We start from the raw sequence: 57671 nt of genomic DNA on the forward strand, positions 1-57671 counted from the left end.
GTCACGATCCTTCCCCAGGACACTTCTTCATCCCAGGACACGCGGTTTTCATCCAATATTTCATTTAATTACTGGGATGTAAAAGCCATGTTCAAACCTTCCGTTTTACTGCATTACCCCAAATTCAGGATCGGGTTTGCAGCAACGCTTCCGACTTTTAATATCGTAGGGAAAGGAACATTCTTCAGGGAATTCTATACGCTCAACCTGGACGGTGAAGGCATACTTCCTTTCGATATTTCGATTGCATCCAAATCGACCAGGAACAAGGTCCGGGTAAAAAATCCGGCTTCATTCAGCCTGGGAATCAGCACCCGGTTGAGTGAGAAAATCTGGCTGAATATTACCGCTGAGTCCTTCCTTCGGCAAAAGTATTACCTGGTCCATGACGATCCGACGACAGCCGAACGCTATCCTCAATTCATCAGTGATTCCATCATTGAAGCATTATTTGGCGGACAAAAGTTCCTTGCTTACGGTGAAAGTGCTCGGCCTGTCACGAATATCGGTATCGGAATTGATGTCCAAGTAACAGAAAGGGCGGCTTTTCAATTCGGCGGACATACGGATTTCAATTACAACCGGAACCCGTCTTACCTGTTCACCAGGCAACATATTCAGTCTTCCCAATACAATCGCCTGGTATTTGCTTTGGGAGGAAACCTCGATCTAAAAGGGGGAAAACGAGCCTCCATCGTATTCGAATTTGGTTTTGCCCTTCCCAAAACAACGGATTACGTCATTGATTTCACTTCTCCCAATGCTGCCAGAAACGGTCTAATGGGAGATGGGAGCACCGGAGTGCGAACGCAAGCCTACTCTTACCGGCTCATGGTTGAATTGACTTTGGGGAAATTATTGAAAGAGCTTAAGTGAGGGAATAACGAATGATGAATAGATGGATTCGGTATTCGCAATTATTCTTTATAAATTCGAAACATGAACCTGAAGAACATCTTATTACTTCTGTTTATGAGCCCGTTAAGTCTTGTTTTACTCGCGCAGGACAATCATTACTGGACCGACCAGTTCGGGATCAAAGCGACGGCTTTGGGAGGTGCTGTCATTTCCGGCCAGGATGATCATTCAATGGTTTACTACAACGCTGCAGCAATGTCATTGGTCAAAAACCCCAGTCTTTCTTTTTCAATTAACGCGTATCAATACCGTACTTACGATCAGAGAAATGCGCTCGGTCCGGGCCAAAACCTGGAAAGTACCGATTACGCGACCGTTCCCAATATGATGGCCGGAGTTCTTGTACTTAAAAAACATCCCCGGTGGCGTTTGGGCTACAATGTATTGTCGAAGAATGTGTTTAACAACAAACTGGATTTATACAACTCCGGGAATTACGATGCGATTGATCTACCGGGCGACGAAACGTTCGTTTCCTCCTATGCATATGAAATTCACAATGGGGAATACTGGGCCGGGATTGCCGTTTCTTATGAAGCAAGTCCTCACCTGGCTTTCGGTATGTCACACATGGGTGTTTACAAAAGCACAAAGTATTACAATGCGTATTCGATCACGGTCCTTCCGCCTGATACTTCCTCTTCCGAGGTAACTCGCTTTGCTTCCACTATGTCGTTTAATTTTTGGGACATCAAAGCGATTTTCAAGCCTTCTGTCCTGCTTCATTATCCGAAATTCCGGGTAGGTTTGACTGCTATCCTCCCGTCAATCAATATTTTGGGGAAGGGGAATTTTTACCGGGAATTTTCGACACTGAATATGGACGATATCCTCCCGGTTGATATTGCTGTGATCTCGAGGGCACGTAAAAGTAAGGTCCGACACCGGAGTGCTCCTTCGGTCAGTCTGGGCGTCAGTGCGCAATTGGGAACGAAATGCTGGTTTCACGTAAGTGCCGAAACGTTTTTTGCCCGGAAGTATTACCTCATTCACAATGATACGAAGAAGACTGAGCATTATCCTGAATTCCTGAATGATTCCCTGATCACTTCTATCTTTGGAGGGCAGGAATTCCTATCATACGGCGAGGCATACAGGCCGGTTACGAATATCGGAGCGGGACTAGATCTTCAACTGAGCGAACAATTCAGTTTACAACTGGGTTCTCATACGGATTTCAATTACAACCGGTATACGGTGTATGAATTTGCGAGACAGGTTATTCAATCTTCTTCCTATGACCGATTGGTGAGTTCGATTGGCGGGAATTACACTTTGAAAAATGGAAAACGGCTTGCCCTGGCTTTCGAATTCGGTTGCGCCCTTCCCCAAACAACGGATTATACAGTGGATTTTACGACACCGAACGAATCCCGGAATGGATTGACGGGAGATCCGGGCCATGGGGCAAGAACGCGGGCGTATTCGTTCAAGGTGATGTTTGAGTTGACGCTGGGCAAATTGATTCCGTGAATTTCGAATTCCTCCCCGATCGGACAGCGTTGAACCGGTTACATTTTGAGAAGCAGAATCATTCTCCTATCTAAAGCGCAAAAAGATGATGACTGAACCCATTGCCAGCCACAACCAAAAGGTGCGATCAATAAAGGTCATGATTCTTAGTTTGTACTCTTTCATGATTTCTGCTTGCATTTGTTCCTGCAAAGTTAAAGTGCGGGTTTCGGAAAGGAGTTAAGGGGAAGTAAAGAGTGGGTTAATAATCGTTATGAATTCCTAATACCGGATTACGAATTATGGGTTCTTTTCTTCCATGCAGTATAATTTCCTGTTCGTTAATTGACCTTTATAGGTACCAATATTTATTGCAAAATACGGTTGTTTTCTGATTCATCACCCTATTCAACACTACTAAAAACCCTGAAATACAACGCCCTCCGAGCAAAAGGGAATCTAACCGTTATGAATTTCAGGAAACTGAATGAAATCGGTACTTGCGGGAGATTTGGGGTTTGCCACCCTCCTTAATCCTCCCTCCGAGGGAGGAAACGGATTGAAGCTTCGAACCGGGATCTCACACTCTTCTCTCTCCCGATAATTATCGGGACTCCGCTCTGCAAAAAGAAAAAAGCCCGGAAAGGGTGAGTGTGAGAGCGAGTACAGAGTGACAAAAAGAAAAAAGCATCCAACTACCGCTGAATGCTTTTTTCTTTTTGTGGTGATGGAGGGAATCGAACCCCCGACACAAGGATTTTCAGTCCTTTGCTCTACCAACTGAGCTACATCACCATCCTCAATTGTGGGGGCAAAGATAGTAATAGAATTCATTCCTCCTAAAAAAAAGTGAAAATTTTTCTAAATCAATCCTATCTTTGTTGCAGATGGAGCAAGGAATTAAATCAATTGTAGTAGATGCAGGAAACACCCGCATCAAAGTCGGATTATTCCAAGATTCTAATATCCAAGAAGTTCATGCTTTTTCAAATGAGGAGCTTGACAAGCTCAAATCTTATTTGATCAAACACAAAAATATTCCGGGAATTATCAGTTCCGTTCGCTCGGATAAGAACACCAAATGGATCAAAGGATTACTCCCGAATGCTCTTTTATTTAACAACCAACTGCCTGTTCCGCTAATTAACAACTACGAATCCCCAAACACTCTTGGAATAGACCGATTGGCAAATGCTGTTGCGGCAGCCAATATTTCCGAGAAACATGCGTTAGTGATTGATGTGGGAACCTGTATTAAATATGATTTTGTTCGTTATCCGAAGATTTATGAAGGCGGAAGTATTTCGCCGGGAATTGAATTGCGTTACCGGGCCATGAACCAGTTTACAGGGAAATTGCCCCTGATCGAAGACCGGATCCAGGGACCTTTCCTTGGAAAAAACACCCTGGATGCAATGCGGAGCGGTGTGATGAACGGAATGCATTTGGAAATGGTGGGTTTTATCGAAGAATATCGAAGACTTTATCCCGAATTAACAATTTTTCTCACGGGTGGCGACAGTCAATATTTTGAATTAGGTAATAAATATGGCATATTTGCCGACGAGAATTTGACCTTAAAAGGATTATTAATAGCACTCTTACATGCCCAAACATTTCATTCTTCTAGTATTTAGTACTATTTCGTGTTTCCCGTTGTGGGCACAAACCACCTCATCGTCACCCTACAGCACGGCCGGAATCGGTGAAGAAGGAACACTTCCTGAAGCACAATACGGAGGAATGGGAACTATTTCCGGGATTTGTTTTGATTCGACGTTGATTAACACGTACAATCCTTCCGGTTATTCCACGCTTTCTTTCGGTCAGCCTCTCTTTTCGGTGGGTGTTTCATCCAAATTCTCTACTTATTCCAGCAATGCCGGAAGCTTTCAGGGGAAGACAACCGGCATTTCCAATATTACCATGGCGATTCCCATGGGAAAATATTTCGGGATCGGATTGGGATTAAAACCGTTCACCCGAAAAGGATACGATTTGAGCCAGCGATCCTATGCCTACGATGATTCCACTACCTTCAACTATAAGGGTTACGGATCCACGAACCTGCTTTTTGTCGGTTTGGCCTATTCTATTATTAAAAATGACAAATCTTACCTGAGCATCGGTTTCAACCTGGGCTATTTATTCGGATCGGTTACGAACCAACGCAGCAGCGTTTTTGATGCTAACAGTCCGGGAGGTGGTGTGGATATGACAACATACCGCCTGAAATCCCTGCATTATTCATTCGGTGCAAGCTACCAGCGTTTCCTCGATATTGACAAACGCAAACAATTGTTCTTATCTGCTGTTTACACGCCTCAGATTTCCATTAATGCATACCGGGATTATTCCCTGTTCTACGCAACAGACGTGAATAACCAGCTTTCATATACCGATACGGTGAGTTACATCGACAACAACAAAGGAAAAATCGTATTCCCGAGCAAACAAACGATCGGAGCTGGGTATACTTTTTCACCGGATACCAAGCTTTCCGACCGCATGAAATACCAGCTGGGTGTCTTTGCGGAAGTGGACCTGATGCAATGGAAGTCCTATGCTGAAAATTTTGACAACCATGCTTCATCGGCTGTATTCACCAATACTTTTGTCTCCAAAATCGGGTTGCAATACATTCCTACTGTTGATGTGACGAAAAAAGCCAAAGGAATTAAGTATTTCACTAAAATCAAGTACCGCATCGGAGGACAGTACGGTCTATTGCCTAACACGGTCAACGGAAGGCAATTGAAAACAACTTCGGCAACAATCGGATTCGGTTTTCCTTTCTTAAGTCAGAAATCCAATTCTTCCCTGAACATCAGCTTTCAGTATGGTTCCAATGCAACAGGAAATGCAGCGGACCTGAAAGAACGTTTCTTTTCGTTCAATTTTGGAATTATCATTGCACCCTCTTCTTACGAAAAATGGTTCAAAAAGTATAAACTGGATTAATGAAAGGCGGACGGACATTCCTTCAGTGGTGCTTTGCATGTGTCCTGGTGTTGACTTCCTGCGTGAATGATATGGACGAAATCAAACAGATTACGTTTAAGTCGACAGACCCGGAACAGAAAACGGAGGAACTTTACGTATTACAAACAGAAGGAGGTTTCCCCCAATTCAAATTGTATGCTCCTTTAGCGGAAGCTTATTCCAAACCGGAGCAGGTAACGAAATTCAAAGAAGGCATCCACGTGGAGTTCTTCGATGATCACGGAGATCCGGAATCTATCCTGACAGGACTTTACGGGGAAATCAACGAAACCAAGGGAACGATGCGTGTCCTGGATTCCGTTCAGCTTCACAACCCGGCACGCAAGCAGACCATGTATACGGAAGCACTTTACTGGGATCAAAAAGATAGTCTTATCTTTACGGACAAAATGGTTATGATCAAAAGTCCGACAGAACTCATTTACGGGAAAGGAATCCGAGCCAAGCAGGATTTTTCCTATTATGAATTCCTGGAACCTCAAGGTCGTATTTCAATTAAAAAATAAGAGAAGGCACCGCTTTCGGCATACGTGATCTACGGATCACAAATTACTCGGAGGTGGATCATAAATTAAATATATAACAGACATGAAACTATATAATCGCATTATGGAGCTATTTTGGCTGGCAATGGGAATTATCATCATTATTATGGTCACCGTGATGTGCCTGAAAGAAAGTTTCAGCAGCTGGGCTGTCTATTATGCTTTTGCTTTCATGGCATTAGGAACTTATTTCCTGAGAAGATTTATGCGAAAGCGCATGGAAAAACACCAGGCTTTCCTGGAGAGTCAAAAACAGAAATAACCGCTCAACACCGAGGGCGGTCTTTCAACTAATTTCCAGCTAATCACACTCCACTTTTCCTTATTTTCGTTTCACCAATATACTCCGGGTTAAATGAAGCTTTTGAAGGTTATTTGCCTACTCAACTTGATTTGCATTCCTGCATTTTCCTTTTCTCAATGGAATTTGAGCGGGACGGTATTGGATGAAAAAAAGCTTCCCATTCCCTTTGCGAACGTATACATCAAGAACAATACGGACCTAAGAACACAAACCGATGAAAACGGAAAATTCTCGCTGCAGCTTTTCGACGGGGAATATTTTGTCATTGTCAACGCCACCGGCTACCAGGAACGTGAAACCTATGTTGTCATTTCCAACAAAGGCGCAGTAAAGGACATTCAGCTTTTCCCCATTAAGATCAAGGAACTGGAAGACATTGAAATTGCCGTTAAGCGCGGAAATCCCGGAAGGGAAATCATGCTGGAAGTCGTCAAAAAACGGGATAAGATCAATCCGTGGGCTTACCCGCATTCCACGAATGTATACATCAAAGCAACCGAATCCATTGATCGGAAGGAAAAAGAATCGGACTCGAAAAACGACCGGCAGGATGCAGATCCTTTTGAGGAAGAGAAACGGAAACTGGCCAAACTGGCAGGGAATATGAATTTCGCAGAAATCCAGGTTACACGTAATTATTCGCCGCCGAATAAGGTAAAGGAAATCCGCAATGCTTATGAATTGCGCGGGGACGATAAAACACTGTATTATACCACTACCGTCAAATCAAATTTCAATTTCTTTGAAAACCTGCTTTACCTGGAAGACCTGCACAGTACGCCGGTGATGAGCCCGATTTCCACTCCCGGAATCTTGTCTTACCGCTACCGCCTCGAAGCGCAGTATGAAGAAAACGGAAGAAAGATCCATAAGATCAAGATCCTTCCCCGGATGAGCTCCACTTCCACACTTACCGGCTATATTTACGTAGTTGACTCTGTCTGGCTGGTTCAAAAACTAGATTTGACGATGGAAAAAGGGAACCTTTTTATGTATGATTATTTTTCCATCCACCAGGAATTTGATCTGCCCGGCGATTCCATGTGCGTATTGAAAGAGCAGGTGTTGGATTACGGTGTGAAGTACAAAAACCAAACTTCCACCTGCAAAACGGTTGCCCAATTCTCCAACTATAACTTTCAGCCGAACTTCCCCCCGAAATTTTTCAGCAACGAATTAGCTGTAACAACCCAAGAGGCGTATGAACGGGATTCTGCTTTCTGGAAAGACCAGCGAGCCGTTTCCCTCACACCGGAAGAACAACGCTTCATAATCGTAAGAGACAGTATCCATGACGCTTTGAACCGGAAAGAATACCTGGATTCCATTGATAAAGTCTTTAACAAGGTAACTTTTCTGAAAGTAGTGTGGTTCGGAGTCGAGCACCGGAACCGTCCGAAAAAAGTGCAGTGGTCTATCAATTCGCTCGCAGCGATCGCACGTCCGCTCTACCCGGCCGGACCACGTGTTGCACCGGGTTTCAATTATTTCAAGAAATGGGAAGACCAACGCACTCTGGATATCAATACGGAGATTTCATATGGTTTTCTCAATCACGACATCAAAGGGAACATCAACGGAAATTACCTCTACAATCCTTTTAAGCAAGCCCGGCTCCGCATGGGGTTTGATCACGATTTTGATGCCATTGTTTCCTACGATGCCATTACACAGATCTATAAACGAAGTAATTTCATTGAAGCCACATCACTGAATATCGGTCAGACGCAGGAATATATCAATGGCTTGTATGTCGACATTGATTTTGAATTTACCGAACGCAGGTCCATCAACGGGTATAAAAAACTGGGCTTCCTGGACAGTGTTATTCCCAATGACGATTTTAAACCCTTCCAGGGATACCAGGCACTTTTGGGTGAAATAACCGTGACATACACCCCGGGACAGAAATACATGCGCGAACCACATCGCAAAGTGGTGCTGGGTTCCAAATGGCCTTCCGTTTATGCCTATTATCAGCGTGGAATTCCCAAATTATTTGGCAGTGACGTGGATCACGAATACGGATTGATCGGTATTTATCAAAATTTTCAGTTAGGAACCTTCGGAACCTCTTCCTACCATGTCAAGTCGGGAAAATTCCTCAGTTCCAAGAACCTGAAAGATGCCGATTTCAAGTACCAGCGCCGCAGCGACCCGATTTGGTTCTCGAATCCCTTGTACTCATTCCAGGACCAGGATTCTTCCCTTCCTTCCAGGGATTATTACATCGAAGCACATTTCATCCATCACGACAACGGGTCAATTATGAATAAAATCCCTTTCATGAAGAAAACCGGAATCGGGTTGGTTTTCGGTTGCGGAGCGATGTATGTGGCCGAATATAATTGGAAACACTATGAAGTTTTGGCAGGAATCGAACGCAATTTCAAATTTTCAAAAAGAAGGCTGCGGATCGGGCTGTATGGAGTATTTTCAGATGGAAATCACATTACTCCGCGCTGGACAGGAAAAATTTCCTTTGCGGTATTGGATGATCGGAATATGAAGTTCAATTTTTAACGGTTGAATTCCTAATTTTTGAACTGATGATTTTTTTGCCGGATTCCTAAAAATTCGGTCAATTTCAAGGTTAGTTCCCCTGGAATCACTGACCTTAGGGCACAATTTGCCATAATAGGATATCAGGATATTATGTTTTCGCGATATTGCGAATTCGGACTGTCCATTATTGGAATTCAACCAGGAGACACGATTAATCACTTCCCTACTTGTCAAAACCAAATCTACTAGCTATCTTTGTCCCAGATCTTTGAGATAACTTATGAAGAAAGGTGGAGGGACAGGCCCTGTGAAACCTTGGCAACCTGCCGTTTCGAAACGAAAAGGTGCCAAATCCGATCCCGGCGATCTTGCCGGGAAAAGATAAGTATACAAGTAGTTTTTATCACTACTTCCCCGACTTCATAGTTTGCAAAGCAATAATAAGGCTATGAAAGACATCAAGCAATTACTCAACGAACGTATTCTTATCCTCGACGGAGCGATGGGAACCATGATTCAGCGTTACCAGCTGGAAGAAGAAGATTTCCGTAAAGGCTGGTTTGAGGACCATCCATATAAATTAAAAGGTGATAACGATATTCTTGTTTTAACCCGTCCGGATGTCATCAAAGAAATTCATGCACAATACCTGGAGGCCGGAGCCGATATTATTGAAACCAATACATTCGGCGCGACCAGCATTGCCCAGGCAGATTATCACTTGGAAAAAGCGGTTTACGACATTAACTATCACGGAGCAAAAATTGCACGCGAAATCTGTGATGAATTCACTGCCAAGAACCCGGACAAACCCCGTTTCGTAGCTGGTTCTATGGGACCTACGACTAAATTGGCGTCCATGTCTCCGGACGTGAATGATCCCGGATTCAGGGCAATTACCTTCAATGAACTAGTGGTCGCTTTTAAAGAACAGGCAAGGGGTTTGATGGACGGAGGAGCCGATTTCCTGCTGGTAGAAACGATCACTGACACTCTGAATTCCAAGGCAGCCATGTTTGCCATTGATGAATTGAGCGAAGAACGGGGAATTCAGATCCCGATCATGATCTCCGGAACCATTACCGATCAAAGCGGACGAACTTTAACTGGACAAACGACCGAGGCATTCCTTATTTCCGTTTCTCACATGCCCCTTTTGAGTATCGGGTTGAACTGTGCTTTGGGTGCAGATGCAATGCGACCATACTTACAGGTTTTGGCCAACCAGGCACCATTTGCAATCAGTGCCCATCCCAATGCAGGATTGCCCAATGAATTCGGTCAGTACGACGAAACACCCGAAATGATGGGATCTCAAATCGAAGAGTTCCTTCAGGAAGGACTAATCAATATTATCGGAGGATGTTGCGGAACGACTCCGGACCATATTCGCAAAATGGCTGAAATTGCAGCTAAATACTCACCAAGAAAAATCAGCGAAACAGCAAACGCATGAATTATTTACGCTTATCGGGCCTAGAAGCCATTACCATCACACCTGAAAGTAACTTCATCAATATCGGTGAACGGACCAATGTAACCGGATCTCGTGCTTTTCTTCGCATGATCAAAGAAAATGATTACGAAGCGGCATTATCCGTTGCACGCGAACAAGTAGAAGGTGGTGCCCAGATAATTGATATCAATATGGATGAAGGGATGATTGATGGAAAAGAAGCCATGGTCAAATTCCTGAACCTGATTGCTGCCGAACCCGATATTTCAAGCGTTCCGATCATGGTCGACAGTTCCAAATGGGAAATTATCGAAGCCGGATTGCAGTGTATTCAAGGAAAGGGAATCGTTAACTCGATTTCATTGAAGGAAGGAGAGGAAAATTTCATTCGTCAGGCAAAACTGATCAAACGTTATGGTGCCGCAACCGTAGTGATGGCTTTTGATGAGCAAGGACAAGCGGATAGCTACGAACGGCGGATTGAAATTTGTGAGCGCTCTTACCGTATCCTGGTAGACCACGTCAAATTCGCTCCGGAAGACATTATTTTTGACCCGAATATTTTCCCGGTAGCAACCGGAATGGAAGAACACAACAACAATGCTTTGGATTTCTTCCGGGCCACCAAATGGATCCGCGAAAACCTGCCTGGAGCACATGTCTCAGGTGGAGTTTCCAATGTTTCTTTCTCTTTCCGTGGAAATAATCCGGTACGCGAAGCCATGCATTCGGCATTTTTATATCACGCCATCAAACACGGAATGGACATGGGGATTGTGAACCCATCCATGCTGGAAGTCTATGACGATATTGACAAGCAATTATTGGAATACGTAGAAGACGTGCTCTTAAACAGGAGAGAGGATGCAACGGAACGCCTGCTGGATTTTGCAGAAAACTTCAAAGGAGAAGACAAGAAGAAAGAAGTTTCCCTGGAGTGGAGAAATGCCCCGGTGAACGAACGACTTGCACATGCCTTGGTAAAAGGGATCGTCGATTTCATTGATGAAGATGTCGAAGAATGCAGGCACCAGTTCCCACGACCGATCATGGTAATTGAAGGTCCGCTGATGGACGGAATGAACATCGTGGGAGACTTATTCGGAAGCGGAAAAATGTTCCTTCCCCAGGTGGTGAAATCTGCACGTGTCATGAAAAAAGCGGTTGCTTACCTCCTGCCCTTTATTGATGCTGAAAAAGACGGAAAATCAAGTTCTGCAGGAAAAGTGATCATGGCAACCGTAAAAGGAGATGTGCATGATATCGGAAAGAATATTGTATCGGTTGTATTGAGTTGCAACAACTATGAAATTGTGGACCTGGGTGTCATGGTACCTGCCGAAAAGATCATCCAGGCAGCGATTGACGAGCGCGCAGACGTCATCGGACTAAGCGGACTGATCACTCCTTCCCTGGATGAAATGGTTCATATGGCCAAAGAGATGGAACGTGCAAACCTTTCCATTCCCCTGCTGATCGGCGGAGCAACCACATCTAAAGTACATACTGCCGTTAAAATCGAACAGAATTATCAGAAAGGACAAACCGTTCATGTACTGGATGCTTCGCGTTCCGTAACGGTTGTTGAACAGCTGCTCGGGCACAAAAAAGATCAATTCGTCAAAGATATCCGTGCGGATTATGCCCGCGTGAGAGAACACCATGAAAAACACCGCGGAGCTAAACAGGTACTGAGCTATGCCGATGCCTTAAAAAACAAATTGGTGCTCGAATTTAATTCAGAAACCATAAAAAAACCCAATCAGCTAGGCGTTCAGGTCATTGAACAACAGGATTTGTCCGAACTGGTCCCATACATCGACTGGACACCTTTCTTCCAAACCTGGGAACTCCACGGAAAGTTTCCCCGCATTTTAAAAGATGAGGTAGTGGGAAAAGAAGCGACCCAATTGTACGAAGATGCTCAGCATATGCTGAAACAAATCGTAGATGAAAAATGGTTGACGGCCAAAGCGGTTTATGGTATTTTTCCCGCAAACAGCATAGCTGACGACATCGAAATCTATTCGGACGAGCAGCGTACTTCCGTATTGGGAATTCAGCATTCCCTGCGCCAGCAAACAAAAAAAGCAGCCGGACAACCTAATCTTTCCTTGGCGGATTTCATCGCACCGAAAGAAACCGGCCTGATCGATTATCTCGGAGCATTTGTCGTTACTGCCGGTCATGGGATCGAGGAACACGTAACCCGTTTTGAGGTCGATCACGATGACTACAATTCCATTATGATTAAGGCACTGGCAGATCGTTTGGCAGAAGCCTTTGCGGAGTACCTCCATGCCAAAGTAAGACGCGAAACATGGGGTTACGCCCTTGATGAAAACCTGGACAATGATGCTTTAATTGCCGAGCAATACAAAGGAATCCGACCGGCACCCGGATATCCGGCATGTCCCGATCACACGGAAAAACCAACCTTGTTCAGCTTATTGAATGCAGAAGCATTAAGTGGTGTTTCTTTAACCGAAACCCTGGCCATGTGGCCGGCAGCTTCGGTATCCGGATGGTATTTTGCCCATCCTGATTCCAAATATTTCGGATTAGGTAAAGTTACTCTGGATCAGTTAGATAACATTTCATCCCGAAAAAAGATGGATTTAAATGAGATGAAACGCTGGCTTTCGAGCAACCTTATCGATTAATTTAGCATCTTTACAAGGAAGCTTAACGATTTAATTAGTTAATTGTTAATAAATTAACAACATAAGTCTGTTAATCTCACAATAGTGTGAACCTTGAAACTAAGCTTAATTATGCGCGTACTACTCTTCTTCCTGCTATTTTCCACTTTCGGATTAGCTCAAACACCACCAACCGCACAATTCACTGCATCGCCACTAATTGTTTGTTTGGAAGAAAGCATTCATTTTACCAATCAATCTACGGCCGGAAGTTCGCCTATCACTTCCTATTCGTGGGATTTCGGTGACGGGAATGCATCTACTCAGCAAAACCCGAACCATGTATACAGTGCTCCCGGTACATACACGGTAACACTGACCGTACAGGCTTCGAACGGACAAGCAGATTTTGAATTAAAATCCGCCTATGTAAAAGTCAATCCCAAGCCGGTACCGAATTTTACCACAACAGCAAACGGATGCAGCCTTCCGGTTAGTGTCAATTTCGGAAATACGACTACCGGAGCCGTTTCATACAACTGGAATTTCGGTAACAGTCAAACCTCGACCCTTCAAAACCCGGCCCCAGTCAATTACACCACCGCAGGAACATACAATGTGACGCTCATTGCAACAAATAGTTTTGGTTGCAAGGACACTATCGTCAAGCCCATCGTTATTTCGAATTTCCAGGCGGGAATTAATGCCCCGGCCACAGCATGTCAAAACACTCCCGTAGCCATTACAGATAATTCAACTGTCGGCGCCAATTCGTGGAGCTGGACCTTCACAGGTGGACCGGCCAATTCCAGTTCTCAAAATAACACTGTGGTTTTTTCAACACCGGGAACGTATACAATCAACCTGACGGCTCAAAACACCAGTCTCGGCTGCTCCGGATCTACGTCTCAACAAATCACGATATTACCTACTCCAGTACCGTCCTTCACTGCAAATCCAACTACCGGATGTGCACCACAGGGCGTCACATTTACCAATACGAGTCCGGGCGGAACAAATTTCCAATGGAATTTTGGGGACGGAACGACCTTCAACGGACAAAATCCACCGGTACATACCTATTCCAGTAACGGAACCTACAATGTAACTCTTACCATGACGGGGGCAAACGGATGTCCCGGGTCTGTCAGTTTGAATGCCGTAACGTTAACTCCGCCGCTTGCCGGGTTCACCAGTACTGATACAGCGGGTTGTGATCCGCTTACAGTTACATTTATAGATACTTCCTCTGCAAGCATTCCGATTACAAACTGGTTGTGGACCTTTGGTGACGGGACAACTTTTGTGGGACAAAATCCACCGCCGCACACCTATCCCCTTGGAGTTTACGATGTATCATTAACTATTACCACTCAAACCGGATGTCAGGGAACGGTAACCATTCCTGCCTACATTGAAGTCGGAAAAGTGGACTTGGTGAATTTCACCCTGGATGTATCTCCTGAATGCGCCAAAAGATCCATCCATTTTCACAATCAATCCGTTATCTTAGCGCCACATACATCCGATGAAGTCACCTATTTTTGGGATTTCGGTGACGGTGGTACATCTACACTGGAGAATCCGGATTATTCATACTCTTCCGATACCGGTTATTTTGATGTGACCTTGATTGTGACCTTCCGTGGATGCAGTGATACCTTAACCATTCCGGATGCGGTTTATATCAAAGCTCCCATCAGCCGCTTTACTCCTGCTCAGACCTTGTATTGCAACCCGGCAAGTTTACCGGTCAACGTGGTAGTAAACGACCAATCGATTATCGGGAAGATCCCGGATGATTGTCTGATGATCTGGCGCTGGGGAGACGGAACGAACACCACGTTTGACGATCCGGTCTTTGATGATGCGGATCTCGGATCCACTTCACATAGCTATTCTACTTACGGTACTTACACCATCAAACAGGTGATCTATAATTATACAACCGGCTGTTCGGACAGTACGACGCAAACCATTCATATTTCAACAACGACTGCGGGAATTGCGGGAATATCGAATGACAGTGTCTGTGTGAATTCACCGGTTACGCTATTGGATAATTCTACTTCGTCCCATCCTTTCGGAACGTATTCCTGGAATATGGGGAACGGACAAACAGTTACCGGCACGAATCCAAGCTATGCATACCCCAGCTTCGGTACCTTTACAATTACCTTAACCGCAACAAATAGTGTGGGTTGTGCTGACGATGCAACTTTCAGTCCGATGGTCGCCTTGGCTCTGCCACAGGCTCAGATCACCCCGGACGATAATGCCGGCTGCGCTCCCTTTCTAGTCACATTCAGTAACGGTTCAGCTTTGCAAAATAACGGTGTCAATTTAGCATCGTTCCTGTTCACCTTTAATGACGATAACACCACCCAGACTACGACCAGTGTCGGTACAACGGTGAATCACATTTACAACACAGAAGGAACCTTTACTGTAACCTTAGTAGCTACAGACCAATTTGGCTGTGTGTCCGCGCCGGCAAGCACTTCCGTTTCGATCACGAAACCAACGGCATTGTTTACAATCGATTCCGTGGTTTGCAACCAGGAAAATGTCAGTACCGCCAATGCCTCCTTTGGTTTGGCACCTTTGAGCTATCAATGGATTGTTGACGGATCACAGGTAAGTACCGGAACAGATTATTCTCACGCTTACAGTGAAAGTTTAAATAATTCCACTTCCAGCTTCGCGCACGGATATGTATTGATCGTAACAGATGCCAATGGCTGCAAGGATACCTTATCCAAAACATTGACAGTTTCTACTCCGGTAGCCATTCCGAATTATTCTTTCAGCGGGGCCGCTACCAATGCCAATGGAGATTACTTATGTCCACCGGTTTTTGCTTCCTTAACGGATGCTTCTCTATCTTACGGGAATATTTCCAATTACAGCTGGATCTTCGGAGACGGAAAAACATCTGTCCTGGAAAATCCGAATAACACCTATGTATTCCCCGGAACATATAGTTTAACACTCTCCATCACCGACGAATTCGGTTGTACATCCGATACGACGTATGTTGATTACCTGACGATCTTCGGCCCGGTTGCCAATCCTTCCTGGACGCAAAACACGGGAGGATGTGGACAGGATGTGGATTTCACCATTGGGGCAACCAGCTTCCTGGAAACAATTGTTTGGAATTTAGGAGACGGAACAACTGTCAACGACTCGACCGATTTTTCACATACATATCACGATGTCACCACATACAATCCGACACTGACCGTTACCGACAGCAACAATTGTGAAGTCATTTATCCGATGAATCCTATCACCATCCCTGACATTGGTTTGAATGCTTATTTCGTAGTGAACCCACCCCTGATTGATTTGGGAACAACCGTTGAACTGGACGACCAGTCCACCAGTGCAAACGGCATTGTAACCTGGACATGGGATATGAGTCCAAATCCGCAGGTGACGAACAATTCAGGCGCTTCTATCTACACCAATTATTATACTCCGGGGTCTTACTCCGTCACACTGACAGTTGAGGATCCGAACGGATGCTTCGACACATATACCACCATTCTCACAGTGGTGGGTGATTTTGAAATGCCGAATATCATCACACCGAACGGTGATGGAACGAATGAAGTATTCTCTTTCAAATTTGACATTTTCAAGAGTTTTGACATCGTTATTATCAATCGGTGGGGAAATGTCGTACACGAAGGTAAAAACGTCACAGGAACGATCTTCTGGGACGGAAAAACACAAGCCGGAGATCCGTGCAGCGAAGGTGTCTATTTCTATAAATTGAACGGAATATTAAAAGACAACAATCCGATCCAGAAGTCAGGATTTGTCGAACTGTTCAGATAAACAATCTTTAGTTGAACTTTTGAATAGGACATGGGTTAAAAAACAAAAAGCGGTCATTGCTGACCGCTTTTCGTTAACCTAACCTAACCACTATTCACTGAATCAGAAACTGAAGATATCAGCTCCTTTTCGATTACAAAATTGCGTATTAAATTGTGATATTCAAAATCCAATTTTTTACATTTCTCACATTTCTTGAAAGTTAATGTGGCGTTACCGAATTAAAAACCATTCCTTTATCGGTTGAAATGGAGCATTCAGAAGAACTTTATCCCCATTCAGCAGTTCCAACTATTGGAATCCTAAAAAATCCACCATGGTGAATTTTTAACAACTATTTACTTAAACTCCGTTTTTATATCGGTCTGATTAAAAATTTTAAAATGACAGATTTTTATAACTTTGCCTGGTGTCGGAATACATTCACATATTTACTGACGGTTCAGCCAGGGGGAATCCCGGACCGGGAGGTTTCGGTATCATCCTGAAATACAAGCAATCTGTAAAGGAAATTTCGCAGGGCTATCGGCTGACAACCAATAATCGTATGGAATTACTTGCAGTGGTTTGCGCCCTGGAACAATTAAAAACCCATACGATTCCTGTTAAAATCTATTCGGATTCCAAATACGTGATCGATGCCATTGAGAAAAGGTGGGTATATGGCTGGCATGCAAAAGGTTTTGCCAAGAAAAAGAACAAAGACCTTTGGCTTCGTTATTTAGCGGTTGCTAAATCCTTCCAACTCGAATTCATTTGGGTGAAAGGACATAACGGCCATCCGGAGAATGAACGTTGTGATGTGTTGGCTGTAGAAGCTGCTTTGGGGGCCAACCTGTTAATCGATCAGTACTTCGAAGAAGTGCAGCAATACGAAAATTAATTATTCAGAAAACAGGATTTTACGAAGGTGTAAACCAGCGGATGCGGAAGTTCCCGGGTAGAACTGATTTGCGGACAAAATCCACAGGCAAGGAAAAAGCGGCGATTCTTCAGACTGATTATTTCCGGTTCTTCAAACTGGTTGTACGCTTCGATATCCAGGTCCGTTTCAGTGAGGCTCCCGATGAGTTGAGGATACAAACTGTAGCGGGTAGCTGTTAATTCTTCCGGGTTTCGGGTTTCATATAAGTGAATTAAAGCTGAAGAATGCGGAACAACATATACACGCTCGAAGTGATTTCCGTCTACGAGATTGTCTGAAATTAATTTCTCTCCGTTTGCACTCAGGTTGTTGCGGTGTATCAGGACATCGATCAATGCTTTATACCCTTCCCCTGTAATGAAAACGGGTGCTTCCTGCTGGAGCAACAGATCAATGACTCCGTTGAGATAGAATAAATTGAGGTAAGGTCCCGGAGCAAACCAAAAGCCGTCGTAATTTGACAATTGCTGCGGCTTCATATTGATGATCTCGTTCACCTTAATCCAGTAATAAGACAACTCCACTTCCAGGAAACGACCTGCATGGTCTAATGCCATATTCGTCGCATGATGTGTATTGAAGGTAAAATTAAAATCTCCAATAATCCCAATCTTCAGTTGCTGCATAAGGTATAAACTAAAAAGCCATCCGTCGGTTGACAAATGGCTTCTCTAAATTATCAATTATCTTTTAAACCAACCCTTTAGAATTCCATTCTGAATTGGTAATGAAAGCGTTATCGAATCAGTTGGATCAGGGGTAGATGTATCGGGTACATCTCGATATACGTTACAGTTAAACGTACAGGTGAATTTCGAGTAATCACCTGAACCATCTGACTCCTGAACAATCCCGGTGAAAACAACATCCTGGGAAGGCTGTGTTGCATCTGATGTCCAAACATTTCCGGACCCATCACGGTACACTACTTCAAAACCGTTAACCGCTCCGGTAGCATACACAGGTGTTGTAGTGGATGTAAAGAAGCTGTTAAACGCCGTTAGACTCGGATCGCTGTTAGCACTTCCGTCAAATTGAAGGGAACCTAATCCAACACGAATGGAAACCAAGGTGTTGGAGGATTTCATATTTGCATAGTAAGTAGCCGTTGAAGGAGTAGGCGACGGTTGAATGAATTTAGTTTTTGTCGCATCTAAGTAATATCCATCGACATTCTGTGTCAACTCCAATTGACTTCCGTTTACTAAACCGATAAAACTTGATTCCAGTTCCACCTTTGGTGTCGGTGCCGGAATAATTTCATGTTTTGGACAACCAGCTAAAAATACCGAACCAAACACAAAAAGTACACTAATTTTTTTCATAGATACCATTTTTCAAACCAATGTGTTGCAAGGAACACAATTCGAAAATACAACTTTTTTTGTTACTCCAAAGATATTTCTGAAAATCTCACAGATCTGCCCCGTTTGCGTGCTTTATTTTTAACTGCTTTTGTCCTACGCTCTTAGCAATTTATTTTGTTCCGGGAAGCAATAATAAGGTAAGAAAACAGGTTTATCCATATCAGTTGTAAGGTCCATTGAGTAAACCGTCTCCGTATCAGAGATCACAATAGTATCCAAATTTTCATCGATGTTCAGGTCAATTCCCCGTACACTTAATTCACACATTAATTGATTGAACGCACTCATACTCACAAAAATCTGACTTTCGTATGCATTTCCGTTTTCATATATGCAACAATCCAGTTGAACTTCTGTGGATGAACTTTCAAATTGAATGCGGTTTAATAAGATGCTGTCGAATATTGTTTTCATACTGTTTTGACTTTGATGATACAAATTTGCACCCGGTAGTTCGTAAAGTACTTACGATCTACTGCATCAAACTAAAAAAGTTGAACATTCTTAACATTCCGGAGCTTGAATTTTGAATTTTTCGTTTTTGAATTTTTCGTAATTTCACAATCTCACATATTGAAGAACATGAAGTATTTCCAAATAGACAACAAACTCTTTATTGAAAATCGCAGAAAGTTTACCGCAAAAATGGCAAAAAACACCTTGGCTGTTTTCAATTCGAACGATATTTATCCGGTAAGTGCAGACGGAACCCTTCCATTTACACAACACCGAGACATATTCTATCTTTCCGGTGTCGACCAGGAAGAAAGTATCCTGGTTTTATTCCCGGATGCAAGTAATGAAGCACACCATGAAGTTCTCTTCTTAAAAGAAACAAACGATCACATTGCTGTTTGGGAAGGTGCCAAACTGAATAAAGAACAGGCATTTGAAACTTCAGGAATTAAAACCGTTTACTGGCTGCAGCAATTTCCAACGATCTTCAAACAACTAATGGCTGAAGCGGATGGAATTTACCTGAACACCAATGAGCATTTGCGCGCCGACACAACAGTTCAAACCCGGGAAGACCGCTTTATTATCCAGGTAAAACAGGATTATCCGGCTCATCAGGTACATAAAAGCGCACCGATCATGCACCAGATCCGTTCCGTTAAGGAGCAAATCGAGCTGGACCTGATGCAAACGGCTTGTGACATTACTGAAAAAGGATTCCGTCGGATCCTGGAATTTGTAAAACCAGGTGTTTGGGAATACGAGATCGAAGCGGAATTTTCCCATGAGTTTTTGCGCAACCGCTCAAAAGGCTGGGCCTATACGCCAATCGTTGCTTCCGGAAAAAATGCATGTGTGTTGCATTATATCGAAAACAACATGCAATGCCAGGACGGAGATGTCATCCTGCTGGATGTCGGGGCCGAGTATGCAAATTATTCTTCGGACATGTCCCGAAGTATTCCCGTAAACGGACGGTTTACTCCAAGACAGAAAGAAGTTTACAATGCAGTTCTGCGCGTAAAATCACAAGCAGAAAAAATGCTCGTTCCGGGTACCATGCTGGCAGAATATCAAAAAGAAGTGGGCCGATTGATGGAATCCGAGTTAATCGGGCTTAAATTACTGGACCAAACAGACATTAAAAACCAGGACCCGAACTGGCCGGCATATAAAAAGTACTTTATGCACGGAACATCGCATTATCTTGGACTGGACACACACGACGTCGGTCTGTGGAATGTGCCGATACAAGCAAATATGGTATTCACGTGTGAACCCGGGATCTACATTCCCGAAGAAGGATTGGGAATCCGGATTGAAGACAACCTGGTTGTTCAGGCATCCGGAGAACCTTTTAATCTAATGCGAAATATTCCGATTGAAGCAGACGAAATAGAAACGTTGATGAATCAAAAATAAACGCTGTTTTAAAGTTCAAGAGTTTAAATCATTGATACGACGTTTGAAAGTTTGAACTAATTTTTAATCTATGGATGAAAAATTATTGAATTACAGGATTTTCGGAAATGGGAGTCCTGTCGTTTTTTTACATGGTTTTATGGAAGATTACAGCATGTGGGACGAATTAATCCCGCATCTTCCTGTTCAGGCAATCTGCATTGATTTGCCCGGTCACGGCAAAAGTCCGGTCAACTCCGATGCCGTTCCCTCCATTTTATCCATGGCCAAGGAAGTGGAAAAAATTATCCGGCATGAAAAACTGAAGCATCCGATCATCGTGGGGCATTCCATGGGCGGATATGTGGGATTGGAATTGCTCAAACTCTATCCGGGATCAGAACACCTGGTCCTATTCCATTCACATCCCTGGAGCGATTCGGAAGAAAAGAAACGGGACCGTGAGCGGGTGGCGCACCTGGTACTTACCAAAGCCCCTGTTTTCATTCGCGAAGCAATTCCGAATCTGTTTTACGATCCATCCAAAATGAAACCTGCAATCGAACATTATATTCGAATTGCAGAACAGATGGACCCAAAAGCCATAGCCTGGGCGTCTTTAGCAATGAAAAACCGCTTTGACCTAGCCTATCTCATGGAGAAAAACCCGGAAAAATTCACGGTTATCAGCGGTCAAAACGACCAATTGATCCAGGTTGCCCAATTGGATGCTTTTTGCAAGCAAAATAAAATCTCATCCATTACACTTCCGCACGTAGGACATATGGCACATGAGGAAAACCGGGAGGAAGTAATTCAGTTGTTGAATACTATTTTTTGAAAGGTATTCGGTAAAAAATAAATAATTTTAACGGTATTAACTTTTGATTATACTACCAACTGGCATATTTTAACAGTTAAAATCTGAAAGTATTCGGTTTCAAAACGATTACTCAGTTTATAGGAACTCGTAAATTGTCGGTAAGAACAAGTAACAAACTACATTATGGAACCGAAAAGACTTCGTGCTTTGGTCGTTGATGACGAAGAATATGCACGCAAAAATTTAATTATGATGCTGGACGATTTTTGTCCGGAAATCGAAGTAATCGGTGAAGCCTCCGGGAAAGAACAAGCCAAAGCGCTTATTACCGCCAGTAAACCGGATGTGGTTTTTTTGGATATCCGGATGCCCAGCGGTGCAGAAGGGTTCGAATTACTGGAAGAAGTAGAAGAAAAGAATTTCCTGGTTGTTTTTGTTACCGCCTTTAAGGATTACGCCATTCGTGCATTCAATGCAAGTGCCGTTTACTACTTGCTGAAACCTATCGACATAGACGATTTACGAGTTGCGGTTGAAAAACTGGTTGAGGCAAACAATGTATTCGGGCAAGACCCGGAAAATTATGTGACATACTTCAGGAGTTTGCGGAACCTGTCCGATCAGTTACTGCGCAACAAACCCAACAACCGTATTGCGATCAGCCATACCAAAGGATTGAAGATCGTTGAAGACAATACCATTTCCCATCTGGAAGCAAGCGGAAATTGTACCACGATCTATTTCAATGACGGAACACGTTACCTCGATACACGAACATTAAAGATTTACGAGAACATTTTGAATCCTGCCAAGTTTTTCCGGATTCATAAATCACATATTATCAATCTCAACAACCTTGCTGAATACATTAACGAAGACGGTCATTTCGCCGTTTTGAAAAACGGATTACGTATTCCCGTAGCAAGAAACCGTGTTACGGATTTTGTAAAAATGCTCAAAGAAGGATGAGATTACTCGCATGGATAGTCTTTACGGCCATTTCTACCATCGGAATGGCCCAGGACTACTCTTTCATTACCTATTCCAATGGACAGGGATTGCCGCAATCGCAAGTCCAATGTATCACCCAGGACGATGACGGCTACTTGTGGGTCGGGACACTGGGAGGATTAGCCAAATTCAACGGAAAAACATTTACGACCTTTCCCCTGGAACAGGGATTGTTCAATAACCGGATTTCCTGTCTTCAGTTCATTCAGCAATCCATTTGGGTCGGACACGAAGGCGGGATCACTCAGATCAGGAACAATAAAGCACAAACTTATTCACTGGGTGACAATGATCGTACGGTAATTGTTACGGATTTCATCCAGTACCAGGGAAAAATCATCGCATCCACCGAAGGGAGCGGTTTGTATATTATTTCGAACGGACATGTTTCAAAAGTTACGCTTAAAAATCCGGATGCTTCCTCCTGCAGGAATCTGGAGGTAATCAACGGAAAACTCTACATCGGAACCAGGGACGGATTATATTTCACCAGCGACCTGACCAATTTCAGCCGGGTTGAGGCATTCAGGGACCGGCGTATCTCCGGGATTGCACTGGTAAAAGATCGCGTGTTCATTTCCACCTCATTTGAAGGATTATTCCGATCCGATCTCACCTTCAAAACATTCGATTCGATTCCCGTACAGTCAAACGACCTGTATATCGGAGCAATCAGCAGCGATCAGTCGAATCAGCTTTGGTTATCCTCACCCGACGGAGTGATTCGTATGTCTTCTCAAATGAAGCAGCTCAATTTGAATGAAACCAACGGACTTCCGGTAAAAGCGATCAATTGTTCTTTCCAGGATAACGAAGGAAATATTTGGTTTGGCAGCGACGGAAAAGGATTGATCCGGTTTGCCAATCAGAACCTGCAGATCTATTCCACGAAAACAGGAATGCCTTCCGATCTGATCCTTTCGGGAACCAAATTAAAAAACGGCAGTTACCTCTTCGGATCTTATGACAAAGGTGCTTTTAAAATGAATCTCCAGGGAACCTGTGAAACCATCCCGATTCCGGCAACTACCATCTGGGACATTGAATATTTCGACGGATTGGCCTGGTTTGCAACAAACGCCGGGGTTTTTAGCTGGGATTTAAAATCCGAACTCAAACAATACACCTCCAACGATTTTTCGAACACCTTCCGGGTTTTAAAGCCATTCAAAAACCGGTTAATCGTTGCAGGAGAAGAAAGTATCGGCTACATTGAAAACAACACGCTTCATCACTACCCCAGCTTCAAGTTCAATCTCAGCAGGGACGGAAATATCCGCGATATTGCATTCTATTATTCGAATATTCTCGTGGCAACCTCCAAAGGATTGTACGAGCTCAACCTTTCCCGAAAAACACAGAAACTGCTTAAGAAATTCAAAACCAGCATCGCTTCCATAGAAACAGATACAGACAACCGGATCTGGATAGGAACGGAAAACGGGCTGATCATCTTTGACGGGATCAATTACAAAAACATATCTTACAGTTCAAAAAGCGGAGCGCGTTTCATCAACTTCATCCACCGGGTAGAGAGCAATATTTTTGTCGGAACAAATGACGGATTGTATATTTTTGAAAACAGCGAAGGCACACAAACACTCGTCAAACATATCGGTACCAATAACGGGCTGATCAACCTGGAATCCAACATCAATTCTTCCATCTACGAAGGCGGAAATTTTTGGTTCGGAACGAGCGATGGATTGGCAAAGCTGCAATTCAGTTCGGAAAGGAGATTTACTGATTTTGCCCCTAAACTCAATATTGCACGGGTCCTGGTCAATTACCGGGAGATCGATCATTCGGATATTTTCAACGGACTGAAATTAAATTATTCAAAGAACAACCTGATTATTGACCTGGATGGAATTTCAATGGAAGATCCCGAATCGGTTACTTTCCAATATTGGCTTGAAGGCGAATCAGACAAGTGGTCTCCTCCCACGTTAAACCCAACCATCATTCTTTCCAACCTGGATGCAGGAGATTACACCCTGCATATCCGAGCCATATCCGGAACCAAGAAAATATCCGAAATCAGTTCTTTTCCCATTATTATTACTCCTCCGTTCTGGAGAACCTGGTGGTTCTATATTTTTGTTTTTGTAGCCATTGCATTTGGAATCCGGTATTATTTCAGGTTACAAATCAAGCGCGAAAGAGAACGCAACTACAAGATCAACCTGGAAAACAAATCCCGTTTACTGGCCCTGGAGCAACAATCGCTCAATGCAAGTATGAACCGGCATTTTATTTTCAACTCGTTAAATTCAATCCAGTATTTCATCAATACCCAAGACCGGGTATCGGCAAACAGGTATTTAACCAGCTTTGCGAAACTGATCCGGAAAAATCTCGACAGTGCTTCCGAAGGAGATAATGTAGTGACCTTACACCAGGAACTGGAGCGATTGGAATTGTACCTTTCACTGGAAGCTATGCGATTCAAAGACCGTTTTACTTACCGGATTGAAAACCAGGATATTGATCTTGAACAGGTAACTGTTCCGGCCATGCTTCTGCAGCCCTTTGTGGAAAACAGTATCATTCATGGAATTCTTCCGGATGAAACGAAAAAAGGAGAAATTGTCGTAACCATCAAAGCATTGGGAGACCAATTGGAAATTTGCATCGATGACAACGGGATCGGAATTGATTTCAGTTTGAACAAAAAAGCCAAATTTAAAGGCGATCACAAGTCACAGGGAATGGAAATAACCTCCAAGAGGATTGACCTTATCCGCCAAATGTGGAACAAGGATTACGAGCTTATCGGGCCCTTTCAAATGACGAATCCTGACCGTTCAATCAAAGGAACGCGCGTTTTAATCAAAATTCCGTATGAAAATTTGGAAATGAATGATTAAATAGTTTATATTTGTTCAGTATGCCTTTTTACGATATGAAAAAGATAACAATTATAGCATCATTATTAGTCGTGTTTACAGCTTGTCAGAAAGCTGATATCCGTCCAAGAACCGGTGGTTGTATGGAACCAAATTCAACGGAAGTGAAAAGCCTTTCCATTGAAACTCCTAATACCGGAAACGACTCAAACGCGAATCCAAACGCTTTAGGCGGGAACGGTGGAGGTTCGGATGCAAATCCAACTGTTGATCCGAACAATCCTGATCCGAATGGAGGAGACATTACAGATCCGCTAAGAAAGAAAGATCAGAAAGACAATAAATAATAAAAATAACGAACAAAAAAATCCCGTCTTGGTTAAATCGAGACGGGATTTTTTTGTTCTATAATTTATTTCTCACCCCCTTATTGGAAATGATTCCATCCCTGGGCTCTCAACGGGATCAATGATTCATTCGTATCCACCAGGTAAGTTCCTTCACTTTCATCTGTCATGTATCCGATCACGGTCATGTGCGGATTTCCTTTGATCTTATCAAAATCACTTTGGGCAACCGTGAATAACAATTCATAATCCTCTCCTCCATTCAATACGCAGGTAGAAGGATCCAGGTTAAAATCAATTGCCGTAGTCGATGTCAATGAATCAATCGGCAGTTTTGCGTTGTACACCATTGCTCCCTTCCTGCTGGATTTACACAAATGCAATACTTCAGAGGCCAGCCCGTCCGAAACATCGATCATAGATGTCGGAACAACTTCCAATTCTTTCAGGTAGGTAATAATGTCCAACCGTGCTTCCGGTTTCAATTGCCGCTGAATGATGTAATCCTTCCCGTCCAAATCGGGTTGAATATCCGGATTTGCTTCAAACACGCTTTTTTCACGTTCCAGAACCTGTAATCCGACATAGGCAGCACCCAAATCTCCGGAAACAACCAGCAAGTCATTCACACCTGCCCCCGATCTGTAAACCACTTTGGATTTGTCTACCACACCTATGGCAGTTACCGAAATCACCAATCCGGATCTGGAAGAAGTGGTATCTCCGCCAATCAAATCTACTTTGTAATGCTGACACGCCAGCCGGATCCCATCGTACAATTCTTCCAGGGCTTCCAAAGGAAAGCGGTTCGAAACCGCAATGGAAACCGTAATTTGCTCCGGCGTTCCATTCATTGCAGCAATATCAGAAAGATTCACCGCAACGGATTTATATCCCAAATGCTTAAACGGAACATACATCAGGTTAAAATGAACCCCTTCTACCAGCATATCCGTAGAAATCAAGGTGAATTGTTCTTCATTCCGTTCCAGGACAGCCGCATCGTCTCCGATTCCAAAAGCCGTGGATTCTCTTGTAATCAAGAAGTTTTTTGTCAATAAATCAATGGTCCCAAACTCTCCAAGGGATTCCAGGTCCGTTCTTTTTTCTTCCGACATGTATTCTATTATATGGTACAAAGATACACTTTACAGAAAAGAAGCCGTATTTGAATGTAAAATCTCGTCAGCTAACGTGGAAAGCAGTAAATTTGATGTACCAACTCCATCAATCATGAAACAGGCATTCCTTTTCCTTCTTCTTTTGAATGCTTTTCCAGGCAAATCCCAAACCTTTGTCCGGTCAGAGCTTCCTACCCAGGTTTCCACTCCTTGGGAATTGTTCTACGGACCGGATTCCATGCTTTGGGTAACAGAAAGCAACGGAAGAGTTTCACGTATTGATCCGGAAACAGGAGATAAAACCGTTATCTATACCGCACCCGATTATTTCGGAGGAAGTCCTTTAGAAAATTCGGCCCTTTGCCCGAACCTCTCGATCGGTGCCGGCACTCTGGGCCTTGCCCTCCACCCGGATTTTCAACTTCCGGACTCTGCCTTCATTTATTTCATGTATTCATATAATTCGGGAACATCCGGAAATCCGGCTACCCGTTTTAAAATCAGAAGACTTAAATGGGACGGAAACACGCAGCAAGTTGTTTCTTACCAGGACATTGTCACGGGAATCTCAACCGGATATGACCATTTGGGAGGAAGATTACTGGCAGTAAAACAACATACGATTTCCTATTTATTCGTAACGATCGGGGATCACGGAGCCTCTGAAACAAACAGCCCGCAATGCTACAATCCGCAAACAGACAACCCAAATAATTTCGCACAAGACCCAACTACGGACAACGGAAAAATCCACCGTTACCATATGGATGGAAGTATCCCGGCCGATAACCCAATTCCGGGAAATTCCTTTTTCACGCGCGGACACCGGAATCCGCAGGGATTGGTTTATAATACCAACCTGGACATCCTGTATGACATTGAACACGGAGACAGAACCGACGATGAAATCAATCTCCTGGAAAAAGGAATGAACTACGGATGGAAAAATGTTCATGGTTTTCACGACGACGATAATTTCCCGGGAGAAGCTGCATACGTGAGCAATTACGTTCCGCACCCTCAAATTGCGAACGATCATTTGGTTGAACCGATTTACTCGATCTGCGACGTACCGACCCCAGCTTCCGGCAACGGGATTTCCTGGTGCACCGTTGCTCCTTCTGACGGAATTTACTATAAGAGTACTGCCATTCCGGAATGGACGAACAGCATTTTGTTTGTGACATTGAAAAAGGGCGACAATACCGATATGGAATTGTACCAATTCAAATTAAATGCGCAAGGAACGATTACTCCTTCCACTACCCAGAATCCGAATCCCAAAAAGTATTTTGCAGAAGATCAGGATTTGAATGGCCGGCTGCGCGATATCGCCATTTCACCTGACGGAAAGAAAATTTACCTCGTAAACAACGGAGGAGCTGCTTCAGCGACAGACAAAATTACGGTTTACACCTATGTGGAACCACCCGTTGTTCCTTATCCGAACGTCGGGTTGAAAATCATGCCCAATCCGTCTTCGGGAATGATCCAGATCGAGCTTCCGGAAAACAAACCATACACGCTTCAAATTTTTGATTACCGCGGAGCCAAGCTAAAAGAGATCAATGATGAGGTGTTGCTTATGAATCTGGATTTGTCGTCTTTTTCATCAGGCCTGTACTGGTTTCAATACGAATCGGAGAGCATGAAGCGGGTGCAGAATTTTGTGAAGGAATGACAATCCTCGGCCGTTCATTGAGATTCGCAAAGGAAAATGAAAATCCTTCTTCGCTCTTCGAGCTTCGAAGGATAATAAAAAAGCTTCACCCGATTAAAGGGTGAAGCTTAGTATATAATAGAGATCAGAATTGACTTCTGATTCGTTATGCCTTGCTGTTAACTCTAAAATAGAAAGAAAAACAACCGGAAAAAAGTTAAGGAATTACAAAATCCGGAGGCCTCAAATGAAAAAAAGCCCAGACGATAAATGCCCGGGCTTTCTATCAATTTCTTTCAATTAATGAATCGGTGGCGGTGTATTGGTTGGACAAGTTGGATTCGGGCAATGAGTTTGCCCGTCTGGCAACGGCGTTCCACACGCCGGACAAAACTTCTGCTCTTTAGCCAAATAAAATTGCTTTTTCATACCCCTCGTTTTTGATTTTAAATGTAAGTTAATGGAAAAAGGAATTAGGAGACGTTAAAGAGTGTTAGAGCTTACCATTTCTCATACTAAAAAAATGTTCTAGGGTTTACAACCCTAGAAGGGTGGTTAACTTTTTTTGGGGTATCATTCACGCGCGAAGGCTAAACAAAAGAATTAGGAACTGCATCTGCGCGCGCGCTGCCAATTGGAGTGGGGGAATTCAAACACTAGCGATTACTCCACCATTGTTCAATTGTATCATTTGGATAGACATTGATCTTTTTCCCGAAATCATTCGTAAAACAGTAATATGGAATACCATTTTGTCTACAAAATGTTGCCAACTCATACCCCCATTCCTCTAGTTCTTTTGTGCTTCCGTGCAAAGTGGACGGATGGAAAAACAACGAGTTGTGATTTGGAACGTTCGGTGCAGGATACTTTCCTCTGCGTACAATTTGGTCTGGTCTTAATTCAATGCAATCCATGGCTAGTGTTTTTATGTACAACGATTTTAGCTATTTTGGTTACTCGCTGTGTAAATCTTTACGCATTAAGGATATAAGATTCTTTCTATCTTCAACCGTTTCGTCCTTTAATTTCTGTAGCTTATTATTTACCGCATCGAAATCTACTTTTCCAGAACAGATCGCTATCGGGTCAGCAAATATGGAGTTAGATATCTCTGCTACCTTTTGATAGTTCAGTCTCAATTTCTCAAAAATTGAATTGATTTCGTTTGTTGCGACCAACTTGATTTCATTTGTTTGAACAGCAATGTCTTTCAATCCTTCCATTGCTTTACTAACCATTCCATCAAACATATCGCCATACTGATTGATTGCTTTCATACTATTTGCTTCATCTTCCCTATACAAATACAAAGCATTTACAAGCTGTGACATCCACACTCCCGTCTCTTCTTTTTGAAGTAATGGGGTTTCGGCTTCAAACTTATCTAAGAGTGAAAGGTATTTGAGATAAACATCGTACCTCTTTTGATACTGATGATCTTGAATTTTGTACTTCGCTATTACTTTTTCCTGTTCCTCCGTCCGTTTTGCGATAGTTTCTAGTTCAGCCTGAAATTTAGCTTTAGCATTGGTATAGGTAGTTAAGTAAGTGATGAGCGTAGCACAAATGGCAGACCCAATTGCCCAAAATATATTTACTTCCATGATTAGATTACTGTTTATACAAAAGTATTGAAAACAGGTTAATATCGTGTTGAAAACAATCAAATAAATATCCTGTAAACAAGCAACTTATGGAAGAAATATGCATCTATAATAAAGGGCAGAACTGCAATTCCGCCCTTTAATTGGTTGGAAGATGCACAACCAAATAAGATTGCCATCTACCAGTACTTTGGGCTAAGATAGTACTTTCTTTAAAATTCGGTATCTGCACGTAACATCCACCGTGTTTATGGATGAAAATTGCATTATATGGTACAACGCTACCTTAACAGAGGAGGAAACTCCAACGTAGCGAACTACTCAATTGAAGGAGACAGCATTACTGTTCAGTTCAAAGATGGTTCTATGTATTTGTACAATTACTTTTCTACAGGTGTCGCTGGTGTAGAACAAATGAAGCGACTAGCAGTAAACGGAATGGGGTTGAACAGTTACATTAGTCGATTTGTTAGAAAACAATACGCGAGAAAACTACGTTAGAAAATTGAGGTCATTCGTTTGGGTGACCTCTTTTCTATTTCTGTACCAAATCCCGTCCCCACTCCAGTCTTTTGTGCCTCCGCTCTCAAAACTCACACTGAAAAAGGGAAAGGAATTTCTCTGAAAATCGAAAAGAGCGAGTATGAAGCGTGAAAGAGGAACAAAAGAAAAAAGGAACTCTTTCGAATTCCTTTTCCTTTTGTTGACCCACTAGGGCTCGAACCTAGACTCTTCTGGACCAAAACCAGACGTGTTGCCAGTTACACCATGGGTCAATTGCGAGGGCAAAGTTAATACTAAATTCTTTTCATACAAGAAAAGCAGGAAAAAAATTGGTGTTTTTCCGCGCAAAAGTGGAAAAAACGTTGAATTTCATTCATTTAGCATTTTTCAACATTTCTATGAGGAATCGTCGCAATATATTTATAACTTCGCGAGTCAAACTTTCAAAGTAAATCATGAATTACAATAAACTGAATAACCTGACAGGCTGGTTTGTTTTTTTAATCGCAACGATTGTTTATTTCCTGACCATTGAAGACACCGTTTCACTTTGGGATTGTGGGGAATACATTACAGCAGCACATAAATTAGAAGTTGGTCACCCTCCGGGCGCACCGTTATTCATGGTACTTGGACGTTTGTTCTCTTTCTTTGCAGAACCGGAAATGGTAGCTGTATGGATCAACCGCCTTTCAGCTTTATGCAGTTCGTTTACCATCTTATTCCTTTACTGGTCGATTACCATGTTTGGTAAAAAGATCATGCAACGCAAAGAAAGAGATTGGTCGAGAGGTGATCAGATCGCTACTATCGGAGCGGGAGTTGTCGGTGCTTTGGCTTACACATTCTCTGATTCCTTCTGGTTCTCTGCTGTTGAAGGGGAAGTTTATGCCATGTCATCCCTGTTCACTGCCGCCATTTTCTGGATGATTCTGAAATGGGATGCTGAAATGATCGGTATCAAACACGGAGAAATCAAAGACGGAAGATCTCCGATGCGCTGGATGATCCTAATTTGGTTCATGTTCGGTTTGGCAATCGGTGTCCATTTATTGGGTCTACTTGCTGTGCCAGCAATTGCATTCGTAATGTATTTCAATCTTTGGGAGAAAACCAACCTGAAAGGAATCATCCTGACCGGTTTGATTTCAGTTGTCGTACTGGCATTTGTGCAGGAAGGAATTATTCCAGGATCCGTTGCAGTGGCTTCTTCTTTCGAGGTGGCATTTGTAAATTCATTCGGTTTACCGTTCTTCTCCGGTACCATTTTCTTCTTCCTTCTGCTGGTCGGCCTATTCATATGGGCTTTCCGATATGCAAAAAGAAAAGCAAAACCTATCTTAAATACCGCCTTGTGGAGTTTGGCGTTTTTATTGATCGGTTACGGTTCTTTTGCCGTGATCGTGATCCGTTCCAACGCAAATACTCCATTGGATGAGAACGACCCCGAAAACCTGGTAACTCTTCATGCCTATTTGAAACGCGAGCAATACGGTTCCTGGCCGATCCTGAATGGAAACTACTGGAACTCTACATTGGCAGATCAAAGTGAGTATGAAGACGGATCGCCGTTTTACCTGCGCCGTTTCGTGGTGGAAAATGATCAAACAGGAATGGATGCAAAAGCATTCATGACAGAAAAAGAAGCAACCGACTGGGCAAAATCGAAAGGAAGAAACTATTCTGTGAAAGAAAAGTATTTCTCCAGTAACGAAAGTGTCAGAAAGAAAAGCAAGCAGGTATATGCTCAAACAACTTTCTTACCACGTATGTACTACACTTCCGGTAATCCGAATGATCCGAAAATTGTTGCTTATAAGAATTGGTCCGGATATGATCCGACGGACGTAGCGGATTCGGATGAAAATGGAGCTGATGGGCTGAGACTTCCGCGATTTAGAGAAAACATGCGGTATATGTTCAGCTATCAAATGAACTGGATGTACTGGCGTTATTTCATGTGGAATTTCTCCGGTCGTCAGAATGACTTTCAAGGCCATGGAGATGAAATGCGCGGAAACTGGATCTCCGGATTCTCATTCATTGATGATGCGCGTTTGGGGAACCAGGAGCACGCACCTTACTACACCCTGGAAAATCCAGCTCACAATAATTTCTGGATGCTTCCACTTGTTTTGGGGGTGATCGGATTGATCTTCCATTTCTACAGAGCTCCGAAAGACGCATTTATCGTATTCCTGACATTCTTCTTTACCGGAATTGCGATCGTTATTTACCTGAACCAAAAACCGTTTGAACCACGTGAGCGTGATTACGCATACGCAGCATCCTTCTATGCCTTCGCTTTCTGGATTGGATTGAGCGTTCTTGCCTTGTACGATGCCTACAAAAACTTCCAGAAAGAAGACTGGAAGAAAATGCTGATCGGTTACGGTGCATTAACCGGATTCATTCTGATCTTCGCTGCTTCAGGTGGTGGTGTCATTTTGACAACCTGGTTAATTATTGCAATTATCGGTTTGGTATTGCTGGGATTAGCATTCGGACTGCGGAAAGCGCTTCCGAACAACACAGTTGCCGCAACCTTATTTACGTTACTTACTTTATTCGTTCCTTACATCATGGGCGAACAGGGATGGGATGACCACGATCGTTCCAACAAATCTTCTGCTCATGATTTAGCATACAATTACCTTCAATCCTGCGCTAAAAACGGAATCATTTTCTCTGTAGGAGATAACGATACATTCCCGCTATGGTATTTGCAGGAAGTGGAAGGTGAGCGCACAGACGTACGCGTATGTAACACGAGCTTATTCGACACGGACTGGTACACCAACCAGATGAAGATGAAAATGTACGATTCCGAACCGCTTCCTATTACATTTAGAGAAGACCAGATTCTTCAATGGGCTGGTGGAACGGATCAAGCGTTTTTTAAAGAAGCATTTTCTGTACCTACAACATCCACAACCTGGATGCTAAATCAGGGAATGAATCGAAAAACAATGGAAAGATTGTTTGATCTTAAAGTAAAAAATAGCCCTCAAGAATTCAATCAAGCATTTACAAACTTTAAGAATATAGCATCTTCAGCGCTTTCTTCTGTGAAAGCAAAAGATCCGGCATTTGATCCAAGAATCAATGAAATCCGCCAATCATTCAATAGTGCAAACGTTGATTCTTCTAATATGGAAACTATCGAAAGTATGGAAAATGGCATTCTTGAAATTTTTGAAGGATATAGAAACCAAATCCTGGAAGCTGATGTAAAAGCATTGGAATCACTGCAGGAAATTATGTCTACCTGGGAAGATGGATGGTCTTTCCTTCCATTGAAAGATGTAATCTCTTTCATGCAGGACGATGACAACATGATCAGATTCAGAACGTCTTCATTAAGAGTCATTCCAAGTACCGGTTTCATCCTTCCTGTGAATAAGAAAAATGCCTTAGCATCCGGTATTATCTCGAAAGAAGAAGTATCAAACTGTGAAGATGAAATTCGTTTCCGTTTCAATTCTAGATCCGTTCAAACAATCACAAAATCTGACATTATGATTTTGGACATGTTGGCCCACAACGACTGGAAACGCCCGATGTACTTTACTTCTCCGGGTAATACGGAAGTTTCTACAGCCATGTACCAAAGCGGACATTTACGCACCAATGGCATGGCATGGGAAATTACTCCTATTCTAGCTCAAGGCAGAACTCCGATCAATGAAAAATTGATGTACAAACACATCATGGAAACCTACCATTACGGAAAAATGAATAATCCGGATGTATTGACAGATTACTACGCCAGAAGACAAACAGTTCAGTTCAGAACCATGTTTGCACAATTGGCAGAACATTATGTGATCGAAGCAGAGCAGATGGAAATGAGTAAACAGCAATACGGCCCGATGTTGAAGAACCTGCGCGCTTCTGGTCAGGCAAGAGTTGCCGATTCGCTGGAAAACACCTTCAAAGGAAGCTTGGGAATGACTGTAGCTGAATTACGCAAGAAAGCAGCACAAGTGATTCACAAATCACTGGAAGTGATGCCGGCAAATATTGTATTGGATTACGGTGAAAGACCTTCTCCGGCAGGTTCGATCAAAGATGCTAACGGCGCGGAATACCAACAATTCCAGGATGGAGTGCTACAGGATTATGTAGGTCTTCTATACAGAGCCAATGACAAAGCGGGTGCTGAAAAACTGGGCGCAGAAGTAGCCCGTCAATTGGAAAGTATCCTGGGTTACTTTAAAAACAGCCCGGCACAGTTTGCCACATCAAATGATATGGATTACATCGCGGCGGTAATTAACTACGCGACCATTCACAAATTTGCAGGTGATCCACGTATCGGAAATCCGAACGGAGCATTGATCAACCGGACAACGAAAGAGTTAGAAGCATTGTACAATGTAGACTTAACACGTATCTATAACGAATTGGATCAGTTGTCCTTAGAAAACGGAGAAAGCAGAACCGACGGAAATTTTGCTTCGAAGAAAGCACGCTTACAAGGTACGATGAATGCAATCGACTTTACATTTGAATTAACAGGAACACAAGTACCAACAGCCCCACAACCGGCTTCTAACGGAATGCCTGTAGGAGGTGATGCAATTCTGCCGGAAACATTACCAAAAGGAGCTGAGTCTGACAGTGAACCGATTGTTGGGTAAATCATTTCTAAATGAAACTCTTTAAACCTCCACGCTTAACGAATTGGGTTTTTCCAAGGTTAAGGTGGAGGTTTTCCATTTCTGAACCAGTGGTGTTTATCACTTTTGATGATGGACCGAATCCGGAAATCACTCCTTTTGTTTTGGACCTGTTGAAACAATACAAATGGAAAGCTACCTTCTTCTGTGTAGGCCAGAATATTGTTAAATACCCCGAATTATTCCAACGCATCAAAATGGAAGGTCATGTAATTGGAAATCACACGATGAATCATCTGAATTCGGTCAAAACGGAAAATGAAACTTACCTGCAATCCTTTCGTGAATTTGAAACATCATTCCCTACCAAACTGTTCCGCCCTCCATATGGCAGGATCAAACCGAGTGTTGCAAAAGAAATCGGGAGAACACATCAAATCATTATGTGGTCCTGGTTGTCGTACGATTACGACTTCAAAGTGAGTAATGAACGGATCCTTTCAGAGGTGAAGCGAATCAAAAAAGGAGAGATCCTCGTATTGCACGACAATGCAAAGATCACCGAAAGACAAAAGGAATTACTGCCGCGCTTGTTTCAATCGGTGAATGAGATGGGATTCCGGTCGGAAGCTATTTCTGTTTAGGTTTCTTATAAATCGGGACCGTTGAACACGGTTCGCCATACATAATACTGGAACAAACCGGCTGAACTTTCACCAAAAACTGTGACATGGCCGCTTCCGGATTCGGAATATCCGAACAACCCTTTACAATTAATTTTCCATCATGGAATTGCTGAACATCCAATTTATCGATGCTCAATTCCAATGCTTTCTGTTTTGCATCCGCCAAATTACCGATCGTAACAGAATGTGCAATTCCAACCAGTTTCGAACTTACCAGCATAAATGCCCAGGAAGGTAAAATCGCATCAACAGAGCAATACAAATACACGTGTTTTCCCTGAAACTGGTTCCAGTCAAAGTTCTTTACATAATCACGGAAATCCTTTTCCTTCAGAACCAAGCCCTGCCACAGAGACGGCTCAAAATCAAAACCTGCAAACTCAGAATTCTTCGGACAATACTCCGCCAAATCGACTGCGATCAATCCACTTTGTGCTACTTTATTTACTATCTCAGACATGGTACAAAATTACGGATTTCTGGTCTTCGGATTCCGTCAGATGTTAAAGTTCGGACGCCGCTAATCCATTTTAACAAAAATTGGTGAAACAGGTCTTTTGTTTGCCTTACATTTATGCCCATAAAAGTTAAACCATGAAACACTCGATTTTATTAGGACTGGCAACTGTATTGGTTTTGGGCTCCTGTTCATCAACTCCTGACAAGAAAATCATCAAAGTTGAGAAGAAAGTAATCAATCAAAAAATGGATCCTGTTCAGGCAGATCGCAAACTGGCGATCGAGGTTTCAGGAATGACTTGTGAACATGCCTGCGGAGGTTCTATCCGGATGGCTTTGAAAGAAACAGGCGCTGTGGACCGGGTTTCCTATGATTTTGAATCCGGAAGAAAGACCAACACGGCTTACATTACTTTTGACAAATCAAAAATCTCTGCTGACAAGATTGTTTCCATCATTGAAACCATTAATGACAAGCAATTCACAACCGGGAAATTAAGTTCAACGGATATTGAGGGAGAAACAAAATCAAGCAGCCCATCTACAACGACTGTAACGGAAACAAAAACAACCAAAATCAATGTGGAAGTTCCGGAGACCAACTGGGAAATGCCGAACATCTTCCGATTTTTTTCCCATTTACTCAGCTAAAAACAAAGCGGATTTGTAGTTTTGCAGAATGAAACTGCAGCATCGTATTCTGGGAGAAGGAAAACCTTTAATCATTCTCCACGGACTTTTTGGATCTTCCGACAATTGGCAGACACATGCCAAACGTTTCTCCGATTATTTCCAGGTCATTTTGGTGGATCAGCGCAATCACGGACACACGGATTGGAGCGACGAATTCGATTACGATCTGCTCGCAGAAGACCTACATGAATTGATTACGGATCTTGGATTGGAAAAAGTTAACCTGCTGGGCCATTCAATGGGTGGAAAAACCGTGATGCGCTACGCACAGCTTTACCCCGACACGATCGAGAAAATGATCGTGGTCGACATGGGGATCAAAGAATACCCGCCTCATCATCAGCAAATTTTAAAAGGAATTGATGCCTTGAGTGCCACTGCAATGGATTCCCGTTCCGCAGCAGAAGAAATCCTTCTTCCTTTTGTTCCGGAAAACGGGACCCGGCAATTTCTCATGAAGAATCTGTATTGGATTGAAAAAGGAAAATTAGCCTGGCGAATGAATGTCAAGGCATTGGAAAAAGAAATGCCCAACATCCTGAAAGCCTTGCCCGAACAGGAAGTATTGGTACAAACCTTATTCATTCGCGGCGAAATGTCCAATTACATCATTGACGAGGATATTCCCGATATAGAGAACCAATTCCCGGATTCAACCTTTATAACGATTGAAAACGCAGGACATTGGGTTCACGCCGAACAGCCGGAAGAATTCATGAATGCGGTATTGGAGTTTTTGTTGCGGTGAGCTATGCAAAAAATAAATTACAGGGACACGATTAGCCTATAATTCAAATTTAAGCAGTAAACGGACGTAGGAACTGACTTTTTTGCCATTCTGTTTCCCGGGAATCCAATTCGGCATGCTTTTCACCAGGCGGATCGCTTCTTCATTACATTCCGGGCATGCCGGGATGCCTTTCAACACTTCAACATCGGAAATCTCTCCTTTTCCTGAAACAATAAACTTCACAACCACCTTCCCGGAAACAATGCCTTGCATGACACTTTCGGGGTATCGCAGATTCTTAGTGATAAATCGATTCATTTCATCTTTTCCCCCCAGAAAAACGGTGGCTTCTTCCGTCCAATCATAAATTTCCGGCTCGCTGCGTTTCTCTGTAATAGGGTATGTCTCTTCAAACTCAATCCGTTCCGGAACTCCATTTAACTCCAATTCTTTTCCAACGGGCAGGAAACCGGGAAAAACTTCCGGGAAAATCCGAAAGTACGCCTCCGTAAAATTTTTCGGCCCCTTTTTTCGGAACTCTACTTCCAATTGCTTCAGTTTATCCTGCATTTTCCAGCTATCCGAGGTCATATCATTTGCAAGTAGTTCATAAACGTGCAATAAAGAATCCATGCGGGGCAAAAACGCACTGATTCGTTCCTTGCTATCCTTCATCTCTCCTAACCGAATCGAATTGGAAAGGGTATAACGTTTGTATTCATCGACCTTTCTGCTCAACAGCTTATTTTGTTCCTTCCGGCTCAAGTCCCCCAATTCCACCTTGTCGGATACTTTCTCAAAAACAAAGACTGTCTCCAAGGTATTCTTAATCGGTTCCACAAATTCACGTTGCACCGGCACTTTGTCACTGTTGAAACTCCGGATCAATGGTGGTAGCTCCGCATGTAATTCTTTCAATTGATAAATCAGGGCTGAAAAAGTAAAGAAACAATCCAAAACCCGTTTTTCACCTTTTTTCAAGAGATCGATCTTGCCATTCGCCAGTAGTTTAACAGAATCAAAATCTGCGCGTTTTTTTTTGAAAACAGTAATGGCATCTTCCTGTTTTTGTTGTTCCGTAATAAGCTCGCTTCGCAATTGATTGTTTAATTTCTTTGCGGATTGGCCCGAAACAAAATAAGGAAAGAATAACAGGCTCAGGATCGAAATGGTTTTCATGTCATTGAATTACAGGCACCAAATTACGAATTTCGGCTTATTCCGTGAATTATATAAAATTAAAAAGGCGCGATAAATCGCGCCTGTACATTATATACTATATTGATCAGTTGATCGACTGATCCAATCGTTTCACCATGGTCAAAATTGTTGCAATTCCCACCAATGGCTCATCTGTATCGTCCAGCATTTCAACCAGCCACTTTACAACACCACGCTGAATCAGTGTTTTCGGATCATCTTCATTCGGCGTTACGTCCGTGCTGATCTTTTCCTTACACGTAAATCGTATGTGAATGTTTGCACCTGCGTATACCGGTTTAGTAAAGCGCAACTCATCAATCCCATAGTTCAAAAGCACCGGGTTGATTTCGTAACTGTCTACAAACAACCCTGCTGAAATACTCATGATGAGGTATCCATGTGCCACCTGCTCATCAAACATCGTTCCGGTGAAATTCGTTTCCCGTTTATGTGCATAGAAATTATCTCCGCTCAAAGCTGCAAACGCATCAATATCTTCCGCTGTTATCAAACGGCTTTCCGTGATCAACTGATCACCGACTTCCAGTTCCTCGTAATATTTTTTGAACGGGTGAACCGAACTGATTTTTCCTTTTGCCCCTTGCTGGAATTGTTGTGTAATTTCTGTGATCGTAGTCGGATGGCCCTGAATTGCCGTGCGCTGCAAATAATGCATAATTCCGCGCTTTCCTCCCATTTCTTCTCCACCACCGGCTCTACCCGGTCCGCCGTGTGTCAGCAATGGCATAGGCGATCCGTGACCGGTACTTTCCTTCGCACAGTCTTTATTCAACACCAGAATCCGTCCGTTTACGGAAGCTGCTTCTACCACAAATTCACGTGCTTCCTTATCGTCAGCAGTAACAATTGTTGTTACCAGTGAGCCTTTTCCCAACTTGGTCAATTCAATCGCTTCGTCCAAATCTTTGTAAGGCATGATCGTTGAAACCGGGCCGAAAGCTTCCACATGGTGTACGTCCTGTTTGTCGAACGGAGAATCATTCAGGAATAAGATCGGGGAAAAGAAAGCTCCTTTGTCTTTATCTGCTCCGACCACATCAAACTGATCCATATTTCCATACACGATTTGTTGTGATTTTGCCAGCAATTCCACATTCGCACGAACGCGATCTACCTGTGTTCTATTGATCAAAGCTCCCATGCGAACACCTTCCACTTTCGGATCACCGATGGTGGTAGATGCCAGGCGAGCAGAAACTCCTTTCTGAACGTCTTCAATAAAATCCTCCGGAACCAAAATCCGGCGAACAGCTGTACATTTCTGACCTGCCTTGATCGTAATTTCTTTCGTAACCTCTTTTACGAAAATGTCGAATTCTTCCGTTCCCGGGGCAGCTTTCTCTCCCAAAACCATAGCATTTAACGAATCTGCCTCCAAATTAAACGGAACAGACTCTTCGATCAAACGCGGATGTGCTTTCAACTTTCTTCCGGTAAAAGCACTTCCGGTAAATGTTACCACATCCTGGCTTGTTACGTGATCAATGATTCCGCGACCGAAACCGGAAACCAATTGCAAGGCTCCTTCCGGAAGGATTTTTGAATCGATGATATCCTTAACCATTACTTCTGTCAGGTAGCTGGTAAATTCGGAAGGTTTCACGATTGCAGGAACACCTGCCATCAGGTTTACGGCAATTTTTTCCAGCATTCCCCAAATCGGGAAGTTGAATGCATTAATATGGATTGCAATCCCTTGTTTCGGCACCATGATGTGATGCCCGATAAAAGAACCGTTCTTAGATAATGGAGCAGCTGTCCCATCCACGTAATAAGGCAAATCCGGAAATTGCCTTCTGAGAGACGCATTTGCAAATAAATTCCCGATCCCGCCTTCAATATCGATCCACGAATCCACTTTGGTAGCACCGGTCCAGGCAGAAACCTGGTAGTATGCATTTTTGCGTTCCATTAAAAACAGTGCCAATGCTTTCAGCATGCGTCCACGTTCCTGGAAGGTCATTTTTCGCAAGACTTTTCCTCCGACTGTTCGCCCGTAATTAAGTGCCGCTTCATAGTCCAATCCGGCACTGGAAACCGAACCGATCTGGTCACCTGTAATGGCATTGTAAATTTTTTGTTCTTCACCTTCACCGGCAACCCATTGTCCGCATATATAATTTTTTACCTGTATCATCTTTGTTTGATCTGAAATTTCATTTCAAATATACAACGCTCAATCAGGACCGTTGCAAAACAGAGCAATTTCTTTCAAATTAATCCCCTAATGAACCAACGTCCGGGTTAATTGTACGGGAACCTGAACTTAGAATCTTCATTTTGTGTTAATACAGATTTGATTTTATCATAACATTCCACAAAATCAATCGGTTCTTTCGTTCAATTGATAATTCAGGTACTTAAAACACATTTTGGGACATTTTGATAAAAAAGGCAACTCATTTCACTAAAAGGTTTGAAACTAATTAAAACCTTTTTAGTATGTTTGAGGCTTAAACAAGTAAAAAGTTTCAATAAAGACTAAATTATGAGCAAGACAAAAACAGGAGGAGGTTTTTCATCATTAGTTGCCTCATTATCTATTGCAATTGCATTAGGAATTGGATTTCTGATCTATTATTTCATTTTGGGAGATCCATCAAATTTCGTTAATGGTGATCCAAACGAGCATCCAATCGACGGGAACACACTTGGTACAGTATATAAAGGAGGGATCATCGTACCTTTCTTGATGGCAGTTAACCTTGTTGTATTAATTTTCTCTGTTGAACGTTTCATCAGTATTTCTAAGACAAAAGGTCGTGGTAACATCAACAACTTCGTTGAAAACGTGAAGGAATTATTGAATAATAATGATATCCAGGGAGCAATCGAAGAGTGTGACAAACAAAAAGGATCTTTGGCAAATGTTATCCGTGCAGGATTAGAGAAGTACGAGTCTGTTCAGAAAGACCCTACACTAGACAAAGAACAAAAATCAGAAATCCTGAAAGCTGAGATCGATGAGGCCATTGCATTGGAACTTCCGATGATGTCCAAAAACTTAGTCATTATCTCAACATGTGTATCTATCGGTACTTTGATCGGTTTGATCGGAACGGTATTGGGGATGATCAAATCCTTCCAGGCTATGGGTGCAGGTACTCCGGATACAACTAAATTATCCATCGGTATCTCTGAGGCCTTGATCAATACCTTCTTAGGGATCTTTGCTTCTACATTGGCAACTGTAATGTACAACTTCTTCAACACGAAGATTGACCAAATGACACATGCAATGGATGAAGCAGGATTTGCTATCGTTCAAAACTTCAATGCGAATAACTAATATCCGTAAACGGTATAAATAATTAAGGAATGGCAGAAATTAAAACACCCAAAGGATCCCCATCCATCGACATGACACCGATGGTGGATTTGGCTTTCCTCTTGGTTACTTTCTTCATGCTTGCAGCAACATTCCGTACAGATGAACCAGTAGAAGTTTCTATTCCATCGTCTATCGGGGACAAAGAAATCCCGGAAAAGACCCTGGTACTAGTTACAGTTGATAAAGGAGGTCGTATTTTCTTTTCCTGCACAGGAGAAGAAGTGCGTAAAAAGGTAGTTACTCAAATGGCTGCCAAGTATAAAGTTCCGTTGAGCGAAGACAATATCAAGGAATTCGTAAGAATTACAAGTATTGGTTGTTCAATGGGAGAATTACCTCAATATCTTTCATTGGACGGGGAAGGAAGAAAGAACTACCGAAAACAAGATGCAAATTTTGTGGGTATTCCTTCCGATAGTATGCACAATGAACTGAAAGACTGGATCAATTTCGCAAACCGCGAAATGCTGGATTACGGAAAGAAAATGTTTGAAGAAGAAAGTGCGAAACAAGGAAAAGGTCAGGCACCTCTGAAACCGGAGGATTACAAACCGAAATTTGTTTTGAAAGCAGCAATGGACGCAGAATATGTGCGGGTAAAAACTGCAATCGAAACGTTCCGGGACCTGAATTTGAACAACCTGAATTTCGTCACTTCGCAGGAAGCAGCAGCAGTAGTTAAATAAAAAGAAAAATATGGCAGAATTAGCACAAGACGACGGCGGCGGCAAAAAAGGCGGTAAAAAACGCCCTAAGAAAGGCCCTGCGCGTATCGATATGACTCCCATGGTGGACTTAGGTTTCCTGTTGTTGACTTTCTTCGTTTTGACTTCAACATTTGCGAAACCCAAAGTAATGAGTTTGGCATACCCGGCGAAAGAACCTACTGATGAGCCGAAAAAAGACGATAATAAAATAAACAATGCAATTACTTTTATTGTATCGGATGATCGTGTGTTTTACTACAAAGGGGAATTTTACCCGGAAGGAAATGCGAAAGGAAAACCCGCAACTCAATTGACAGAAACAAACTTCGGTCCCGATGGGATTCGTAAGTTACTGATTGAAGAAAACAAATTCGTTTTGAATAAGAAGGTAGAATTGGATGCGAAATTCCAAAAGAAACAAATCGCCGACTCTACCCGCACCAACTTATTGAACGAAGCAAAAAGAGACAATAAAGCCTTGAAAGTTTTGGTAAAAACAGATATGAAAGCCAAGACCCGTAACTTTATTGATGTCATTGATGAACTGTACATTGCATCTGTAGGGGTAATTGCTCCTGTAGACATCATGAACAGTGAGCAAGCATTGTTAGACGAAGCATTAAAAAAATAATATGTTAATAACAATCGTAATTCTAATAGTAGCCGGTATTTCGTTATACGAGTACTTAAGCTCTAAAAGCTGGCAGCAGGTCACTTCTGCGGAACGTAATGAGATTGTATTTGAAGAACGCAACCACGAATACGGTGCGTACCAAATCCGAACCAATTACAGCCGCAACCTGATCCTTGTGATGGCCGGTGTAGTCCTGTTCATCGGAACAACTTTCGGGATTTATAAGTTGATTATGAATCTTCCTACGGAAAAACCAAAAGAAGTTCCTTTGGATTTAACTGCTTTTGCAGTGGATGCTCCTTTGGAGGAAGAAGACATTGTCGAACCTCTTGAGCCGGAAATTCCACCGATGGAAAAAACGATTCAGTTCTTACCTCCTGTGGTAACGGATGATGAAGTAACAACTCCTCCTCCGATTCAAGCCGATTTGGCAGATACAAAAGTTTCTGACAAAACCAATGAGAATGAAGGTGACCCGTTTGCAAAAACAGACCCGACTCCTCCAAAACCAAAGGAGGAAAAAATTGAAAAGGAAAAAGAAATCATTTACGACATCGTAGATGAGCCTGCTGAGCCACCGGGTGGAATGGCGGCTTTGAAAAGATACTTGGCTGAAAACATCAAGTATCCTCAAACAGCGGTTGAAATGGGATTGGAAGGAAAATGTTACCTGCAATTCGTAGTAAGTGAGAATGGTTACATCTCCAACGTAAAAGTGAAAAAAGGTGTAACAGATTGTCCGGAATGTGACCAGGAAGCTATGCGCGTGGTTAAAAACATGCCGAAATGGACACCTGGAAAATTGAACGGTAGAGCTGTAAACAGTACCTTCTCCCTGCCGGTTTCCTTTAAATTAAATTAATTTCAATATTAATACTAATCCCCCTTGGCTCAGCCCGGGGGGATTTTTCGTTTATTATGTTTAAAAACGCAACCCTTTTTATTGCCGGTGCAATGGTGGTCATGTGCATTGTCATGAGTTACTATCTCCTGTTTACCGACTTGCTTATTGATAAACTTTATGGTTTCAAACGCAACCTGTTTGTCGGCATCCTGTTAATGTATGGTGCCTACCGGGTTTATCGCATTTATGATTCGATTAAAAAAAACAAGAACGAAAAATAACACTATGAAAAAACGTGTGATTGTAACCCTGTTACTTGCTTTTGCTTTGGGAATTCAATTTTCATGCAGTACCGATCAAACTCCTGATGATACTCCCAGACGCGGTACCAAAACCATGTATGCAGATGAATCATTTCAGCCGTTTATCAAAACAGCCTCAGAGGTTTTCACGGGAATCAACCCTAATGCGGTACTGAAAATGGTCTACGGCAGTGAAACGGATGCCATGAAAGCTTTATCCGAAGGAACGGCCCGCACAATTTTCATCGGAAGGGATTACACCAAAGAAGAAAAAAAGTACCTGAGATCCCTGAACATTACGGTGACTTCAGACATAATAGCGAACGATGCCATCACTTTCATCGTCAACCTGAACAACCAGGACACTTTGTTGACACAGGATCAAATCCGCAACTTACTTTCCGGGAAAAGCACCGCCTGGCCCAATTCTCAAAAACCGATCGAAATTGTATTTGACAGAGTTCAATCGGCTAACTTCAATCACATGCTCCGATGGGTCGGAACCGACTTTGGAAAACAGGTCCATGCAGCAAAAAATACGGAAGACCTGATCCGTTACGTCCAGGACAATCCAAATACGCTGGGAATAATCGGTTACAACCACATCAGTGACCTGGACGATCCGATCGTAAAGGAACGAATCAAGAAGTTTAAAATCGTTGGTGTTAAGGGAAATGACAACGATTACTGGAAACCCGGAAAGGCAAACATCACGGAGAAAAAATACCCGTTTTGCCGCCCGATCTGGGCAATTAACTCCGGAGCCCCGGACGGATTAAACACCGGTTTTGTAAACTTCCTGAATGGAAGACAGGGTCAGATGCTTTTGGAAAAATGCGAATTGGGTCCTGGTAAGGGAACACCACGGGAAATCAACTTTACTACGGAGTAAGTTAAACACCATTCATTTTGAACTCTGCGCCGATGCTAAAGCTTTAGCGCAAGCATTTTGAACCAGTTAAACTCTTTGAACTTAAGAAAAGCCATTTTAGTCAATAAAGCATACCACCAAGTCGATTAATATGAAATAATCGTTAAGAAACGAGCCTGTTTAATCAGTTTATACTAATTTGGCAAAGGAATTGTAAAGAAATTCATACGTTGAAAAGACAAAATACCATGAACAAGTTAAAACTATTCGTTCTTGCATTAAGTTTAGGAACAGCCGCACAGGCACAAACATTGCAGGACGCTAACAGAAAAACAGAAAACGAGCGTTACGATTTAGCGCGCAAGGATTATCAAAAGTTGGTTCAGGCAGATCCGACAAGTGTGGAGAATGCATTTTTCTTCGGGAACTTCTATGCGCTGATAGGAGAAAAAGATTCAGCTATTACCATGTGGAGAAAAGCCGGATCCATCGACCTGGAAGATAAACTGGGAATGGTGGCTGCTGCAAAAGCCTTATACTTCCAGGGAGATACCACCACTGCAGGTCAACAATTCTGTGAAATCATCAAAAAAACAAAACGCAAAAACCCGGTTGTTTATCACCGCATTGCCGAAACGTATGCAACTGGTCCATTGAAAAACCTCAAACTGGCTGAAAGTTATTTACGTGATGCTATTCGTTTGGACTCCAAAAACTTAGACGCTTACGTTCTTTTGGGAGATGTATTGCTCGCGCAAAGCAGCTCCAACGCGAGTCAGGCAACCGAGCAATATAATAATGCCTTGGCCATCGACCCGAATTCAGCAAAAGTAATCGTGCGCAAAGCACAGATCTACCAACGCGTTCAAAACTACAAGCTGGCAAATGAAGAATACAAAAAAGCTCAGGCTGCAGACCCGAACTATGCTCCTGCATACAGACAAAACGCCGAGTTGAACATCCTTTTCGACCAATATGCAGCTGCAATCGAATCATGGGAAAAATATTTAAAATTAAATGACACAGACGAAGCGCGTTACCGATATGCAAGTTCTTTGTTCGGAGGAAAACAATACTGTGATGTACTTCCTCAGGTTGAACGCATTGAAAAGAACGGATTTACAAACCTGTATACAAAACGAATGCTTTTCTATTCCTTGTACGAGTGTAATGAAGCAGGAGACAGTTTGAAATATGTTCGCGCATTGGACGAAAGCAATAACTTCCTGAAAATTGTTCCGAAAGACAAGATCATTTCTACCGATTACAAATACCGTGGTATGATCTACGATAAACTGGGACAGGAAGACAAAACAATTGAGCAGTATTACTTGGCTGCATCTATTGATACGGCAAAAGCAGCTGAATATCTTTCAGACATTGCAAAATTGTATTCTGAAAAGAAAGACTATCCGAAACTCATCGAAGTCTATACAAAAAAAATGGATCAGTATCCTTCCAAAATGGAGGCGATCGAATACTATGATTTTGGTAGAGCTTATTATTTCGGACCAAAAGATTACAAAATGGCTGACTCGATCTTCGGACGTTTGGTGGCAATGAACCCTGCGTTTGCAGGAGGTCATTTCTGGCAGGCAAGAGCGCGCGTTCAGTTGGATTTGAATCCTAAGACCAGAACCTATTTAGCTCAACCGCAATACGAAGCATTCCTTGCTGCTTTGACACCGGAAGACATTGCATCGGGTTCATACAAAGCGTATATCATTGAAGCTTCAAAATACCTGGGTGATTACTATGTAAACTCTCCGATGAAGGACAAAGCAAAGGCAGACGCTATGTGGAACAAAGTACTGGAATTAGATCCGGAAGATCCTCAGGCGAAAGCTTACTTTAAGAAGTAAATACTGAAAGAACGATTAATAAAGTCCTCCTGGTTATTCCAGGGGGATTTTTTGTTTGTAACCCTTCTTTATTAAAACCCGGGGTTATTTTGATCGACCTCTTGCAGTGGTTTCTTCTGTTTTTAAGAAGTTGACTGAATCACGTGTTACAGAAGAAACTTCTCCCGGATCAATTAAGCATGTTAGTAAACTTACTTTCAGTATCAAAGAAGATCCCTTCATCAAGCATTCCCAATCCTCCAAGCAACTTAACTAAATTCCCGCCAGTCCGTCTTCACTCGGAAGACTCACCCATCCCATATTCACACAGCAAATAACGGATCTTTTCAAAAGACGAATCCCAGAAACAAAAAAGCCCGGACAATTATCCGGGCCTGTATTTTATAGAGGAGTTATTTATTTTTTTCCTAAAGTCAAAGCTTCATTCCATCTCAAAGGAATCGTTGCTTTATCAATTTTGGCTTGGGTGCTTTCCTGGAAAACGTCGTTGAATATCAGCCACATTTCCACCATCTGCATGTCATTTTTGGAACCTCCTTCCATTTTAGACCATCCCGCTGTAATGGATTCCGTTTTTCCTTTTTCAATAGCAACTACATCTGCCTTTGATTTAACGGTTGCATAAACATTTCCGTCCGGCATGCGCATGGACATCTTTGCAGGGGAAGCAAAACCAATTCCTTCTCCATTGTAAGTCACGTTGAATTTCACTTCCGTTTTGGCAGTTGTCTTGGATGAATTCACCAGAGTCACTTTAAAATTTCCTGCAATAAACTCGTTGGAAGCAATCGGCAGTTTAAATTCCGGAGATTTCGTCGCGTCCTTCAGTGTTACTTTATAGAATCCGTCGCAAACAAAATTGAACGAACGTGGATCATTCAATTTGTCACCGGTTGCTTTCAATACGCGTTTTTTGCTGTCATAAGGCGGAATCAGCAATTTATCCTCTTTAAAGCTCAATGGCTTACCCCCCACTTCAAACTTTCCTTCCTCCGGTATATACAAAAGCCAATCATTGGTTTTATTGGTGATATTCATTCGGAACTTGACTTCCTTGGGAAGCGCAACTACATTATCAATTTCCACTTTGTAAGTCTCTGTTTCAAAGGTAGTATCGTTGTAATACACTTTTTCATATTGACCAAAAACAGTTCCGGAGAGAACCATTGTTCCAATAAATCCGGCTATCATAAATACTTTCATAGGTTTAATTTTTTAATTTTTTTCCAAACTTACCAAATTCGTGCCAATTCGCTGAATCATCATTCCCGTTTCAGACACCAAATCTACACAATCGCCTTAAAAACAGAGGGCTGCCGCTTTTAAATTCATTTGCGCTACCGTTGAATAAGGCATTTCGACAGATAAAATTGTTTTAAAAAAAGGTATTCGTTTAGTTATTAGATTAGAATATAAGTAAAACCAAAAAGGCCTATTGGATTTACGTTTAGCTGAATAATAAACTTAAAAAAACCAAAATCATGGTACTTACACTTTCAATCATGGCAATCATTGTAGCGTTTTCGCTTTATGATTACTTCTCTTCCAAGTCCTGGCAAATGGTCACTTCGAAAGAGCGCAACGAAACCGTATTCGAAAATCGAAACAAGGAATACGGTGCATATCAAATCCGCAGGGATTACAACAAGCGAATCTTATTGGTGTTCCTTGGTGTTACTGTCGGAATCGGTGCATTATGGGGCGCATCCAATCTGTTCAAACCATTGGAGCAAAGAAAAGACACCAAATATATCTCTGAAAACATCGCAGAGCTCTTCAAAAATGAAGAAGAAATAATGGAGATTCCGGAACCGGAGAAAATTGAAGCACCGGCCGTTGAGTCTATTGCAGAGATTACAGCATTTCGGGCCCCGACCCCGGAAGACGATCCCATTTCCGATCCGCAGATAGCCCCTATTGATCCAACTAAGTCAATCGGATTAGTTGATCAGAAAGGAGACGGAAAATCCATTTGGGACAATCCTGAAATTATTCCTCCGGGTAAAGGAACTGGCGGCACAGGACTCATTGAACCTCCAAAAAACGATGATCCGGTTCCCTATGTGGACGAGCCTGCAGAATTTCCGGGTGGTATGAACGCATTGCGCGAATTCATCCGGGACAACATCGACTTGAACATGATCGATGGAAGCGCGAAGGTTTCCCTGAAGTTTGTAGTCGATACAGACGGAACGATTTCTTCGGTGATCGTAACCAAAACCAGTGAAGATTGCAAATCATGCGAAAAGGCGGCTATTAAAGTCGTTAAATCCATGCCAAATTGGAAACCGGGGAAATTGAACGGTCGTGAAGTAAAAAGTTACTACCGACTTCCGATTAATATTCAATAGACAAATAGGTTTCTTTTTCATAATCCGGAAAGGTGGACATGCTTCGGCAGTCTGCCTTTTTTATTTGGATCAAACAGATCAAAGAGTTCAAAGGTGTTTAAGTAAATCTACATTGAACGATTGAACTGCCTTAATTCTAAATTTTTAGCAAGTTTTGTTCAAGAAAAATTGGATAAAAAAATAAAAACAGTAACTTTGCGCCCAAATTAAGGAATACACTTAAAAGGCAACAAAATGTCCAAAATTCAAGGAAAAATATCACAGGTTATCGGACCGGTTGTCGATGTAACATTCGACAAAGGCATGTCACTTCCAAACATCTATGACGCATTAGAGGTGTTCAAAACTGATGGAACAAAAGTAGTACTAGAGGTACAATCGCACGTTGGAGAGAATTCCGTGCGTACGATCTCTATGGATTCCACTGACGGGTTCCGTCGCGGGATGGAAGTTGTTTCAACTGGAAGCGCCATTAAAATGCCTACAGGAGATCAAATCAAAGGACGCTTATTCAACGTTGTTGGTGAAGCTATTGATGGGATCGGATCTGTTGACAACACAAATGGTCTGCCAATTCACCGTGAAGCTCCTAAATTTGAGGATTTATCCACCGCAACCGAAGTGTTATTCACAGGTATTAAGGTAATTGACCTGATCGAACCTTATGCAAAAGGAGGTAAGATTGGTTTGTTCGGTGGTGCCGGTGTAGGAAAAACAGTATTGATCCAGGAATTGATCAACAACATTGCCAAAGGGCACGGAGGGTTATCCGTATTTGCAGGTGTAGGTGAGCGTACCCGTGAAGGGAATGACTTGTTGCGCGAAATGTTGGAATCAGGAATTATTAAATATGGAGAAGCATTCCTTCATTCTATGGAAGAAGGTGGATGGGATCTATCCAAAGTTGATTTGAACGAAATGAAAGAGTCAAAAGCTACTTTCGTATTCGGTCAGATGAACGAGCCTCCCGGAGCACGTGCACGTGTTGCGCTTTCCGGATTGACCATGGCGGAATATTACCGTGACGGAGACGGTGAAGGTCAGGGGAAAGATATCCTTTTCTTCGTTGATAACATCTTCCGATTTACCCAAGCTGGTTCTGAGGTATCAGCACTACTTGGACGTATGCCTTCAGCAGTAGGTTACCAACCGACACTGGCAACTGAAATGGGTGCAATGCAAGAGCGCATTACTTCCACAAAAAGAGGATCTATTACATCCGTACAAGCGGTTTACGTGCCTGCGGATGACTTAACGGATCCGGCTCCTGCAAATACATTTGCCCATTTGGATGCAACTACGGTATTGTCCCGTAAAATTTCCGAGTTAGGTATCTACCCTGCTGTGGATCCGTTGGATTCCACATCTCGTATCCTGACTCCGACAATTCTGGGTGAAGAGCATTACAACTGTGCTTCCCGTGTAAAAATCACTTTGCAGCGTTACAAAGAATTACAAGATATCATTGCAATCTTAGGTATGGATGAGTTGTCTGAAGAAGACAAAATGATCGTTCACCGCGCCCGTCGTGTTCAGCGTTTCTTATCTCAGCCATTCCACGTTGCAGAGCAATTTACCGGTATTCCGGGTTGTTTGGTTGATATCCAGGAAACAATCAAAGGATTTAACATGATCCTGGATGGTGAGATGGATAAATACCCTGAAGCAGCATTTAACCTGAAAGGAAGCATCGAGGATGTGAAACTGGCAGGTGAAAAAATGTTAGCTGAAGCTTAATATAAAAGACATTAGACGAAAGACACGAGACAAAAGACAAGATATCAGTCTTTTGTCTTTAGTCTTCGGTCTTTAATCTAAGAGATATGCAATTAGAAATTATCACTCCGGAGACATTAATCTATAAAGGTGAAGCAACTGCGGTTCAACTTCCGGGATTAGACGGTTCGTTCCAAGTGTTGAATAACCATGCACCGATTATTTCCGGATTAAGTGCCGGGACAATCAAAGTGGATTTGGTGGAAGCACTTAAGATTACTCCGAAAACAAACCCGAACATTACTGCTGAAAACCATGGTAAAATTATCCATGTTGCGATCAAAGGTGGTGTTGTGGAAATGCAAAACAATAAAATTATCGTATTAGCTGAATAATACGTAGTAATAAACCGATAAAGAGGGGCTCGCCGAGGCGGGTCCTTTTTTTGTTAAGGTCTGTTATAAAACGTATTTTTGCACTAATACATAAGATTCTTTAATTATTTTCGTTCTGTAATCATGAATCTACAGGATCAAATAGATTTGACAAACGTACCAAAACACATTGCTATCATTATGGATGGGAATGGACGCTGGGCCAAAAAACAAGGGCAAGAGCGCCTATACGGTCACTCATTCGGAGTTGACTCGGTTCGTGCTTCCCTGACAGCATGTAAAAATATTGGTGTAAAATATGCTACGATGTACGCTTTCTCTACAGAAAACTGGAGCAGGCCTCATGACGAAGTAGAAGGATTGATGAGCTTACTTGTTTTCACCATTGCAAATGAAGTGAGTGAGTTGAATGCGCAAAATGTTCGATTGTTAAGCATCGGTGATACCGACGGACTGCCGGAAGATTGCCAAAATGAACTGTCCAACGCCATTGAATCGACTAAGAACAATACGGGAGTTAACCTGGTTATCGCACTCAATTACAGTTCCAGATGGGAAATAGCCGAAGCAGTAAAAAAACTGGCTTCCCAGGTGAAAGATGGAAAACTGGAAGTTTCTGACATTACACCGGAATTGATTAATTCCACGTTATCAACCAGAGACATTCCCGACCCGGAATTACTGATCCGCACAAGCGGAGAACACCGTTTAAGCAATTTCCTGCTTTGGCAGGCGGCTTACAGCGAATTTTACTTTACCCCTGTTTTATGGCCGGATTTCCGCGAGGAGGATCTCTACAAAGCCGTTCTTGATTATCAGTCAAGAGAAAGACGTTTCGGAATGGTATCCGAGCAATTATAAATTATCCTATGAAAAAATTCCTATCAATTTTATTTCTTACGTGCGCTTTATCGTCTTTCGGACAAGATAAGGACACCACCATCGTAAACAACACGGCAGGTAAAATTGATACTACCCAATCATCCGCTACCACTATCGGTGGAGGCTTGGATTTTAATTACTCCAAAACAGAAAAATACATCCTGGGACCTATCCGCATCGAAGGTGCAGATAACTTCGATCCGCAAGCCATTAAATTAATTGCAGGATTGAAACAAGGGGAAAGTATTACGATTCCTTCGGACCGAATCAGCAACGCAATCAAAAACCTGTGGAATGAAGGCTTATTTTCCCAAGTTTCGATTGAAGCCGAAAAGGAAGTTGCCGGAGTAATCTACCTGGTCATTAAACTGACTCCCCGGCCAAAACTTTCCCGTTTCCGGTTTACAGGTGTTTCAAAAAGGGAAGTTGATAAGATCCGCGAAGAAGTAGATTTATCCTCCGGGCAAACCATTACCGAAAACCTGCTCTTCAAGACCAAGAATAAAATCAAAGGTTATTTCCTTGAAAAAGGATTCAACAATGTTCAAATCAACATTACCCAAGTTCAGGATACACTTATCAATAATTCCGAAATCTTTTTCATTGATATTGACAAAGGTAAAAAGGTAAAAATTAAAAAGATTGAATTTGATGGAAACACCTCCGTCAAACCCTGGAAACTGCGCAGGGCAATGAAAGACACCAAAAGAAGGTCTATCATGCGTATTTTCAAGCGTTCCAAATTCAATGCTACCGCTTACATCCGGGATAAAGAAGCTGTTCTGGATAAATTCAGAGCGGTTGGTTTAAGAGACGTGCGCTTTACAGTAGATTCTGTCTACAAAATAAACAACAGGAACCTGGGAATCTACCTGAAAGTAGAAGAAGGTCAGAAATATTATTTCGGTGATATTTCATGGATTGGAAATACGAAATTCAGTTCCGGGCTTTTAGATACCGTATTGGGAATTAAATACGGCGATGTGTATGATAAGCCTTTGTTGGATCAGCGTTTACATCAGAGTCCGGACGGAAGGGACATTACTTCGCTTTACATGGACAGAGGTTACTTGTTCTTCCACCTGGAACCGGTAGAAACTGGTGTGAAAGACAATCACATCAATTACGAAATGCGCATTATTGAAGGTAAGGAAGCACGTGTGAGAAACGTTATTATCAAAGGAAATTACAAAACGAATGAGCATGTCATCCGTCGGGAAATCCGAACCAAACCGGGAGATTTGTTCAGTAGAAACGACATCATCCGTACACAGCGTGAATTAGCTCAGCTGGGTTATTTTAACGAACAAGGATTCCAGGTAAATCCTATACCGAACCCGCAAGATGGAACGGTTGACATCGAATATGTAGTAGAAGAAAAGTCTGCAGATCAGATTGAACTTTCCGGAGGTTATGGTGCGGGACGTATTATCGGAACACTTGGATTGACATTCAGTAATTTCTCCGTTAAAAACATCTTCAAACCGAATTCATGGAGCCCGCTTCCAACAGGTGACGGACAACGACTTTCCATTCGTGCACAAACCAACGGAAGAATTTACCAGGGATATAACTTCTCCTTCACAGAACCTTGGTTGGGAGGGAAAAAACCAAATTCATTTACTTTCTACTTGAATCATACTTCGTTCTCTTCCAGTTTGACGTTGAAGAAACGTGACCCCAATTACTCCGGAGTCGGCATCACCGGAATGGGAGTTGGTTTGGGAAGACGTAAAAAATTCCCGGATGATTATTTCAGTGCATACTACGAATTGGCATACCAATACTATGATGTACGTAACTATTCGTCACTATTCCCAAGCTTTAATGACGGATATGCAAACGATATCAGTTTGAAATATGCTTTACAGCGTAACTCGATCAATTCACCGATCTATCCGACGGAAGGATCGAAAATTTCCTTCACTGCAAAAGGGACACTTCCTTATTCTTTGATGGAGAGAAACAAGGATTACAGCACGATGTCTGCACAGGAAACCTTCAAGTACCTGGAATACTATAAATTGAAATTCACCTTTGAATACTATTTGCCGCTTTCTCCTGACAAAAAACTGGTTTTGATGCCACGCATCGGATTCGGTTACATGGGAGCTTACAATGCTGCAAAAGGATTGACACCGTTTGAGCGCTTCAACTTAGGTGGTAGTGGTCTTTCCGGGGTAAACCAATTCGGAGGTCGTGAGATCATTGCATTGAGAGGTTATGACGACAATGCGTTGTCTTCCAGCGGAGGTGACCCGATCGTTGCGAAATACACCATGGAATTACGCTATCCGATTTCATTGAATCCACAGGCAACCTTCTTTGTCCTGGCATTTGCTGAAGCGGGAAATACGTATACCGGTTTCAAAACCTTCAACCCATTCAACGTGAAACGAAGTGTCGGGGCGGGTGTTCGGATCTTCCTGCCGATGTTCGGTATGCTCGGATTGGATTACGGCTGGGGCTTCGACAAATTGGATAAACACTCATCCGGATACGGAGGATCCATTGATCAATCCATTGATTCGAAAGGATTCTTCCCTAAATTCACATTCACCATCGGTATGAATCTTGGTGAACTTTAAACAATAAAAATGTTATCTTCGTCGTTCTTTCAAATTTCGCCTATGAAAACTCTTGTTTTATGCTTCTTAATGGTCTTTGGCATGACCTTTGTCAGTTCCGCTCAAAAGTACGGTTACATTGACTCGGAATTTATTTTGAGTAAAATGCCGGAATACAAAGAGGCTAAGGAACGTTTAGACAAATTAGCCGAACGTTGGACCAAAGAAATTGAAGAGCGCTATGAAATGATCAAAAAGAAAAAGGAGAATTTTCTAAGAGAAGAAAGTTTATTGCCTAGCGAAGAGAAAACGAAACGCGAAGAGGAGATTAAAACACTGGAATCAGAAGCCATGCAAATGCAGCAAACACGCTTCGGAGTTGCCGGGGATTACTTCCAAAAACGACAGGAATTAATCAAACCGATTCAGGACCGGGTTTACGAAGCAATGCAAACTGTTGCTTCAAAACGGAATTATAGTTTTATCTTTGACAAATCAAATCAAAGTAACCTTGTTTATGCCGACAGCAAATTTGACATCAGTGACGAAGTTCTGCGGGAAATGGGTGTAAGCACGAAGTAAATAAATGATAACTAAAAAACAAAAATGAAAAAAATCCTATTTGCCCTGGCACTTACAGTATGTGCAATCGCAACTACACAAGCTCAATCAAAGATCGGGCACGTAAGATCACAAGTATTGTTGGATACCATGCCTTCACGTAAAGCTGCTATCAAAGAAATCAAGGAAATCGAGAATGCCGGCTTGAAAGAGTTAAAGGATGCCGATAGTGCGATCCAGGTTGCCTATATCAAGTATCAGAAAGATGCTCCCGGGATGTCTGAAACTGTAAGACAATACGAGGAAAACCGTATTCGCCGCATGCAGCAAAACCTGGAAGAGCGCCAGCAACAAATTGACCAGCAATTGCAAACGATGACCCAGGAAATGAATGTCGTAATCCTTGATCGTGTTAAAAAAGCGGTAGCTATCGTAGCGAATGCCAAGAAATACAACTACATCATCGATGAAAGCACCACACTTTTCTCGGCAGGTGGTGTTGATGTAACAAACGAGGTAATTGTAGAATTATTGAAACTGGAAGCAGAAGCTGCTAAAAAACCGGGTAAGTAATTATCAAAACACATAAAACAGGGGCGGAAAAATTCCGCCCCTGTTTATTTAACACACTTTAATTACCATGGTAATTAATAACATCGTATCTTTGTTCCATGAAACGCCAATCATTTGTAAAAGGTATGTTAGGATTTGCTGCACTCGGTGGATTGACTTCTGTCCATTCCCTCGGAAAATTATTGAACGAAGAAGATTACACCTACCCCGTCCTGTTTATAGGACATGGTTCTCCCATGAATGGAATTGAAGACAATCATTTTTCAAAGCAATGGAAAAATGAGGTAGAACACCTGCCGAATCCAAAAGCAGTCCTTGTTATTTCTGCTCACTGGCTCACCAACGGAACTTACGTTACGGCCATGGAGCATCCACAGACTATCCACGATTTCGGAGGTTTCCCGGAGGAATTATTCGCAGTACAATATCCTGCTCCCGGAAGCCCTAAATGGGCACAGCAAACCAAAGACCTGGTAAAAAGCACGACGGTTCACCTGGATCATGAATGGGGATTGGATCACGGCACCTGGACCGTTGTTCGTCACATGTACCCGGATGCAGAGATTCCGGTGCTCCAACTGTCCATCGATTATAACAAACCGGCTGCATACCATTATGCATTGGCCATGGAGTTAAAAGAGCTCCGCAAAAAAGGCGTATTGATCATCGGGAGCGGAAACATGGTCCACAATCTCCGAATGGTAGCTTGGGACAAATTAAATACCACCGATTTTGGTTACGATTGGGCCATAGAAGCAAATGAAACATTCAACAGGCTTATTACTGACCGGAACCACCAGGCATTAATCGATTATCAAAAATTGGGCTCCTTTGCCCAACTGGCGATTCCGACACCGGACCATTATTTTCCATTGATCTATAGCCTGGGGCTATCCGATACAAAGGATGAGATTACAAT

At 42.6% G+C, this 57671-nt stretch carries 47 protein-coding genes, 2 tRNA genes and 1 riboswitch (2 of these 50 running past the window's edge); of the genes, 37 read left to right on the top strand and 12 right to left on the bottom strand.

All coding sequences use genetic code 11. The features are described from left to right. A protein-coding gene (locus FO442_RS14360) for a hypothetical protein (protein ID WP_144333896.1) crosses the window boundary here: on the top strand, positions 1–876 show its 3' portion. 588 nt of this gene lie to the left of the window's left edge; 876 of the gene's 1464 nt are visible here — the last part of the coding sequence; its start codon lies off the left edge, out of view; its stop codon occupies positions 874–876. Between the two features lie 63 nt (positions 877–939). Further along, positions 940–2391: a hypothetical protein gene (locus FO442_RS14365; RefSeq protein WP_144333897.1), complete on the top strand. Its 1452-nt coding sequence runs from the start codon at positions 940–942 to the stop codon at positions 2389–2391. 701 nt (positions 2392–3092) lie between these two features. On the opposite strand, the gene FO442_RS14370 is transcribed toward FO442_RS14365, so the two are convergent. Beyond that, positions 3093–3165 (bottom strand) — tRNA-Phe (locus FO442_RS14370). Positions 3166–3257: 92 nt separating this feature from the next. Here FO442_RS14370 and FO442_RS14375 point away from each other — a divergent pair. The 9 genes from FO442_RS14375 to rnhA all read left to right on the top strand — a co-directional run bounded on the left by FO442_RS14375 (position 3258) and on the right by rnhA (position 17554). Further along, positions 3258–4007 (top strand): type III pantothenate kinase, encoded by a 750-nt coding sequence (locus FO442_RS14375; protein ID WP_144333898.1) that lies wholly within the window; start codon positions 3258–3260, stop codon positions 4005–4007. Continuing rightward, on the top strand, positions 3976–5331 hold the full coding sequence (locus FO442_RS14380; protein WP_144333899.1) for a hypothetical protein: 1356 nt from the start codon (positions 3976–3978) through the stop codon (positions 5329–5331). The genes FO442_RS14375 and FO442_RS14380 overlap by 32 nt, the downstream gene beginning before the upstream one ends. Next, positions 5331–5879: an LPS export ABC transporter periplasmic protein LptC gene (lptC, locus tag FO442_RS14385; protein ID WP_144333900.1), complete on the top strand. Its 549-nt coding sequence runs from the start codon at positions 5331–5333 to the stop codon at positions 5877–5879. Before FO442_RS14380 ends, lptC begins: the two co-directional genes overlap by 1 nt. Before the next feature lie 82 nt (positions 5880–5961). Then, positions 5962–6180 carry a hypothetical protein gene (locus tag FO442_RS14390; protein ID WP_144333901.1) on the top strand — a complete coding sequence of 73 codons (219 nt, stop codon included), beginning with the start codon at positions 5962–5964 and terminating at the stop codon, positions 6178–6180. A 93-nt stretch (positions 6181–6273) separates the two neighbouring features. Continuing rightward, positions 6274–8745: a DUF5686 family protein gene (locus tag FO442_RS14395; protein ID WP_144333902.1), complete on the top strand. Its 2472-nt coding sequence runs from the start codon at positions 6274–6276 to the stop codon at positions 8743–8745. Between the two features lie 257 nt (positions 8746–9002). Further along, a riboswitch (SAM riboswitch) is annotated at positions 9003–9115 on the top strand. Between the two features lie 60 nt (positions 9116–9175). Further along, on the top strand, positions 9176–10183 hold the full coding sequence (locus FO442_RS14400) for a homocysteine S-methyltransferase family protein (protein WP_144333903.1): 1008 nt from the start codon (positions 9176–9178) through the stop codon (positions 10181–10183). Then, positions 10180–12846, top strand: coding sequence for a methionine synthase (gene metH / locus FO442_RS14405; RefSeq protein ID WP_144333904.1), 2667 nt, complete (start codon positions 10180–10182; stop codon positions 12844–12846). The genes FO442_RS14400 and metH overlap by 4 nt, the downstream gene beginning before the upstream one ends. 111 nt (positions 12847–12957) lie before the next feature. Beyond that, positions 12958–16671, top strand: a complete 3714-nt coding sequence (locus tag FO442_RS14410) for a PKD domain-containing protein (RefSeq protein WP_144333905.1) — start codon at positions 12958–12960, stop codon at positions 16669–16671. 409 nt (positions 16672–17080) lie between these two features. After that, positions 17081–17554 carry a ribonuclease HI gene (rnhA, locus tag FO442_RS14415; RefSeq protein ID WP_144333906.1) on the top strand — a complete coding sequence of 158 codons (474 nt, stop codon included), beginning with the start codon at positions 17081–17083 and terminating at the stop codon, positions 17552–17554. Here rnhA and FO442_RS14420 read toward each other — a convergent pair. The 3 genes from FO442_RS14420 to FO442_RS14430 all read right to left on the bottom strand — a co-directional run bounded on the left by FO442_RS14420 (position 17551) and on the right by FO442_RS14430 (position 19377). Next, entirely contained in the window at positions 17551–18222 is a 672-nt protein-coding gene (locus tag FO442_RS14420) for a CTP synthase (protein ID WP_144333907.1), read from the bottom strand. The genes rnhA and FO442_RS14420 overlap by 4 nt on opposite strands. A gap of 57 nt (positions 18223–18279) precedes the next feature. Further along, a complete protein-coding gene (locus FO442_RS14425) occupies positions 18280–18921 on the bottom strand; it encodes a hypothetical protein (RefSeq protein WP_144333908.1) in 642 nt (213 codons plus the stop codon). Between the two features lie 135 nt (positions 18922–19056). Continuing rightward, entirely contained in the window at positions 19057–19377 is a 321-nt protein-coding gene (locus FO442_RS14430; protein WP_144333909.1) for a hypothetical protein, read from the bottom strand. 168 nt (positions 19378–19545) lie between these two features. Here FO442_RS14430 and FO442_RS14435 point away from each other — a divergent pair, with 168 nt between their 5' ends. From FO442_RS14435 to FO442_RS14455, 5 genes are all read left to right on the top strand, one after another. Continuing rightward, positions 19546–20841, top strand: a complete 1296-nt coding sequence (locus FO442_RS14435; protein WP_144333910.1) for an aminopeptidase P N-terminal domain-containing protein — start codon at positions 19546–19548, stop codon at positions 20839–20841. 70 nt (positions 20842–20911) lie between these two features. After that, complete coding sequence (locus FO442_RS14440; protein ID WP_144333911.1) at positions 20912–21661, top strand: alpha/beta fold hydrolase; 750 nt, start codon at positions 20912–20914, stop codon at positions 21659–21661. 165 nt (positions 21662–21826) lie between these two features. Beyond that, complete coding sequence (locus FO442_RS14445; protein WP_144333912.1) at positions 21827–22612, top strand: LytR/AlgR family response regulator transcription factor; 786 nt, start codon at positions 21827–21829, stop codon at positions 22610–22612. Then, positions 22609–25524, top strand: coding sequence for a sensor histidine kinase (locus FO442_RS14450; RefSeq protein ID WP_144333913.1), 2916 nt, complete (start codon positions 22609–22611; stop codon positions 25522–25524). The genes FO442_RS14445 and FO442_RS14450 overlap by 4 nt, the downstream gene beginning before the upstream one ends. Before the next feature lie 35 nt (positions 25525–25559). After that, a complete protein-coding gene (locus FO442_RS14455; RefSeq protein WP_144333914.1) occupies positions 25560–25850 on the top strand; it encodes a hypothetical protein in 291 nt (96 codons plus the stop codon). An 80-nt stretch (positions 25851–25930) separates the two neighbouring features. Here FO442_RS14455 and thiL read toward each other — a convergent pair whose 3' ends face one another. Further along, the gene (gene thiL, locus FO442_RS14460; protein ID WP_186280145.1) at positions 25931–26968 is read right to left on the bottom strand and encodes a thiamine-phosphate kinase; all 1038 of its coding nucleotides are present in this window, start codon (positions 26966–26968) and stop codon (positions 25931–25933) included. A 115-nt stretch (positions 26969–27083) separates the two neighbouring features. Between thiL and FO442_RS14465 the strand changes: the two genes are divergently transcribed. Beyond that, entirely contained in the window at positions 27084–28652 is a 1569-nt protein-coding gene (locus FO442_RS14465) for a PQQ-dependent sugar dehydrogenase (RefSeq protein ID WP_186280147.1), read from the top strand. A gap of 635 nt (positions 28653–29287) precedes the next feature. Here the strand turns inward: FO442_RS14465 and FO442_RS14470 are convergent. Beyond that, positions 29288–29548 (bottom strand): hypothetical protein, encoded by a 261-nt coding sequence (locus tag FO442_RS14470; protein WP_144333916.1) that lies wholly within the window; start codon positions 29546–29548, stop codon positions 29288–29290. Positions 29549–29587: 39 nt separating this feature from the next. Further along, positions 29588–30238 carry a hypothetical protein gene (locus tag FO442_RS14475; RefSeq protein WP_144333917.1) on the bottom strand — a complete coding sequence of 217 codons (651 nt, stop codon included), beginning with the start codon at positions 30236–30238 and terminating at the stop codon, positions 29588–29590. A gap of 270 nt (positions 30239–30508) precedes the next feature. Between FO442_RS14475 and FO442_RS14480 the strand changes: the two genes are divergently transcribed. Further along, the gene (locus FO442_RS14480) at positions 30509–30739 is read left to right on the top strand and encodes a hypothetical protein (RefSeq protein ID WP_144333918.1); all 231 of its coding nucleotides are present in this window, start codon (positions 30509–30511) and stop codon (positions 30737–30739) included. Between the two features lie 202 nt (positions 30740–30941). On the opposite strand, the gene FO442_RS14485 is transcribed toward FO442_RS14480, so the two are convergent. After that, positions 30942–31014, bottom strand: a tRNA-Gln gene (locus tag FO442_RS14485). 183 nt (positions 31015–31197) lie between these two features. On the opposite strand from FO442_RS14485, the gene FO442_RS14490 reads away from it, so the two are divergent. Both FO442_RS14490 and FO442_RS14495 read left to right on the top strand, forming a co-directional pair. After that, the gene (locus FO442_RS14490; protein WP_144333919.1) at positions 31198–35385 is read left to right on the top strand and encodes a glycosyltransferase family 117 protein; all 4188 of its coding nucleotides are present in this window, start codon (positions 31198–31200) and stop codon (positions 35383–35385) included. A gap of 11 nt (positions 35386–35396) precedes the next feature. Beyond that, positions 35397–36008 carry a polysaccharide deacetylase family protein gene (locus FO442_RS14495; RefSeq protein ID WP_144333920.1) on the top strand — a complete coding sequence of 204 codons (612 nt, stop codon included), beginning with the start codon at positions 35397–35399 and terminating at the stop codon, positions 36006–36008. Here the strand turns inward: FO442_RS14495 and FO442_RS14500 are convergent. Continuing rightward, positions 35995–36510 carry a DUF2480 family protein gene (locus FO442_RS14500; RefSeq protein ID WP_144333921.1) on the bottom strand — a complete coding sequence of 172 codons (516 nt, stop codon included), beginning with the start codon at positions 36508–36510 and terminating at the stop codon, positions 35995–35997. The genes FO442_RS14495 and FO442_RS14500 overlap by 14 nt on opposite strands. Before the next feature lie 134 nt (positions 36511–36644). Here FO442_RS14500 and FO442_RS14505 point away from each other — a divergent pair, with 134 nt between their 5' ends. Both FO442_RS14505 and FO442_RS14510 read left to right on the top strand, forming a co-directional pair. Beyond that, positions 36645–37160 carry a heavy-metal-associated domain-containing protein gene (locus FO442_RS14505; protein ID WP_144333922.1) on the top strand — a complete coding sequence of 172 codons (516 nt, stop codon included), beginning with the start codon at positions 36645–36647 and terminating at the stop codon, positions 37158–37160. A gap of 28 nt (positions 37161–37188) precedes the next feature. Beyond that, positions 37189–37950 carry an alpha/beta fold hydrolase gene (locus FO442_RS14510; RefSeq protein ID WP_144333923.1) on the top strand — a complete coding sequence of 254 codons (762 nt, stop codon included), beginning with the start codon at positions 37189–37191 and terminating at the stop codon, positions 37948–37950. A 36-nt stretch (positions 37951–37986) separates the two neighbouring features. Here the strand turns inward: FO442_RS14510 and FO442_RS14515 are convergent, their stop codons facing one another. Together FO442_RS14515 and paaZ are read right to left on the bottom strand one after the other, a co-directional pair. Next, the gene (locus tag FO442_RS14515; RefSeq protein WP_144333924.1) at positions 37987–39111 is read right to left on the bottom strand and encodes an energy transducer TonB; all 1125 of its coding nucleotides are present in this window, start codon (positions 39109–39111) and stop codon (positions 37987–37989) included. A gap of 106 nt (positions 39112–39217) precedes the next feature. After that, on the bottom strand, positions 39218–41293 hold the full coding sequence (gene paaZ, locus FO442_RS14520; RefSeq protein ID WP_144333925.1) for a phenylacetic acid degradation bifunctional protein PaaZ: 2076 nt from the start codon (positions 41291–41293) through the stop codon (positions 39218–39220). Between the two features lie 351 nt (positions 41294–41644). Here paaZ and FO442_RS14525 point away from each other — a divergent pair, with 351 nt between their 5' ends. From FO442_RS14525 to FO442_RS14555, 7 genes are all read left to right on the top strand, one after another. After that, positions 41645–42445: a MotA/TolQ/ExbB proton channel family protein gene (locus FO442_RS14525; RefSeq protein ID WP_144333926.1), complete on the top strand. Its 801-nt coding sequence runs from the start codon at positions 41645–41647 to the stop codon at positions 42443–42445. A 29-nt stretch (positions 42446–42474) separates the two neighbouring features. After that, entirely contained in the window at positions 42475–43173 is a 699-nt protein-coding gene (locus FO442_RS14530; RefSeq protein WP_144333927.1) for an ExbD/TolR family protein, read from the top strand. 10 nt (positions 43174–43183) lie between these two features. Beyond that, positions 43184–43825 (top strand): ExbD/TolR family protein, encoded by a 642-nt coding sequence (locus FO442_RS14535; RefSeq protein ID WP_144333928.1) that lies wholly within the window; start codon positions 43184–43186, stop codon positions 43823–43825. A gap of 1 nt (position 43826) precedes the next feature. Further along, positions 43827–44690 carry an energy transducer TonB gene (locus FO442_RS18905; protein WP_246073861.1) on the top strand — a complete coding sequence of 288 codons (864 nt, stop codon included), beginning with the start codon at positions 43827–43829 and terminating at the stop codon, positions 44688–44690. Positions 44691–44746: 56 nt separating this feature from the next. Next, on the top strand, positions 44747–44953 hold the full coding sequence (locus tag FO442_RS14545) for a hypothetical protein (RefSeq protein WP_144333929.1): 207 nt from the start codon (positions 44747–44749) through the stop codon (positions 44951–44953). Positions 44954–44957: 4 nt separating this feature from the next. After that, complete coding sequence (locus FO442_RS14550; RefSeq protein WP_186280149.1) at positions 44958–45866, top strand: PstS family phosphate ABC transporter substrate-binding protein; 909 nt, start codon at positions 44958–44960, stop codon at positions 45864–45866. A gap of 227 nt (positions 45867–46093) precedes the next feature. Then, positions 46094–47707 carry a tetratricopeptide repeat protein gene (locus FO442_RS14555; RefSeq protein ID WP_144333931.1) on the top strand — a complete coding sequence of 538 codons (1614 nt, stop codon included), beginning with the start codon at positions 46094–46096 and terminating at the stop codon, positions 47705–47707. A gap of 396 nt (positions 47708–48103) precedes the next feature. On the opposite strand, the gene FO442_RS14560 is transcribed toward FO442_RS14555, so the two are convergent. Beyond that, positions 48104–48910, bottom strand: a complete 807-nt coding sequence (locus tag FO442_RS14560; RefSeq protein ID WP_144333932.1) for a hypothetical protein — start codon at positions 48908–48910, stop codon at positions 48104–48106. Between the two features lie 278 nt (positions 48911–49188). On the opposite strand from FO442_RS14560, the gene FO442_RS14565 reads away from it, so the two are divergent. From FO442_RS14565 to ygiD, 8 genes are all read left to right on the top strand, one after another. Continuing rightward, complete coding sequence (locus FO442_RS14565) at positions 49189–50058, top strand: energy transducer TonB (RefSeq protein ID WP_144333933.1); 870 nt, start codon at positions 49189–49191, stop codon at positions 50056–50058. 234 nt (positions 50059–50292) lie between these two features. Beyond that, positions 50293–51795 carry a F0F1 ATP synthase subunit beta gene (gene atpD / locus FO442_RS14570; protein ID WP_144333934.1) on the top strand — a complete coding sequence of 501 codons (1503 nt, stop codon included), beginning with the start codon at positions 50293–50295 and terminating at the stop codon, positions 51793–51795. 86 nt (positions 51796–51881) lie between these two features. Further along, the gene (locus tag FO442_RS14575) at positions 51882–52169 is read left to right on the top strand and encodes a FoF1 ATP synthase subunit delta/epsilon (protein ID WP_144333935.1); all 288 of its coding nucleotides are present in this window, start codon (positions 51882–51884) and stop codon (positions 52167–52169) included. Between the two features lie 123 nt (positions 52170–52292). Further along, the gene (locus FO442_RS14580; RefSeq protein ID WP_144333936.1) at positions 52293–53030 is read left to right on the top strand and encodes an undecaprenyl pyrophosphate synthase; all 738 of its coding nucleotides are present in this window, start codon (positions 52293–52295) and stop codon (positions 53028–53030) included. 8 nt (positions 53031–53038) lie between these two features. Beyond that, a complete protein-coding gene (gene bamA, locus FO442_RS14585; protein ID WP_144333937.1) occupies positions 53039–55639 on the top strand; it encodes an outer membrane protein assembly factor BamA in 2601 nt (866 codons plus the stop codon). Positions 55640–55681: 42 nt separating this feature from the next. After that, complete coding sequence (locus FO442_RS14590) at positions 55682–56200, top strand: OmpH/Skp family outer membrane protein (RefSeq protein ID WP_186280151.1); 519 nt, start codon at positions 55682–55684, stop codon at positions 56198–56200. Positions 56201–56224: 24 nt separating this feature from the next. Continuing rightward, positions 56225–56752 (top strand): OmpH/Skp family outer membrane protein, encoded by a 528-nt coding sequence (locus FO442_RS14595; protein WP_144333939.1) that lies wholly within the window; start codon positions 56225–56227, stop codon positions 56750–56752. A 98-nt stretch (positions 56753–56850) separates the two neighbouring features. Further along, a protein-coding gene (gene ygiD / locus FO442_RS14600) for a 4,5-DOPA-extradiol-dioxygenase (RefSeq protein ID WP_144333940.1) crosses the window boundary here: on the top strand, positions 56851–57671 show its 5' portion. 58 nt of this gene lie beyond the right edge of the window; only the first 821 of its 879 coding nucleotides appear in the window; it begins with the start codon at positions 56851–56853; its stop codon lies beyond the right edge, outside the window.

It is taken from the genome of Fluviicola chungangensis (genome assembly GCF_007558725.1).
Classification (GTDB): Bacteria; Bacteroidota; Bacteroidia; order Flavobacteriales_D; family Crocinitomicaceae; genus Fluviicola; species Fluviicola chungangensis.

Excerpts from the sequence above, each read along its gene's own strand:
- FO442_RS14580 (WP_144333936.1), top strand. The coding sequence starts at position 52,293 with ATGAATCTACAGGATCAAATAGATTTGACAAACGTACCAAAACACATT.
- FO442_RS14430 (WP_144333909.1), bottom strand. The coding sequence starts at position 19,377 with ATGAAAACAATATTCGACAGCATCTTATTAAACCGCATTCAATTTGAA.
- FO442_RS14495 (WP_144333920.1), top strand. The coding sequence starts at position 35,397 with ATGAAACTCTTTAAACCTCCACGCTTAACGAATTGGGTTTTTCCAAGG.
- FO442_RS14575 (WP_144333935.1), top strand. The coding sequence starts at position 51,882 with ATGCAATTAGAAATTATCACTCCGGAGACATTAATCTATAAAGGTGAA.
- FO442_RS14545 (WP_144333929.1), top strand. The coding sequence starts at position 44,747 with ATGTTTAAAAACGCAACCCTTTTTATTGCCGGTGCAATGGTGGTCATG.
- FO442_RS14375 (WP_144333898.1), top strand. The coding sequence starts at position 3,258 with ATGGAGCAAGGAATTAAATCAATTGTAGTAGATGCAGGAAACACCCGC.
- FO442_RS14390 (WP_144333901.1), top strand. The coding sequence starts at position 5,962 with ATGAAACTATATAATCGCATTATGGAGCTATTTTGGCTGGCAATGGGA.
- FO442_RS14595 (WP_144333939.1), top strand. The coding sequence starts at position 56,225 with ATGAAAAAAATCCTATTTGCCCTGGCACTTACAGTATGTGCAATCGCA.
- FO442_RS14505 (WP_144333922.1), top strand. The coding sequence starts at position 36,645 with ATGAAACACTCGATTTTATTAGGACTGGCAACTGTATTGGTTTTGGGC.
- FO442_RS14510 (WP_144333923.1), top strand. The coding sequence starts at position 37,189 with ATGAAACTGCAGCATCGTATTCTGGGAGAAGGAAAACCTTTAATCATT.
- FO442_RS14565 (WP_144333933.1), top strand. The coding sequence starts at position 49,189 with ATGGTACTTACACTTTCAATCATGGCAATCATTGTAGCGTTTTCGCTT.
- FO442_RS14500 (WP_144333921.1), bottom strand. The coding sequence starts at position 36,510 with ATGTCTGAGATAGTAAATAAAGTAGCACAAAGTGGATTGATCGCAGTC.
- FO442_RS14445 (WP_144333912.1), top strand. The coding sequence starts at position 21,827 with ATGGAACCGAAAAGACTTCGTGCTTTGGTCGTTGATGACGAAGAATAT.
- FO442_RS14455 (WP_144333914.1), top strand. The coding sequence starts at position 25,560 with ATGAAAAAGATAACAATTATAGCATCATTATTAGTCGTGTTTACAGCT.
- FO442_RS14515 (WP_144333924.1), bottom strand. The coding sequence starts at position 39,111 with ATGAAAACCATTTCGATCCTGAGCCTGTTATTCTTTCCTTATTTTGTT.
- FO442_RS14410 (WP_144333905.1), top strand. The coding sequence starts at position 12,958 with ATGCGCGTACTACTCTTCTTCCTGCTATTTTCCACTTTCGGATTAGCT.
- FO442_RS14480 (WP_144333918.1), top strand. The coding sequence starts at position 30,509 with ATGGTACAACGCTACCTTAACAGAGGAGGAAACTCCAACGTAGCGAAC.
- FO442_RS14475 (WP_144333917.1), bottom strand. The coding sequence starts at position 30,238 with ATGGAAGTAAATATATTTTGGGCAATTGGGTCTGCCATTTGTGCTACG.
- FO442_RS14550 (WP_186280149.1), top strand. The coding sequence starts at position 44,958 with ATGAAAAAACGTGTGATTGTAACCCTGTTACTTGCTTTTGCTTTGGGA.
- thiL (WP_186280145.1), bottom strand. The coding sequence starts at position 26,968 with ATGTCGGAAGAAAAAAGAACGGACCTGGAATCCCTTGGAGAGTTTGGG.
- FO442_RS14365 (WP_144333897.1), top strand. The coding sequence starts at position 940 with ATGAACCTGAAGAACATCTTATTACTTCTGTTTATGAGCCCGTTAAGT.
- FO442_RS14490 (WP_144333919.1), top strand. The coding sequence starts at position 31,198 with ATGAATTACAATAAACTGAATAACCTGACAGGCTGGTTTGTTTTTTTA.
- bamA (WP_144333937.1), top strand. The coding sequence starts at position 53,039 with ATGAAAAAATTCCTATCAATTTTATTTCTTACGTGCGCTTTATCGTCT.
- FO442_RS14590 (WP_186280151.1), top strand. The coding sequence starts at position 55,682 with ATGAAAACTCTTGTTTTATGCTTCTTAATGGTCTTTGGCATGACCTTT.
- lptC (WP_144333900.1), top strand. The coding sequence starts at position 5,331 with ATGAAAGGCGGACGGACATTCCTTCAGTGGTGCTTTGCATGTGTCCTG.
- FO442_RS14440 (WP_144333911.1), top strand. The coding sequence starts at position 20,912 with ATGGATGAAAAATTATTGAATTACAGGATTTTCGGAAATGGGAGTCCT.
- FO442_RS14395 (WP_144333902.1), top strand. The coding sequence starts at position 6,274 with ATGAAGCTTTTGAAGGTTATTTGCCTACTCAACTTGATTTGCATTCCT.
- FO442_RS14535 (WP_144333928.1), top strand. The coding sequence starts at position 43,184 with ATGGCAGAATTAGCACAAGACGACGGCGGCGGCAAAAAAGGCGGTAAA.
- FO442_RS14435 (WP_144333910.1), top strand. The coding sequence starts at position 19,546 with ATGAAGTATTTCCAAATAGACAACAAACTCTTTATTGAAAATCGCAGA.
- FO442_RS18905 (WP_246073861.1), top strand. The coding sequence starts at position 43,827 with ATGTTAATAACAATCGTAATTCTAATAGTAGCCGGTATTTCGTTATAC.
- FO442_RS14380 (WP_144333899.1), top strand. The coding sequence starts at position 3,976 with ATGCCCAAACATTTCATTCTTCTAGTATTTAGTACTATTTCGTGTTTC.
- FO442_RS14425 (WP_144333908.1), bottom strand. The coding sequence starts at position 18,921 with ATGAAAAAAATTAGTGTACTTTTTGTGTTTGGTTCGGTATTTTTAGCT.
- FO442_RS14530 (WP_144333927.1), top strand. The coding sequence starts at position 42,475 with ATGGCAGAAATTAAAACACCCAAAGGATCCCCATCCATCGACATGACA.
- FO442_RS14555 (WP_144333931.1), top strand. The coding sequence starts at position 46,094 with ATGAACAAGTTAAAACTATTCGTTCTTGCATTAAGTTTAGGAACAGCC.
- FO442_RS14525 (WP_144333926.1), top strand. The coding sequence starts at position 41,645 with ATGAGCAAGACAAAAACAGGAGGAGGTTTTTCATCATTAGTTGCCTCA.
- FO442_RS14420 (WP_144333907.1), bottom strand. The coding sequence starts at position 18,222 with ATGCAGCAACTGAAGATTGGGATTATTGGAGATTTTAATTTTACCTTC.
- atpD (WP_144333934.1), top strand. The coding sequence starts at position 50,293 with ATGTCCAAAATTCAAGGAAAAATATCACAGGTTATCGGACCGGTTGTC.
- FO442_RS14470 (WP_144333916.1), bottom strand. The coding sequence starts at position 29,548 with ATGGATTGCATTGAATTAAGACCAGACCAAATTGTACGCAGAGGAAAG.
- FO442_RS14450 (WP_144333913.1), top strand. The coding sequence starts at position 22,609 with ATGAGATTACTCGCATGGATAGTCTTTACGGCCATTTCTACCATCGGA.
- metH (WP_144333904.1), top strand. The coding sequence starts at position 10,180 with ATGAATTATTTACGCTTATCGGGCCTAGAAGCCATTACCATCACACCT.
- FO442_RS14560 (WP_144333932.1), bottom strand. The coding sequence starts at position 48,910 with ATGAAAGTATTTATGATAGCCGGATTTATTGGAACAATGGTTCTCTCC.
- FO442_RS14465 (WP_186280147.1), top strand. The coding sequence starts at position 27,084 with ATGAAACAGGCATTCCTTTTCCTTCTTCTTTTGAATGCTTTTCCAGGC.
- paaZ (WP_144333925.1), bottom strand. The coding sequence starts at position 41,293 with ATGATACAGGTAAAAAATTATATATGCGGACAATGGGTTGCCGGTGAA.
- FO442_RS14400 (WP_144333903.1), top strand. The coding sequence starts at position 9,176 with ATGAAAGACATCAAGCAATTACTCAACGAACGTATTCTTATCCTCGAC.